The organism is Sneathia sanguinegens (assembly GCF_001517935.1).
GTDB lineage: Bacteria > Fusobacteriota > Fusobacteriia > Fusobacteriales > Leptotrichiaceae > Sneathia > Sneathia sanguinegens.
The window spans coordinates 1-57,671 of sequence record NZ_LOQF01000006.1; the positions used below are offsets into that span (position 1 = coordinate 1).

The 57,671-nt window shown below is 26.8% G+C and carries 54 protein-coding genes (1 of these 54 running past the window's edge); 7 read left to right on the forward strand and 47 right to left on the reverse strand.

The features are described 5' to 3' along the window. Positions 1-216 precede the first annotated feature (216 nt). The 13 genes from AWT65_RS03470 to AWT65_RS03530 all read right to left on the reverse strand — a co-directional run bounded on the left by AWT65_RS03470 (position 217) and on the right by AWT65_RS03530 (position 12,950). Complete coding sequence (locus AWT65_RS03470) at positions 217-477, reverse strand: hypothetical protein (protein WP_066729404.1); 261 nt, start codon at positions 475-477, stop codon at positions 217-219. Positions 478-933: 456 nt separating this feature from the next. Then, positions 934-1,413 carry an ABC transporter permease gene (locus AWT65_RS03475; RefSeq protein ID WP_066729406.1) on the reverse strand — a complete coding sequence of 160 codons (480 nt, stop codon included), beginning with the start codon at positions 1,411-1,413 and terminating at the stop codon, positions 934-936. Between the two features lie 48 nt (positions 1,414-1,461). Next, positions 1,462-2,436, reverse strand: coding sequence for a ComEC/Rec2 family competence protein (locus AWT65_RS03480; protein WP_066729408.1), 975 nt, complete (start codon positions 2,434-2,436; stop codon positions 1,462-1,464). After that, positions 2,426-2,866, reverse strand: coding sequence for a type II secretion system protein (locus tag AWT65_RS03485; protein ID WP_066729410.1), 441 nt, complete (start codon positions 2,864-2,866; stop codon positions 2,426-2,428). Before AWT65_RS03485 ends, AWT65_RS03480 begins: the two co-directional genes overlap by 11 nt. Positions 2,867-2,875: 9 nt before the next feature. Next, positions 2,876-6,361, reverse strand: coding sequence for a pyruvate:ferredoxin (flavodoxin) oxidoreductase (gene nifJ, locus AWT65_RS03490; RefSeq protein ID WP_066729412.1), 3,486 nt, complete (start codon positions 6,359-6,361; stop codon positions 2,876-2,878). 82 nt (positions 6,362-6,443) lie between these two features. Next, entirely contained in the window at positions 6,444-6,848 is a 405-nt protein-coding gene (locus AWT65_RS03495; protein ID WP_066729414.1) for an ImmA/IrrE family metallo-endopeptidase, read from the reverse strand. Then, positions 6,845-7,228 carry a helix-turn-helix domain-containing protein gene (locus AWT65_RS03500; protein ID WP_066729419.1) on the reverse strand — a complete coding sequence of 128 codons (384 nt, stop codon included), beginning with the start codon at positions 7,226-7,228 and terminating at the stop codon, positions 6,845-6,847. The genes AWT65_RS03495 and AWT65_RS03500 overlap by 4 nt, the downstream gene beginning before the upstream one ends. A gap of 197 nt (positions 7,229-7,425) precedes the next feature. Further along, the gene (locus AWT65_RS03505) at positions 7,426-7,755 is read right to left on the reverse strand and encodes a hypothetical protein (protein ID WP_066729421.1); all 330 of its coding nucleotides are present in this window, start codon (positions 7,753-7,755) and stop codon (positions 7,426-7,428) included. A 4-nt stretch (positions 7,756-7,759) separates the two neighbouring features. After that, positions 7,760-8,674: a 16S rRNA (cytosine(1402)-N(4))-methyltransferase RsmH gene (gene rsmH / locus AWT65_RS03510; protein WP_066729423.1), complete on the reverse strand. Its 915-nt coding sequence runs from the start codon at positions 8,672-8,674 to the stop codon at positions 7,760-7,762. Positions 8,675-8,682: 8 nt separating this feature from the next. Next, complete coding sequence (mraZ, locus tag AWT65_RS03515) at positions 8,683-9,129, reverse strand: division/cell wall cluster transcriptional repressor MraZ (protein ID WP_232292788.1); 447 nt, start codon at positions 9,127-9,129, stop codon at positions 8,683-8,685. A gap of 143 nt (positions 9,130-9,272) precedes the next feature. Further along, complete coding sequence (locus tag AWT65_RS03520; RefSeq protein ID WP_066729425.1) at positions 9,273-9,986, reverse strand: hypothetical protein; 714 nt, start codon at positions 9,984-9,986, stop codon at positions 9,273-9,275. A 208-nt stretch (positions 9,987-10,194) separates the two neighbouring features. Next, positions 10,195-11,397, reverse strand: coding sequence for a helix-turn-helix transcriptional regulator (locus tag AWT65_RS03525; protein ID WP_066729427.1), 1,203 nt, complete (start codon positions 11,395-11,397; stop codon positions 10,195-10,197). Positions 11,398-11,453: 56 nt separating this feature from the next. Then, positions 11,454-12,950 carry a carbon starvation CstA family protein gene (locus AWT65_RS03530; RefSeq protein WP_066729429.1) on the reverse strand — a complete coding sequence of 499 codons (1,497 nt, stop codon included), beginning with the start codon at positions 12,948-12,950 and terminating at the stop codon, positions 11,454-11,456. Positions 12,951-13,108: 158 nt separating this feature from the next. Here AWT65_RS03530 and AWT65_RS03535 point away from each other — a divergent pair, with 158 nt between their 5' ends. The 7 genes from AWT65_RS03535 to AWT65_RS03570 all read left to right on the forward strand — a co-directional run bounded on the left by AWT65_RS03535 (position 13,109) and on the right by AWT65_RS03570 (position 20,195). After that, complete coding sequence (locus tag AWT65_RS03535; RefSeq protein WP_066729430.1) at positions 13,109-13,321, forward strand: heavy-metal-associated domain-containing protein; 213 nt, start codon at positions 13,109-13,111, stop codon at positions 13,319-13,321. A 7-nt stretch (positions 13,322-13,328) separates the two neighbouring features. After that, positions 13,329-13,934, forward strand: coding sequence for a ribonuclease H family protein (locus AWT65_RS03540; RefSeq protein WP_066729431.1), 606 nt, complete (start codon positions 13,329-13,331; stop codon positions 13,932-13,934). Positions 13,935-13,949: 15 nt separating this feature from the next. Next, the gene (miaB, locus tag AWT65_RS03545) at positions 13,950-15,284 is read left to right on the forward strand and encodes a tRNA (N6-isopentenyl adenosine(37)-C2)-methylthiotransferase MiaB (protein ID WP_066729576.1); all 1,335 of its coding nucleotides are present in this window, start codon (positions 13,950-13,952) and stop codon (positions 15,282-15,284) included. Continuing rightward, entirely contained in the window at positions 15,284-16,516 is a 1,233-nt protein-coding gene (rho, locus tag AWT65_RS03550) for a transcription termination factor Rho (protein ID WP_066729433.1), read from the forward strand. The genes miaB and rho overlap by 1 nt, the downstream gene beginning before the upstream one ends. Positions 16,517-16,526: 10 nt before the next feature. Further along, positions 16,527-17,684 (forward strand): MFS transporter, encoded by a 1,158-nt coding sequence (locus AWT65_RS03560; protein ID WP_083497813.1) that lies wholly within the window; start codon positions 16,527-16,529, stop codon positions 17,682-17,684. 20 nt (positions 17,685-17,704) lie between these two features. Next, positions 17,705-18,598, forward strand: a complete 894-nt coding sequence (locus AWT65_RS03565; RefSeq protein WP_066729439.1) for an EamA family transporter — start codon at positions 17,705-17,707, stop codon at positions 18,596-18,598. Positions 18,599-18,719: 121 nt separating this feature from the next. Next, positions 18,720-20,195 carry a DUF1846 domain-containing protein gene (locus tag AWT65_RS03570; RefSeq protein ID WP_066729441.1) on the forward strand — a complete coding sequence of 492 codons (1,476 nt, stop codon included), beginning with the start codon at positions 18,720-18,722 and terminating at the stop codon, positions 20,193-20,195. Positions 20,196-20,239: 44 nt separating this feature from the next. Here the strand turns inward: AWT65_RS03570 and AWT65_RS03575 are convergent, their stop codons facing one another. The 34 genes from AWT65_RS03575 to AWT65_RS03740 form a co-directional block, all read right to left on the reverse strand. Further along, positions 20,240-22,951 (reverse strand): YadA family autotransporter adhesin, encoded by a 2,712-nt coding sequence (locus AWT65_RS03575; RefSeq protein WP_066729442.1) that lies wholly within the window; start codon positions 22,949-22,951, stop codon positions 20,240-20,242. A gap of 227 nt (positions 22,952-23,178) precedes the next feature. Beyond that, entirely contained in the window at positions 23,179-25,995 is a 2,817-nt protein-coding gene (locus AWT65_RS06740; RefSeq protein WP_066729443.1) for a YadA-like family protein, read from the reverse strand. 294 nt (positions 25,996-26,289) lie between these two features. Beyond that, on the reverse strand, positions 26,290-27,090 hold the full coding sequence (locus AWT65_RS03585; RefSeq protein WP_198142946.1) for a Cof-type HAD-IIB family hydrolase: 801 nt from the start codon (positions 27,088-27,090) through the stop codon (positions 26,290-26,292). Between the two features lie 11 nt (positions 27,091-27,101). After that, on the reverse strand, positions 27,102-27,869 hold the full coding sequence (locus tag AWT65_RS03590) for an LCP family protein (RefSeq protein WP_066729445.1): 768 nt from the start codon (positions 27,867-27,869) through the stop codon (positions 27,102-27,104). Positions 27,870-27,961: 92 nt separating this feature from the next. After that, the gene (locus AWT65_RS03595; RefSeq protein ID WP_066729447.1) at positions 27,962-28,774 is read right to left on the reverse strand and encodes a carbohydrate ABC transporter permease; all 813 of its coding nucleotides are present in this window, start codon (positions 28,772-28,774) and stop codon (positions 27,962-27,964) included. Continuing rightward, a complete protein-coding gene (locus AWT65_RS03600) occupies positions 28,774-29,646 on the reverse strand; it encodes a carbohydrate ABC transporter permease (protein WP_066729449.1) in 873 nt (290 codons plus the stop codon). The genes AWT65_RS03595 and AWT65_RS03600 overlap by 1 nt, the downstream gene beginning before the upstream one ends. A 19-nt stretch (positions 29,647-29,665) precedes the next feature. Next, positions 29,666-30,937, reverse strand: a complete 1,272-nt coding sequence (locus AWT65_RS03605) for an ABC transporter substrate-binding protein (RefSeq protein ID WP_066729451.1) — start codon at positions 30,935-30,937, stop codon at positions 29,666-29,668. Positions 30,938-31,026: 89 nt separating this feature from the next. After that, a complete protein-coding gene (locus tag AWT65_RS03610; RefSeq protein WP_066729453.1) occupies positions 31,027-31,269 on the reverse strand; it encodes a hypothetical protein in 243 nt (80 codons plus the stop codon). Next, positions 31,257-32,186 (reverse strand): DHH family phosphoesterase, encoded by a 930-nt coding sequence (locus AWT65_RS03615; RefSeq protein ID WP_066729455.1) that lies wholly within the window; start codon positions 32,184-32,186, stop codon positions 31,257-31,259. The genes AWT65_RS03610 and AWT65_RS03615 overlap by 13 nt, the downstream gene beginning before the upstream one ends. A gap of 13 nt (positions 32,187-32,199) precedes the next feature. Beyond that, positions 32,200-32,865, reverse strand: a complete 666-nt coding sequence (locus tag AWT65_RS03620; protein WP_066729457.1) for a site-2 protease family protein — start codon at positions 32,863-32,865, stop codon at positions 32,200-32,202. Next, the gene (locus AWT65_RS03625) at positions 32,862-33,458 is read right to left on the reverse strand and encodes a TrmB family transcriptional regulator (RefSeq protein WP_066729459.1); all 597 of its coding nucleotides are present in this window, start codon (positions 33,456-33,458) and stop codon (positions 32,862-32,864) included. Before AWT65_RS03625 ends, AWT65_RS03620 begins: the two co-directional genes overlap by 4 nt. Then, positions 33,455-34,768 (reverse strand): MATE family efflux transporter, encoded by a 1,314-nt coding sequence (locus tag AWT65_RS03630; RefSeq protein ID WP_066729461.1) that lies wholly within the window; start codon positions 34,766-34,768, stop codon positions 33,455-33,457. The genes AWT65_RS03625 and AWT65_RS03630 overlap by 4 nt, the downstream gene beginning before the upstream one ends. Position 34,769: 1 nt before the next feature. Beyond that, positions 34,770-35,564 (reverse strand): endonuclease/exonuclease/phosphatase family protein, encoded by a 795-nt coding sequence (locus tag AWT65_RS03635; protein ID WP_066729463.1) that lies wholly within the window; start codon positions 35,562-35,564, stop codon positions 34,770-34,772. Positions 35,565-35,635: 71 nt separating this feature from the next. Further along, a complete protein-coding gene (gene efp / locus AWT65_RS03640) occupies positions 35,636-36,208 on the reverse strand; it encodes an elongation factor P (RefSeq protein ID WP_066729465.1) in 573 nt (190 codons plus the stop codon). A gap of 9 nt (positions 36,209-36,217) precedes the next feature. Next, positions 36,218-36,835, reverse strand: a complete 618-nt coding sequence (locus AWT65_RS03645; RefSeq protein WP_066729467.1) for an SIMPL domain-containing protein — start codon at positions 36,833-36,835, stop codon at positions 36,218-36,220. 11 nt (positions 36,836-36,846) lie between these two features. Further along, positions 36,847-37,464 carry an MBL fold metallo-hydrolase gene (locus AWT65_RS03650; protein ID WP_066729469.1) on the reverse strand — a complete coding sequence of 206 codons (618 nt, stop codon included), beginning with the start codon at positions 37,462-37,464 and terminating at the stop codon, positions 36,847-36,849. 13 nt (positions 37,465-37,477) lie between these two features. Further along, on the reverse strand, positions 37,478-38,299 hold the full coding sequence (locus AWT65_RS03655; protein WP_066729470.1) for a mechanosensitive ion channel family protein: 822 nt from the start codon (positions 38,297-38,299) through the stop codon (positions 37,478-37,480). Between the two features lie 14 nt (positions 38,300-38,313). Then, a complete protein-coding gene (gene ychF / locus AWT65_RS03660) occupies positions 38,314-39,417 on the reverse strand; it encodes a redox-regulated ATPase YchF (protein ID WP_066729472.1) in 1,104 nt (367 codons plus the stop codon). Further along, a complete protein-coding gene (locus AWT65_RS03665) occupies positions 39,414-39,950 on the reverse strand; it encodes a uracil-DNA glycosylase family protein (RefSeq protein ID WP_066729474.1) in 537 nt (178 codons plus the stop codon). Before AWT65_RS03665 ends, ychF begins: the two co-directional genes overlap by 4 nt. A gap of 5 nt (positions 39,951-39,955) precedes the next feature. Further along, positions 39,956-40,723 carry an MBL fold metallo-hydrolase gene (locus AWT65_RS03670; protein WP_066729476.1) on the reverse strand — a complete coding sequence of 256 codons (768 nt, stop codon included), beginning with the start codon at positions 40,721-40,723 and terminating at the stop codon, positions 39,956-39,958. A gap of 84 nt (positions 40,724-40,807) precedes the next feature. Further along, entirely contained in the window at positions 40,808-41,926 is a 1,119-nt protein-coding gene (locus AWT65_RS03675; RefSeq protein ID WP_066729477.1) for a GTPase, read from the reverse strand. Then, a complete protein-coding gene (gene xerA / locus AWT65_RS03680) occupies positions 41,919-42,827 on the reverse strand; it encodes a site-specific tyrosine recombinase/integron integrase (protein WP_066729478.1) in 909 nt (302 codons plus the stop codon). Before xerA ends, AWT65_RS03675 begins: the two co-directional genes overlap by 8 nt. Next, a complete protein-coding gene (gene topA / locus AWT65_RS03685) occupies positions 42,827-45,043 on the reverse strand; it encodes a type I DNA topoisomerase (RefSeq protein WP_232292789.1) in 2,217 nt (738 codons plus the stop codon). The genes xerA and topA overlap by 1 nt, the downstream gene beginning before the upstream one ends. Continuing rightward, a complete protein-coding gene (gene dprA / locus AWT65_RS03690) occupies positions 45,018-45,863 on the reverse strand; it encodes a DNA-processing protein DprA (RefSeq protein WP_066729480.1) in 846 nt (281 codons plus the stop codon). The genes topA and dprA overlap by 26 nt, the downstream gene beginning before the upstream one ends. A 10-nt stretch (positions 45,864-45,873) precedes the next feature. After that, positions 45,874-46,602, reverse strand: a complete 729-nt coding sequence (locus AWT65_RS03695; protein WP_066729481.1) for a tetratricopeptide repeat protein — start codon at positions 46,600-46,602, stop codon at positions 45,874-45,876. 8 nt (positions 46,603-46,610) lie between these two features. Beyond that, positions 46,611-47,978, reverse strand: a complete 1,368-nt coding sequence (asnS, locus tag AWT65_RS03700; protein ID WP_066729486.1) for an asparagine--tRNA ligase — start codon at positions 47,976-47,978, stop codon at positions 46,611-46,613. 95 nt (positions 47,979-48,073) lie between these two features. Beyond that, the gene (gene mgtA, locus AWT65_RS03705) at positions 48,074-50,773 is read right to left on the reverse strand and encodes a magnesium-translocating P-type ATPase (protein ID WP_066729487.1); all 2,700 of its coding nucleotides are present in this window, start codon (positions 50,771-50,773) and stop codon (positions 48,074-48,076) included. An 82-nt stretch (positions 50,774-50,855) separates the two neighbouring features. Next, positions 50,856-51,323: a winged helix-turn-helix domain-containing protein gene (locus tag AWT65_RS03710; protein WP_066729488.1), complete on the reverse strand. Its 468-nt coding sequence runs from the start codon at positions 51,321-51,323 to the stop codon at positions 50,856-50,858. Positions 51,324-51,331: 8 nt separating this feature from the next. Next, positions 51,332-53,698 carry a magnesium-translocating P-type ATPase gene (mgtA, locus tag AWT65_RS03715; protein ID WP_066729490.1) on the reverse strand — a complete coding sequence of 789 codons (2,367 nt, stop codon included), beginning with the start codon at positions 53,696-53,698 and terminating at the stop codon, positions 51,332-51,334. 2 nt (positions 53,699-53,700) lie between these two features. Beyond that, complete coding sequence (locus AWT65_RS03720) at positions 53,701-54,153, reverse strand: dihydrofolate reductase (protein ID WP_066729492.1); 453 nt, start codon at positions 54,151-54,153, stop codon at positions 53,701-53,703. After that, positions 54,146-54,679 carry a chromate transporter gene (locus AWT65_RS03725; RefSeq protein WP_066729497.1) on the reverse strand — a complete coding sequence of 178 codons (534 nt, stop codon included), beginning with the start codon at positions 54,677-54,679 and terminating at the stop codon, positions 54,146-54,148. The genes AWT65_RS03720 and AWT65_RS03725 overlap by 8 nt, the downstream gene beginning before the upstream one ends. Further along, a complete protein-coding gene (locus AWT65_RS03730; protein WP_066729499.1) occupies positions 54,673-55,224 on the reverse strand; it encodes a chromate transporter in 552 nt (183 codons plus the stop codon). Before AWT65_RS03730 ends, AWT65_RS03725 begins: the two co-directional genes overlap by 7 nt. After that, on the reverse strand, positions 55,199-56,527 hold the full coding sequence (locus tag AWT65_RS03735; protein ID WP_066729501.1) for a DNA recombination protein RmuC: 1,329 nt from the start codon (positions 56,525-56,527) through the stop codon (positions 55,199-55,201). The genes AWT65_RS03730 and AWT65_RS03735 overlap by 26 nt, the downstream gene beginning before the upstream one ends. Then, positions 56,514-57,671, reverse strand: the 3' portion of a protein-coding gene (locus AWT65_RS03740) for a YihY/virulence factor BrkB family protein (RefSeq protein WP_066729503.1). The gene runs 15 nt beyond the window's last position; only the last 1,158 of its 1,173 coding nucleotides appear in the window; the start codon falls outside the window, past its right edge — the gene reads right to left on this strand; the stop codon is at positions 56,514-56,516. Before AWT65_RS03740 ends, AWT65_RS03735 begins: the two co-directional genes overlap by 14 nt.

The following is a 57,671-nucleotide window of genomic DNA, read 5'->3' on the forward strand; positions in this document are numbered from 1 at the left end:
TTTTTTTTTTTTTTTTGTTAAAAATTTATTTTTTTAGCCTTAAAATCCTAAAAACACTAAGTTTGTTAGTATTTATTATAACAAGTGTTATATTTCCATATATGCTGAAACTATTGTAAATACTGCTATTTTCATTTTTTTAACTTTTTGTAAAATTAAATAAAAAAAGTAGTTCTAAACTTTTTTAAGCCTAAAACTACTTATTTAAAATAGAATTTATTTTTTTTGTTCCAATAATTTCATAAGCATTTCTTTGATTTCTTTATTCTCTTTTTCAAATAATGAAACTTTATCTTTTAAATTCTTTATTTCTGCATCTTGCTTTTCATTTATTTCTTCAAGCTCCTTAACATTTTGAGATTTTTCTCGATATTTCATTCTTGATTTCTTATCCCCAAGCATTACACCTAGCCCTACACCTTCAATATTTTTAACTTTTTCATCAACTTCGCCTTTGGTTATATAGTCGCCTTCCATTAACTGCTTCTTTTGAATCTTTTGCTTCTACTTCTTCTCCACATAAAGTTCCTTTATGGAATTTACCATTTTTATCTTTTACAACCTTAATATTTCAATTGAGATCCAACTACAACATCCTTTAAAGTTGAATTTATTTGACCTGCCACAACACCACTAATACCTTTATCTAAGAAATTAAATTTCTTTCCTATTTGTATTTCAGTGAATCTAGGATTTTCTTTTTTGTTTTCCCTGTTGTATCTTGACTTACAAAAATTTCTACATTATCCGTTACATATCTGCCATTTTTTGCATCAACATTGCTAACTGTCTATTATCTACCTTTCTTCTAGTTATATCAAATGTTTCACCTAAATTGGCATCTTTACTTGTGTTATTATTAAAATATTTTCTTTACTTAAACATATTATTTACATTCTTTATTTTACAATAATATATTGTTATTCATTCTCTTTAAAACAAAGTTAATATATACCCATCAAGAAGTGCAATAAAGAAGTACATAAGAACTGCTCTTTTGAATGCTTCAATATGTTTTTTTGGATTCTGATAAAGCTCTTTTTGTTGTATTTTCACTAACCTTATACGCTTTGTATTTCTCCACCATAATAAGTCAATAATTACGAGGTCAAAAACATTTAAAATTTCTCCTAAAATTATTAGTTGTATAAAATTATATAAAAACTTTGTCTTACGAATGAAAAGACCTAAAAAGAAAAATATTATGGTAAATATGAAAAAATTTAAAATCCATGTAGCAAATTTATCCTTTTTCTTAAATTTACCTTTATATTCTTCAATTAATTCTATTTGTCTTTGCACCTCATCTGGATAAGATCCATAATTTTTTAAATTTTTCTCATCTGTTCCAGTTTTTAAAATACATAGTATAAAAAGAATGAAACAGGAAATAATAATTGCAAATAAAAGCATATGCACACCTTCTTTTTTATATTATACTTTATTATCCTATACATATCCTTAAAACTCAAGAGTAAAAAATTGTAATATTTTAAATAAAGAATAAAAAAACTCTTCTGTTAATTTAATTAGAATAAAGTTAGGAAATATTAATGTGAGTACCAAAAGATAAATTAAAATAGTAAACAAAGGAATTGCTACGATATTAATAAGAAATGAAAAAACATATATCTTTTTAAAATATATCCAGGTAAAAGGCGTTAATATTAATTGTGTATAGAGATTTTTTAATAATAAATTTTTTTCTTCTAAAAAGATTGTGCAAAAACTTGCAACATATGACAATACAAAACTAATTTCACCTATTTGGTAGGGATTATATAAAAAAGAGAATGCAAAAGATAGAAAATATGCTTTTTTTGTGGAAATACTTTCATAGCAAATTTTAGCAAGTATCAAAAAAAATAGCATTTGATATGCTCTTGAAATTGACGGCACAAAGCCAACAGTGAACACATATATTGTTAATATCACCAAACAAAAAATTTCTTTTATTCTAAAATCAAGAAAATACAATGCTCTTTGAGCGAAAGTATAAATTAATGTGAAATGTAGACCCGATATGGCTAATAAATGGCTTAGACCTAACAGTCTAAACTTTATTTTTATATCCTTTTCTAAATAATATTTTTCATTTAAAAATATTGCTTTTGAAAATTTATAGATTTCTTTACTGAATATATTTTTTAATCTTTTATCCAAAAGTCTTCTAAATATATTAAATCTACTTTCTTTTATGGCAATTACTTCATTATCTTTGAAATAAAGGGTGTAGCTTCCTGCACCCTTTATCTCATATTCATTACTAAGTAATTGTTTTTTTATTAATAGCTTTCCATTTATTTTTTTTACTATCATATTATTCCCATCTACATATACCCCTTTACTTACAATTTCTTCATTTCCTTTGTAGGTATTTAAGTATAGATATATGGGATATATTAAAATAAATAGTAATAGAATTTTAACTTTCATTTGATAATACTGCAATATTCAACCCATTGGTTGTATTATAGCTCAGTCTATCATAAATTTTTTTAGATTTTTTATCTTTGATTATTATTGTAAATCCTCTGTCAATATTCCCTTTTTTTGTTATTTTTCTTGTGAAATTATGCTCAACATTATTTGTTTCATATATGAATCTATCATCTAATTTTAAAGTATTTCCTATATATTCTATTTTATTATTATCCAAATTAAAAACAATTTCATACATTTTTTCATCTACATTAGATTTTTTTTGCAAATAGTTCATAGTATTAATTATTTTATTTTTTATATTATAGCTTCTTGCCCTATTAATACTACGGTTATAGTTTGTGATAATAAAAAAACTTGTTAAAGAAATAAGAGAAATTACAATTATAAGCTCAACCAAAGTAAAACCATAATTTTTCTTCATACAGCCCCCCTAATAATCTAGTTTTGATAATCTTTCATAGTAGCCAAATCTTTTTATAGCATCCTTTTTATTAGCTTCCAAAATTTCTTCAGCTTCTTTCGGATCTTCATTAACTAGACGAACAAATCTATTTTCATTCATTAAAAATTCCCTGTATTTTTCAAAATTTGGTTTTTTGAAATCTATTTGTAGGGGGTTTTTACCCTTTTCAATTAAGCTCGGGTTAAATCTAAGTAGATTCCAATAACCAACTTCAACAGCTAATTTTTCTTCACTTTGACTAGATAAACCACCTTTTTGCCCATGTTCTATACAAGGACAATATGCTATTATTAATGATGGTCCATCATATTCATATGCTTCTTTAAAAGCCCTTATAGTTTGATTTTGATTAGCTCCCATAGCAACTTTTGCTACATAGACATTTTCATAAGTCATCATTAGTGCAGCCAAATCTTTTTTATTAGTTCTTTTACCTTTTGCTGCAAACTTCGCAATTCCACCCAAAGGTGTCGCCTTTGAAGCTTGACCACCTGTATTTGAATATACTTCTGTATCTAAAACTAATACATTAACATTTACTCCACTAGCTAACACATGATCTAAGCCTCCAAAACCAATATCATATGCCCAACCATCACCTCCTATTATCCATATAGATTTTTTAAGCATATATTGCTTCAAATCATATATTTTTTGTAATAAGTCACTATTCATTCTTTCTTTTTCTAACAATTCTCGAGCCTTATCAGCATTTTCATCAGTTTGATTTTCAATAAATTGTTCAAATGCTTCTATCAACTCTATACTAGCACTTTTTTCATTAATAACTTGAGATATATCTTGTAATAATTCTCTTCTTACAGCTTCACTTCCTTCAAATAGACCATAACCATATTCTGCATTATCTTCAAATAATGATGATGCCCATGCTGGTCCTCTTCCACATTCATTAGTTGTAAATGCTGTTGAAGGAGCTGAGGCACTATATATTGATGAACAACCGGTAGCATTAGCTACTACCATTCTATCTCCATATAACTGTGTTAAAAGTTTAATATATGGTGTTTCACCACAACCTGCACAAGCCCCTGAAAACTCAAATAAAGGTTTTGCAAATTGTGAACCTTTGACCGAAGTCTTAGGTAATAGTTTATCCTTGTATTTAACTTTTTCATAAATATATCTTGCATTTTCTGCTGTACCATTCTCTATTTCTTCATTAGTTGGCTTCATTACCAAGGCCTTTGTAGGGCAGATATCTACACAAGCTGTACAACCCGTACAATCTTCAGGAGATACTTGTATAACAAATCTATAATTTTCCATTCCTCTTCCTACAGGTTTTAAAGTTTGTATTACATTAGGTACTTTTTTCAATTCTTCATCATCTAGTAAAAATGGTCTAATTGTTGCATGCGGACAGACAAAAGAACATTGATTACATTGTATACAAGCCTCAGGTATCCAATGTGGAACTTGACTTGCAATATTTCTTTTTTCTAATGCACTTGAACCTGGTAAAAAAGTACCATCTTCAAAGCCTCTAAAAGCTGAAACTGGTATTTCTGAACCCTTAAGTGAATTTATCGGATTCATTAATTTTTGCATAAAAGTTGATAATTTCATCTCTTTCATAAGTAAATTTAAATTTTTCCAATTTTCATCTACCTTAACCTCAACTACCTTATCACCCAAGTCAATTGCTTCATAGTTTCTTTGTACAAATTCAAGACCTTTTTTTGAATATACCTTGTCTGCATAAAATTTCATATATTTCTTTGCTTGTTCATAATCAATTATATTAATTAAATAGAAGAAAGCTGATTGCATTATGGTATTTATTTTTGTTCCCATCTTCAATTCATATGATAATTTTGTTGCATTTATTATATATAGTCTAATCTTTTTTTCTGCTAATTTTTTCTTAAAATCATCTGGTAATTTTTCAACTATACTTTCCTTGTTATATAGTGTATTTAATAGAAAAATTCCACCCTCCTTTATATTCTCTAGCAAGTCATATTTTGACAAATATGCAAAACTTGAACAGCTTACAAAGTATGGTCTTTCAATTAAATATGGTGCATTAATTTCTTTTTTAGAAATTCTTAAATATGATCTAGTTAAGCCACCCTCTTTTTTGGAATCGTATGAAAAAAAACCTTGAACATAATAGTCCGTATGTTCTCCTAATATCTTTATACTATTCTTATTAGCACTTACTGTACCATCTGAACCTAAACCATAAAAAAGACATTCTATTTCTTTTTTTTCAAGATAAAATTCCTTATTTTCATTAAGAGATTTAAAGGTTACATCATCAATTATACCAATGGTAAAATCATTTTTAGATTCTTTTTGAAATAGATTTTCAAAAACACTAAGTATATGACTAGGACCTGTATTTTTTGATGATAAACCATATCTTCCACCAACTATTTCAGGTTTTAATTCTGAATCATAAAAGGCATTTCTAATATCTAGATATAAAGGATCAGAAGCACCTGGTTCCTTGGTTCTATCAAGAACAGCTATTTTTTTAACTGTCTTTGGAACAACTGAAAATAGGTATTTTTTTGAAAATGGTCTATATAAGTGAACAGTAATAAGTCCTACTTTTTTCCCCTTTTCATTTAAATAATCTACTACTTCTTTTATAGTTTGAGTAACTGAGCCCATTGCAATTATTATATACTCTGCATCTTCTGCCCCATAAAACATAAATGGCTTATATTCTCTTCCAGTTACTTTTTTTATTTTCCCCATATATTCTGCTACAATATCGGGTAATTTTTCATAAAATAAATTTTGTGATTCTCTTGCTTGAAAGAAAATATCTTCAGTTTGTGATGTACCCCTTGTAACTGGTTTTTCAGGATTCAAACTTCTTTTTCTAAATTTTTTTAATTCTTCGTAATCAACTAATTTTTCTAAATCAGAATAGGATATTTCATTAATTTTTTGTATTTCATGTGAAGTTCTGAAACCATCAAAAAAGTGCATAAAAGGAATTCTACCCTTTATGGTTGACAAATGTGCAACTGGTGCAATATCCATTATTTCTTGTACTGAACCACTCGCTAGAATTGCAAAACCTGTTGTCCTTGCACTATATACATCTTGATGATCGCAAAAGATTGATAAGGCATGAGTTGAAATGCTACGAGATGCTATATGAATAACACCCGGTAACAATTCTCCAGATATTTTAAACATGTTTGGAATTTTAAGTAATAACCCTTGCGATGCTGTAAATGTTGTTGCTAAAGCTCCTGATTGCAATGCACCATGTACAACAGCTGCTGCTCCTGCTTCTGATTGCATTTCAATTAATTTTACTGTTTGCCCAAAAATATTCTTCTTATTTTGTGAAGCCCATTCATCTATATATTCAGACATTGTAGATGAAGGAGTAATAGGATAAATAGCTGCAAGTTCTGTAAAAGCATATGCAATATATGCGGCGGCTTGATTACCGTCCATAGTTTTCATTTATTTCTCCTCTCATACTAGGCAATTTTCTATATCGCAATAGTCTTACTTAATTATATCAATAATAAATTTAATTGTAAAGTTAGAAAAAACAACTTGAACTTATTGTATTTATTGTTTGATTTATTATTTTTGAAATTTTTGTATTTGTAGATATATAGTTCTGTATACCTAAAAAGAATATAGAAAAAATATTAGCTTCTATTTCACATCTATCATTTCCTCTTATCCTGCTAAAGCACCTACTATCTATATCGTGCTTTAAAATGTGATATATTTCGTGACAGATAATAAAGTTTCTTTCTAATCCTCGAATTTTTTTATTTATAACTATAAAATCTTTATTTCGTATTTTAATAGTATATGCTTCAAGTTCATTTATATATTCATCTTCTATTAAAATAATATCATTTTCATCTAGTAACTCTTCTATACTTGAATACTCATTTTTGAGTTTCTTAGAATAACGAACTACTTCTTCTATCATATTTCATTATTATCCTTTAGCATTTTTATATATACCTTTGTTATAGATTTACGAAGCATTTCTTTATTTTCTAAATTAGCTATATTTCCTTTAAAAAACATAATATTATTAGTTGATAATATTGTTTCTAATTCTTTATTTTGCTCTTCATTAAGCATACTTGTATCCACAAAGTCATAATCCTCTTCAAAGCCTAACAAATATTGAGGGCTTGTATTAAGTACATAGGCTATTTTTTCTAATTTATCACTAGGTATATTTATTAAATTTTTTTCATATTTAGATAGTGTTGACTTCTGTAAGCCAAGTTTTTCACCTAATTCTGCTAAGGTCATTTTCTTAGCCTTTCTTTTTTCTTTTATTCTATCTCCGACATTCATAACATCACCTACTAATACTATATATTACTTTTTACTAAAAATCAACTTTTTTAATATAGTTTCTTAAAAGTAAACAAAAAAAAGCAAGATTCAATCTAGCTTTCTATTTCATTGTATTAAAAATCAACTTTTTTCAAAAAGTTTCTTGACAAGAAACTTTTTATACTGTATACTTTAAATATAGGACAATTATCAACTTACTTAACATAATTAATAGTAGTATTATGAACAAAACCCATTGATTTTGCTTTTTGTTGGATTTCTCTAATATTAACTAAGTTTGCTTTCTTTTCTTCTAAACTAGAATTTTCTTTTTGTAAAGCGACTAATTGTTGTCTTAATACTTCATTATTTCTTGCACTTGCATATAGACTTGCTGATGAAAAAATATTTATTGCAGCAAAAACTAATACCAATGAAACACAAGCACTTGGCATTGATAATACTGCTGAAATTATTCTACTTTTTGTACTAACTTTTTTATTACCTATTACTCTACTATTTATACCTCTTTTTACTCTTTCCATATTTTTAAATCCTTTCAAATATTCTAAGTTGAGCTGAATGTGCTCTATTATTACTTTCTAATTCAGAATCGCTTGCTACTATGGCTTTTTTATTAATAATTTTTCCATATGATTTTTTTTTACACACACAAATTGGTATATCCTTAGGACAAGTACAAGGATTTTCATAATATCTGAATTTTTCCTTAACTATCTTATCTTCTAATGAATGAAATGTAATTATCAATAATCTTCCACCCTTATTAAGTAATTCTATAGCATCATCAATTGTTTTTTCTAGAACCTCTAGTTCATTATTAACATATATTCTAAGTGCTTGAAATGTTCTCTTAGCTGGATGTTTCTTCATTGACTTTCCTATTGCTCTTATAACCAATTCTGCTAATTGTGTAGTTGTTTTAATTTCATTTTCTTCTCTATACTTACAAATATATCTTGCTATTCTTCTAGCTTTCGGCTCTTGACCATATTTAAATATTATATTTGCTATTTCTTCTTCAGTAAATTTATTAACTATTTCATATGCTGTAAGTTCTTTTTCCTTATTCATTCTCATATCAAGAAAGGCTTCCTTCTTATATGAAAATCCTCTGTCTATTTTATCTAATTGATTAGATGAAACACCTATATCCATTAAAATAGCATCAACTTTATCATAGCCAGCCATATACAAAACATATTTTAAATTACTAAAATTATTCTTGAATATTTTAACTCTATCTGAATATTTTTCTAATCTTTTTGTTGAAAATTTAATAGCTTCATCATCCTGATCTATAGCAATCAACTTAGCTTTACTATTTTTAAGTATTCCTTCAGAATGACCACCACCACCTAAGGTACAGTCAACATATATGTTATACTCTGGTTTAATCATATTTTCAATAACTTCGTTATATAACACAGGTTTATGATACATTCTGCCTCCTAATCTTCTAAGCTTGCTGCTATTTCTACATAATTCAACACTGATTCTCCAAGATATACATTCCAAGTTTCAGTATCCCAAATTTCAATTCTATCATTTATACCTGTAACTGTAATTTCTTTTTTCATATTTGCATATTCCTTAAGTGCCTTTGGTATACTTATTCTTCCTTGCGAATCAAAAGTTAGCTCTGTAGCTGCTGATAAAAATATTCTCAAATAAGCTCTTTGTTTTGGATTTGTCATACTAAGTTTTGATAATTTTTTTATTTTTTCATTCCACACTTCTTCTGTAAATAAATCAATACATCTTTCCAAACCTCTTGTGATAAAAAAAGTAGTTCCTTCTAGTTGATCTCTTAATTTTGACGGAAAAGTAATTCTTCCTTTACTATCAATTTTACAATTATATTCCCCTGAAAACATAAAATCACCACTTTTCGCCACTTTTTACCACTTTCTTCCACTTATTAAAGTTATACACCATTTTTTTTGAAAAATCAAGCTTTTTTATTAGTTTTTTTATAAAAAAAAAGAATTTTACTTTTTTGTAAAATTCTCTATTTGAGTTATTTTAAATAAAAAAGGACTCAAAGTCCCTTTTTGTTTAAAATAAGCTTCTTTTCATTAAATTTTATATTGTGTCTTCCCAATGTTTTCATTCTTCTTATCTTATTTATTTTATAACTTTTTTCTTCATTTTCTTGCATTAAGCCATCTTCATTTTCTAGAAAACCAACTAATAATATTTCCTTATCAAATATTAGCATCGTTGGAATTATTACACTTATTTCATTATTATATTCAATTTTTAATTTACTTTTTGTTCTAATAGCCTTATATATTTCTAATAATTTTTCTATATTTTTTACCTTATAATTATCTTCATCATATAGTTCATATTCTTCATCTAAAATATTCTTTATTTCTCTTTTATCAAAATTTCCTGAACTATATTTCAAAATAGTATCATTTATTCTCAAAATATCTTTTTTACTAAATGCTCTACTTTCTATTAATAATTTACAAATAATAACAGCTTCTGCTTCACTTAACTTGTTATCACTAATTTTTAATAGATAATAATTTTTTTCTTTATGATCATAAGCTATCGCATCAGTGAAATCTTCTTTTCTAATTCCTTTCGATAAATATTCCCTTATATCCTCTATATCTCGTTGGATACTTCTTTCATTAACTCCAATAGTTTTTGCAACAACACTTTTTTTAATACTCTCACCATTTAATAATTTAGTGTATAATTCTAGGATTCTGTATATTTTATCTTTTTTAGAATCTGACACGCTCTTCCCTCCATAACTTTATTTTAATAAACAAATCAATTTTATAATATATCTCTTAATTACTTCAATATAACTTTACATTTTAATTGAAAACTTTTTTTCGTAATTTGCCACAGTAAATTATATATTGAAATAACTTTTTTAACTTATTTTTAAGAACTATCAAAAAAAGTCTGTAAATACTACCTTTTAACATATTACAAACTTTTCAAACAAGTGAATTTTTAAATTCTGTTGGTGTTATATTTTTGTACTTTTTAAAATTATTATTAAATGTTTTTATATTATTATATCCTACCAAAAAGCATATATCTATTATTGATTTATTTGTATTTAACAACAACTCACAAGACCTATTAATTCTTGTATAGTTCAAGAAAGAATTAAAATTTTTATCTACATAAAGTAAAAGTAACTTATTTAATTTTATTTCATTTAAACCAAATAACTTTGATATATTCTGAACATCTAACTCTTTATTGTAATTATTTATTAAATAATCAATTATTTCAAAGGCAACATTTTTATCTTCTTTTGTTATGTTAAATAGCGATGTCTTATATATTTGCCTATACACTGCTGGTGTCATATTTTTCTTTAATTTCCAAATTTTTGTAATATGCGATCCATCTACAAAGCCGACAGTTTCTGCTATTTCATCTAAATTCAATTCTGTATAAAGTAACAATTCTTTAGTTTTTTGTAATCTAATTTTATATAATATTTCTTTAAAAGTTAAAGAAGAGAATTTATCTATATGTTCTCTTACCTCAGCTTCACTCATAAAAAATATCGTAGCAAGTTTCATAATACTTAATTTCTCACTAGAATGAGCATAAATATATTTTATAATAGTCTGACTAAGAGAAAGGCTTGTTTTTTGCTTTTTTGAATTTAAATTTCTTGTTATTTCTATTAATAACTCTACTATTTTTATTACTACCTTTAATGTTGTAAGCTTATCCTTATCTTTATCTATATCTAATTCTAAAATACTTTCATCGCCTATTTCTTCTCTAATTTCAAGCATTATTTTTTTTACTTTATTTGCATACTCATAATTTAATTTACTAATATCATACTTATTAACAATATCAAATATTTTCATATCTGTATTATTTATATTATTTAAAATATTTTTTAAATGTAATTTGTTATATGATAGTATAATATAATTCAAAGGTTTTTCTATATCAAAAATTTCTACTATACTGTAGGGACTAATAATTACAATTGTAGCTTTTTCAATTGAATATTCCCTATTATTTATTTTCATTTTTGCCTTACCTTCTATTATGTAAAGCAATTTATCACTAATATACAAACACTCTTTATTATTTTCTAATATTCTAGCCTGTATGCTTATGCTTTTTTCTTCATTATATCTTGTAATACTATCACTACTATACATACGATAAACTCCTATAAAAAACTGACCTCCTTCATAAAGGGGGTCAGTACTTTTTACTAATCTTCTATAAATTTGTTGTTTAAACTATATTCTGCTTTTTTCTTAAAGAACATTACTATACCTATAATTGTTATAATCAATGCTATAACAGCCCCTACAGTTAATATTGTAGTTTGGCTAGCTCCGCTAAAGAATCTTACAAATCCTTCTGGTGCTATTATTATATATGTAATACAAACCATAGTCATAAATATTGCAGGTATAAATGTTATTAAATAATTTTTCTTTCTCTTCATTAACCATACTGATGATGACCATAGTCCTATCATTGCTAATGTTTGGTTAGACCATGCGAAATATCTCCAAATAATATTAAAATCTACTTGTGATAATATTGCACCTATTACAAATAAAGGTATTGCTATTAAATATCTATTTTTAATAGATTTTTGATCTAATTTCAATATATCTGCTATAGCAAGTCTTGCACCTCTAAATGCTGTATCTCCTGAAGTTATTGGTGCTGCAACTACTCCTAATACTGCCAATACTGAACCTACACTACCTAATGTTATTTTTGCAACCTTATTAACTACTACTGGTGCTTTACCTGCTGCAGCCAAACCTGTCAAATGTGCTGCTAATGAATGATCTGTACCACCAAATAAAGTTATTGCTGCTGCTGCCCATATTGTAGCTACAATTCCTTCACCTATCATTGCTGCATAGAATACTTTACGACCATCTGCTTCTGTTTTTATACATCTTGCTATTATAGGTGATTGAGTAGCATGGAATCCACTTATAGCACCACAAGCAATAGAGATAAATAAGAATGGGAATAATGTAAATTTATGGTTATAATTAATTTGTTTAGCTAATTCAGTAATTTCTGGTGTATAATATTTTCCAGTTAAATTCATATAAATTAATGAAACTGAAATACCAACTGCCATAAAGAATAATGCTAGTCCAAATAATGGATACAATCTTCCAATCAATTTATCAACTGGCAAAATAGTTGCTAAAATATAGTATAAGAATATTATTACTAAGAAAATATTAAATATTTTATTATCCATTTTTCCACAAATCAAAGTTGTTAATATTTGTGCTGGTGAAGTTAAAAATACAACTCCAACTAAAACCAATAGAATTATTGAAAAGACTCTCATTACTTGTCTTGCAAATTCTCCTAAGTTTTCACCAACAATTTCACCTACTGTTGCACCTTTGCTTCTAACAGATAACATACCACTGAAGAAATCATGCACTGCTCCTGCAAATATACATCCTAAAACTATCCATACAAATGCCATTGGACCAAATGCTACTCCAGCTATTGCACCAAATATAGGTCCTGTTCCTACTACATTTAAAAATTGTATAAATAATGATTTAAATGTTGATAATGGAACATAATCAACCCCATCAGGTTGTGAGATGGCAGGTGTTTTTCTTGAATTGTCAGAACCAAACACACTGTCTACATATTTTCCATAAAATATGTACCCTAATATTAGGATAACTAATGATAAAATAAATGTATACATAACTCCTCCTAAGTTAATATATTATTCTATAACAATATTTTAACATGATTTTCACAATATGCAACTTTTTCAAATAAGCATTATCAATTTTTTTAATTTATGATATAATTAATATACATAAATTGTGTTGAACAAAATAATGAAAGGAATAAAAAAATATGAAAAAAACTTTATTTTTATCTGGCATGACTTGTAATGACTGTGCTGATAAAATTTCTAAATATTTATTCAGTTTACCAGAAATTGAAGATGTTATAGTCGATCTTGATACAAATCAAATTGAAATTGAATTAAATTCTGCAATATCTACAGATGTTTTAAAATCAGTAATAAAATCAGCTGGTCCTTTTACTTTAATTGATATAAAATAGGTGCAATATGTCATATTATGCTTATTATTTAATAAAAGAACAAAAAAGTGGTGTTGTTAACACCTGGGAAGAATGCAAAAATTTAACTACTAATAAAAAGAGTAGATATAAGAAATTTTCAACTCTTTCTTCTGCAAAAGAATGGATAAAAAATGGTTGTATTTATGAAAAAAAAGAAAATATTTATCCAAGTCTTGACGAAAATGCAATATACTTTGATGCAGGAACTGGTCGTGGAATTGGTGTAGAAGTAAGAGTTACTAATATAAATAGGCAATCTATTTTGTCTAAAATTATTCCAGAAAATTTAATAAATAAATATGGTAATTATCAAGTTGCAAAAAATAGAACCAATAATTTTGGTGAATTAACTGGAGCTTTTTTTGCTTTAAAATTAGCACTAAAATATAATATAAAATTAATTTGTGGTGATAGTAAATTAGTTATAGATTATTGGATTAATTGTAGATATAATAAAGCAAACATTGATAGTGATACTATAGAATTAATTGAAAAAACTAATAAATTATATATTGAATATAAACTTAAAGGCGGAAAAATATCTAGAATTTCTGGAGATATAAATCCTGCTGATTTAGGTTTTCATAAATAGGAGTTGTCTATGAGTATAAGAAAAGCACATATAATAACTTATGGTTGTCAAATGAACTATAATGAAAGTGCAAAAATGTCTAATATGTTACAAGATATAGGTTACGACATGGTTGAAGAAGCTGAAGATGCTGATTTAGTTTTAATAAATACTTGCACAGTTAGAGAAGGTGCTGCAAGTAAAGTATATAGTGAACTTGGTAGATTAAAAGAAATAAAAGAAAATAAAAATGACTTTATAATTGGTGTTACAGGTTGTCTAGCACAAGAAGAAAAAGAAAACTTTATAAAGCGTACACCCTATGTTGATTTAGTTATTGGAAATCAAAATATTGCAATGTTACCAGATTTAATTGATGGTATCGTAAAAAATGAAATAAATAATATTGTTATGGTCAATAACAAAGATGTATTACCTAAAAGAGTCGATGCTGACTTTGGAAATGATATCTCTGCTTCTATAGCAATAAGCTATGGTTGCAATAATTATTGTACTTTTTGTATAGTTCCTCATGTTCGTGGTAGAGAAAGATCTGTTCCTTTAGATGAAATTTTAAGTGATGTTAGAAAATATACAAAAAAAGGATATAAGGAAATACTATTCTTAGGTCAAAATGTTAATTCTTATGGAAATGATTTAAGAAAAGATGAAAAAACTAGCTTTGCAAATCTACTAAGAGAAAGTGCAAATATTGAAGGTAATTTCTGGATAAAATATATATCTCCTCATCCAAAAGATTTTACAGATGATGTTATTAAAGTTATAAAAGAAAATCCAAAAATTTCAAGAATGCTACATTTACCTCTACAATCTGGTTCAAGTAAAATATTAAAAAAAATGAAAAGAGGTTACACTAAAGAACAATATCTTGAATTAGCCTTTAAAATAAAAAAAGAAATACCTGATATTGCCTTAACTACAGATATTATAGTTGGTTTCCCTGGAGAAACCGATGAAGATTTTAAAGAAACTTTAGAAGTTGTTGAAAAAGTTGGCTTTGAAAATGCTTTTATGTTCATGTATTCTAAGCGTAAAAATACGCCAGCTAGTTCATATAAAAATCAAATTAGTGATGAAATAAAAAATCAAAGACTAAAAACTCTTATGAATATGCAAGATAAAATTGCATATAATTTAAGCCAAAAATATATAGGTAAAGTTGTTAAAGTCCTTGTTGAAGGTGAAAGTAAAAAGAATAAAGATATGCTTTATGGACGAACATCTACACACAAAATTGTACTATTTCCAAAAGAAAATATGGATATTTTAAAAGGTCATTTTGTAAATGTAGAAATAACACATACCAATACTTGGACTTTATATGGAAATTTGAAAAAGAAGGTGAAATAGTGGACGAATTATTAAAATATAAAACAACTAAGCTTAGAGAAATTGCAAAAGAACATGGAATTGAAAATTACAAGTCTATGATAAGAGAAGACCTAATTAATAATATCTGTGTTCAATTAGCAAAAGAAGAAGGAAAATTATATACTGTTGGAACACTTGATATAATGAATGATGGTTATGGTTTTTTAAGAAATACAGATCTTAATGCCGATGTTTATGTTTCTATATCACAAATAAAAAAAATTGCCCTAAGACAAGGTGATGTTATTTGTGGTGAAATAAGAGTTCCTATAGGTACTGAAAAAAATTATGGTCTAATAAAAATTCAATTTATAAATAGTGATACTATTGATAAAGCTCTTAATAGACCTGTTTTTGATGAATTAATACCTGCTTATCCAAATGAAAAAATAAAATTAGGCGAAGGTGAAATTTCATCAAGATTAATTGATCTTATTGCTCCTATAGGTAAAGGTCAAAGAGGACTTATAGTTGCTCCTCCAAAAGGAGGTAAAACTGTGCTATTGACTACACTGGCAAATGATATTATAAAATATAATAAGGACATTGATGTTTGGATTCTTTTAATAGACGAAAGACCAGAAGAAGTTACCGATATAAAAGAAAATGTCAAAGAAGCTGAAGTATATTCTGCAACTTTTGACGAAGATCCTAATATTCATATCAAAGTTACAGAAAAAGTATTAGAAGCTGCAAAATTAGAGGTTGAAAAGGGGAAAAATATTGTAATACTAATGGATAGTTTAACAAGACTTGCAAGATCATACAATATTGTTATTCCATCAAGTGGTAAAATAATAAGTGGTGGTATAGATCCAAAAGCTTTATATATGCCAAAAAAATTCCTTGGAGCAGCTAGAAATATACGGAAAGGTGGTAGTCTTACAATAATTGCAACAGCTCTTATTGATACTGGTAGTCGTATGGACGAAGTCATATTTGAAGAATTCAAGGGAACTGCAAATATGGAAATAATTCTTGATAGAACTTTACAACAATTACGCCTATTCCCTGCAATAGATATAATAAAAAGTGGTACTAGACGAGAAGATTTACTTTATGCAAAAAAAGAATTAGATCTTATTTGGGCTTTAAGAAGAAAATTAATGAAATGTAATGAAGCTGAAGCATTAAAATATTTACTTGATTTACTTAAACAATATAGCACAAATGCTGAACTAATTGATAATATAAAATATGAATTAATGTAATGAGGTGTATATGAAAACATTTAAATATTTACTTATGCAGGCTCTATTTTTTGCCTGCTTTTGTGCTTTATTTGCTTTTGCAAATCCTTTTTTAAGTTCAAAAAATTTTTCCATAACACAGATAGGTTTACTTATAACCTTATCTTCAATTTTTTCAGTTATTTCACAACCATATATTACTAATTGTATAGAAAAGTATAAAAAATTCACAGTAAAAAAATCTATATTGTTATTGACATATTTAACAATATTGTCTTTATTGATAATACTTATTAGTAACAATACTTTTATTTTATTTTTATGCTACGTAATAGCTTTAGGTTGTATTATGAGTATTCAAACTTTTATGTATCCCTTTATTTTCGAATACATTGATGAAGGATATAAAGTTAATTTTGGTTTTGCAAGAGGTATGGGTTCTGTTACCTATGCAGTTGTTTCACTAACTTTAGGCTTTTTCTCAAAAAAAAGTTTGAATTTTCTACCTGCTTTTTGCTTTATTACTTCATTTGCTCTATTACTTGTAGTGTACTCATTTAAAAATTTAGAAAATAAAACTATTTCTAATAATAATTTAGAAAATGAAACTACTTCTTTTAAAGAATTTTATAAGAAAAATAAAAGTTTTTGCTATATTCTTTTAGGCTGTACCTTATTATTCTACACACATTCTGCCTTGAATACATATTTAAAAAATATTATGGAATATATTAATTGTGGAACTTATGAAGTTGGTGTCTGCTATATGCTTTCATCAATAATTGAGTTTCCTGTAATGACTGCAGTACCCTATCTACATAAAAAATTCAGTTATAATTTCCTATTTGCTATATCAGCTATAGGTTTTACAACTAAATGTTTTTTTATCATGCTTGGAACTTTATTTAAAAGTATTAGTATAATTTATTTTGCACAATTCTTTCAAATATTTGGTTTTGCCTTATACTTACCAGTATCACTTTATTACATATCTACAGTATTAGATAAAAAAGATGTTACAAAGGCTCAAGCATATTTAGGAATTGGCATTACTTTAGGTGGAATTCTAGGAAATTATATCAGTGCATATATTTTCCAAAGTTTATCTATATTTTACTTCTTAGCTTCTTGCTTTATAATTACATTTATAGGAACTTTATTTATCACAACTAATACTAAAAAAAGTTAATTTTGAAATGAGGTGTTATTTTGAACAAAAAATTTTTAGGTATATTTTTAGCAACAATTAGTTCTACTTTATGGGGAATCGGGGGCAATTTCACAGGATATATCTTTAAAAATTCAAATATTGACTATAGTTCATTAGTTTTTTTCAGAATGTTTATAGCTAGTATTATTTTCTTTATTCTAGGTTTTATAAAAGATGAACCAATTAAGGCTTTCGATATGATAAATAACAAAAAACGCTTTATACAGCTTATTATTTACTCATTTTTCGGTATGCTTGGAGTACAATTACCATTTTATGCAACTATAAAATACAGTTCTGCTCCTTTTGCAACTCTAATGCAATTTGGTTCGCCTATATTAGTTATACTATATATTTGTTTTAAATATAGGAAAAAACCTCAACTAAATGAAATTATTTGTACTTTTTTCATACTAATAGGTGTTTTCTTTGTAGTAACAAATGGAAAATTAAACAGTTTATCTGTCCAAGTTAATGCAATTTATTGGGGACTTATTACAGCCTTTGGTTATGCCTTTTATATAGTCTATGCAAAAAATTTTTTCTCATGGCCTACTTCATTTTTAATGGCTTATGGTATGTTATTTGGTTCAATTTTCATATTACCTATAACAAATTTTAAAATTTCAATTAGCTGTCTTAGTCATTCTAATATATTATTCTCATTTATTATGGTCTTGACTATAGGAACAGTTATTCCTTTCTATTTATTAATAGAAAGTTCAAGATATATTAATCCTAAGCTTACTTGTATGCTTAGTGTAGCTGAACCTATTGTTTCTTTATTAGTTTCCATAATATTTATGCATGAACATTTTGGTTTGTACCAATTTATTGGAATACTTATTATAATATTTTCAATATTTGTAGTTACATCTACTACAAAAGATTAATAATTTAGATTCTTACTTTATTAAGAAAGTTAAGAATCTTTTTTTTATTTCTTTATCCTCAAACTTTACAATTTTTTTCAAAAATGCTAAGCTATATTAGCAAAGTAGAAGGAGAAAAAAAATGAAAATTGGATTTGATCACGAAAAATATCTTACAGAACAATCTAAGTACATTTTGGAAAGAGTTAATGAGTACGACAAACTTTATATTGAATTTGGAGGAAAATTATTTTCTGATTTACATGCAAAAAGGGTTTTACCTGGCTTTAAAAAAGATGCTAAAGTAGAACTTTTACATAAACTTAAGGATAAATTAGAAGTTATTATCTGTGTTTATTCTGGAGATATTGAACGGAATAAATTAAGAGGTGACCTAGGTATCACTTATGATCTTGAAGTTTTACGTATAATTGACGATTTACATGCAAATGATTTACAAGTTAATAGTGTCGTTATTACAAGATATACTGGACAACCCTCAGCAAAAATTTTTAAACAAAAATTGGAAAGTCGTGGTATAAAAGTATATATCTTTGAACCAACTATGGGATATCCTAATGATATTGATGTTATCGTTAGTGAAGAAGGTTTTGGTCAAAGACCATATATTAAAACTACAAAACCTATTGTAGTTGTTACTGCCCCAGGTCCTGGTTCAGGTAAATTAGCAACTTGTTTGGCACAACTATATAATGAACATAAACATGGTGTTAATGTTGGATATGCTAAATTCGAAACTTTCCCAGTTTGGAATTTACCACTTAAACATCCTTTAAATATAGCTTATGAAGCAGCTACAGTTGACTTAAAAGATGTTAATATGATAGATACATTCCACTTGAATGCCTATGGAATAAATGCTGTTAATTACAATAGAGATATTGAAGCTTTCCCTATTTTAAAAAGAATAATTGAAAAAATAAAGGGTTATGCTATTTATAAGTCACCTACAGATATGGGTGTAAATAGACTTGCGACTGGTATCATTGACGATGAAGTAGTTAAAAAAGCTTCATGTGATGAAATTATTCGTAGAATGTTTAAAACTGCCTGTGAATATAAAAAGGGATATGTAGATCTTGATGTTTCAAATAGAGCAAAAATGATAATGGAAGAACTTAATTTAAAAGAAACTGATAGACCTTGTGTAATTCCAGCAAGGGAAAAAGCTGAAAAATCTGGTTTCCCTTCAATGGCAATTGAATTAGATAATGGAAAAATAATTACAGGTAGAACTACTGAAATTATGGAAGCTGCAGCCTCTGCAATATTAAATGCAATAAAATATTTAGCAAATATTGATGAAAATTTACATTTAATTGCTCCCGCTGTACTAACTCCTATTTTAAAATTAAAAAAGGAAAATCTAGCTTATGTAAATGCAATTTTAACTGTTGAAGAAGTCTTAATTGCTCTTTCAATTTCAGCTACTACTAATCCTAGTGCTGCTCTTGCATTACAAATGTTACCAAAATTAAAACATGCTCAAGCTCATTCAACAACTATTTTACCAACTAAGCTAGAACAATTATTTACAAAACTTGAAATTGATGTAACAGCTGATCCTGTATTTGCTACAGATAAGCTATATTATTAATAAAAAATGCCTTGCTTTGCAAGGCATATTTTTATGTCCGATAATTATTTCTTAAGCAATTTCATAAGAAGTTCCTTAATCTCTTTATTTTCTTTTTTCAATGCTTCAATTTCTTTTTGTTGTACACTACTATCATAAATTTCCCCAAAAACAACTCCTATACCTAAACCAAGACCTAAGTTTCCTTTAGTATTTACAGTTCCATTTAATCTATATGTTAATCTTCTATTCTTTGTTATACCACTCAAACCTATAGCTACAGCATGTTCTGAACCATAAGTACCATATGCTGCTGAAAGTCCTGCTGAACTTGATACATTTTGTGTTAAACTAGACATAGCCATACAATTAGCTATACCACTTAATGCCATATCTGTTTTCTTATCCATATTTTCAATTTGTTTTTTCATTTCTTTACTCATTTGAGCATCTTTACCATTTTCGCCTTTTAATGAATCTAGGAAATCAGATACTGTTAATTTATCTAAACTCTTACCATGTTTATCTGCATATTCAACAGCTTTATCTGATGTTGCCCATATATCATAAGCACTCTTACCATTTTTTCCTGGTTTTCCTGGTTCTCCAGCTTTCAATTTAATTTTATCTATTTCATCTTTTAATTGTTTAACATTTACTGCATCAGTATCGTCTTTACCTTCTGCAACAAATTTTATTTGTCTTTGAGTATTACTATTACCGATTGAAACTGCATTTGTTACTGGTGTACTACTATCTCCAAACACTATTGCATTATTAATACCATCTATTGTTACGTTACTTCCAAATACTAAGTTTTGATTACCCTTAACCTTATTATTATATCCCATAACTTGATTCATTTCGCCTGTTACTTGTGATAATTGACCAATATTTGTATTATTTTTCCCTGTTGTTAATAAATCAACACCGAATGAAATACTATTTTCTCCAACTGTTTTAGTTCCTTTACCCATTGCTATTGCATTATCACCAACAGCTAAGGTATCAGTACCATAAGCTATATTATCCTTTCCCAAATTTCTTAAATCATATAAGGTTAGAGCATCTTTTAGTGCCTTTAATCTTTCTTTATTTTCTTTTAATGTATTAGTCATTTGTTCTATTTCAGCTTTTACTTGTTCATATTCCCTTGATAAAATTAAATCTTGTTCACTAGGATTTATTCCTTTAGCATTTCTCTCTGCTTGTTCATATTCAGATTTCATTCTATCTATTTTTTCTTGTCTTTCTTTTATAGCGTTCTTATTTACTCCTAAAGCTTGTTCTAATTCATTAGTTAATTTTTCTGTTGTTATCTTATTCTTATTTAAAACATCATCTATATTTTCTTTTCTCCATTCATTTATAAACTTATCACAAATTTTAGATAATAATTCACCGGTATTCTCTAATTCTTCACCAAATAATTCCTTATACTTTGCTTTTATTACTTCTATATTCGTATCTAATTTTTGCTGTCTTTTATTTATGCATTCTCTTTTCTTATCTAGCCATGTAACATCATGTGTTTGTTCATATTCCCATTGGTCATGTGTTATTTCATAATCTAAATCAACCAATTCAAATTTCATATCAGTTACCATATTGAATAAAATTGTAGATTTTCCATTAGTTAAAGTGTCAAATTTACCAACAAATTCATTTCCAATTCTTTTATTAACATCATATATTTGATTTTTCCAATCATCTTTAGCACTCTTCCATAGATCATAATCTGTTTGATTAGTTATATCTACATTAATATCTTTTACTGTTGTTACTGGTTTACCATTATACATATATTCTGAATTATTAACAATTCCAATTTCACCACTTATACTGTAATTGCCTAAATATCTATAATATGCATCACAATTCATTGCATTACTATAAGATAAAGTGTCATAACTAATTGGCATACTTTCATCATAAATACTCCTACAATATATAACTATATCTTTTAAATCTCTCTTTAAAAAATTTGCTTCAATTTTATTATATATATTATTTATTTTGCCATTTGGTAAATTAGTAGACCCATATATACAATTACTTAATATTTTATTCATTCTCAAATCACCAAGTGCCTTATAATAACTAGTTATATAGTCTTTATAGAACTCTTTACTTAAATTTAAGGTAGTACCTTGTTCTACCTTTTGTTTAAATTTCTCAGCTGTTTCATCTGATTCTCCTGAAGTTTCTATATTCCCTAATTCTCCTATTCCGGTAAGTCTTGAATTTAAATCATCTATTTTAGCTTGATAGTTCTTGAAAAATTCTTCACTTCCGTCAACTTCTGTTTGCCAGGCATTTCTTAATCTTTCAGCTTCTCTTTCTGCATTAGCCTTCGCATTTCTTATTTGTTCTACTCTAATACCTGCTTGTATTACATCTTGTTCTCTTTTTTGTAAATCACTTATCTTATTTGTGATTTCTACACCTTTCTTTTCTACTTCGCTTATTTCATTTAATTTTGCTTGATTTTCTTGTAGTTTTCTCTCTATATCTTCTTTACTTGTATTATCACCACCTGTAGCTACAGCACCTTTTCCTGTTGCTATACCATTTTCACTTGTAGCAATACTTCCTTTTCCACGAGCTCTTGAATTATCTCCTATTTCTAATCCATGATCTTCTCCAATTATTGAGACATTTACATTATCTCCAAATACTGCAATACCTCCAGTAATCATGAATAAAATTATGATTGCCTTATTTATTGCAATTTTTTTCTTAAAATTAGCCTTAATACTTTTTTCTAACTTATTCATTTTACCTCCAAATTATATTTCATATTTGCCAAGTATTATACTACCCCCACTTTGCATATTTTGTCAACTATTTTTTTGCTATTTTTTTACATATTATATGAAATATAGTGTATTTATATTCAATTTTATTTTCAATTATTAACTTAAATTAAACATTACATTTATATTGCCATATAAATATTTATTAACAAAAAAAATGCACCTACTATAAATAGGTGCATCATTTCTTATCTTTTGACCATATTATTTAACAATATTTCTAATTTTTCATTTAATTCTTTAATTTGAGCAGATTGTTCTTCTAGTTTTTGCTTCATAGCATTTCTTTCTTTTTCAGATTGAATTAATTTTGCTTTTATTTCACTTGGTTTTTCAATTTCAAAGTCATGTTTTTCCCCAAGCATAACACCAATACCAGCACCTACTGCTAATGATCCCTTTGTATTAACTGCTCCAGATAGTTTATACACTATTCTTCTATTATTATTTGTACCACTTATTCCAATAGCAAATGCACTTTGTCCTGCAAAATTACCCATCGCTGCTGTTACCATATGATTATATTTTCCATAACTTGTTACTTGTGGCAAATTAGACATTGCTATTGCGTTTGCAACTCCACCTATAGCTAAATCTGCTTTTGAATTTGCTTTATTAATATCTGCTTTCATATTATTCATAGCTTCACCATTTTTAAACTTGTCTAAATAGTCCTTAACTTGACTATCAGTAACCAAAATATTTTTAGGCTTTTCTATATCTGCGCCATCTGATAATTTTTTAATTAAAGCTTCTTTTGATTTATCATCTAAATTAGAACCATCTAAATCCAATTTACCATTTAATTTTTCAAATAATTGGCTTCCATTTATGGCATCTGTTGAATCTTTTTCTATTTTTCCATTACCTATATTAGATAATACCATACTATTTTCTTCTGGTAACGCTTTAATAAATACATCTTTAGGATCTAAACCACCTGGTACTTCTGATCCATTCTTATCAATATATTTATTACCATTATATTTTGCATCTTTTAGCATTTCTTCAGTATAGAACTTATTATCTTTACCACGAATCAATCTAGAAGTAGAACTAACCTCTCCTTTTTTATAATATGCAAAAGTACTATCACCTTTACCACCTGCACTTAGTGTAATAGAATGTCCATCTTCAAATTCTATTATTGTATTACCCAAAGCATCTTCAGTAGTTGATTTTATTTTGGCATCTTTACCTGGATCTCCTTTATCACCTTTAGGTCCTGCTTCTCCTTTTTCACCAGGTTGTCCTTGTGGTCCTGCTGGTCCTGTTTCTCCTTTTTGTCCTTGTGGTCCTGTTGGTCCTACTGGTCCTTGTGGACCTTGTTGACCTGTATCACCTTTAGGTCCTGGTTCTCCTTTTTCACCAGGTTGTCCTTGTGGTCCTGTTGGTCCTTGATCACCTTTTGGTCCTACAGGTCCTGGTTCCCCTTTTGCACCAGGTTGTCCTTGTGGTCCTGTTTCTCCTTTTTTACCAGGTTCTCCTTGTGGTCCTTGTGGCCCTGTTGGTCCTTTATCACCTTTTGGTCCTACAGGTCCTGGTTCCCCTTTTGCACCAGGTTGTCCTTGTGGTCCTGTTGGTCCTGCAGGTCCTGTTTCTCCTTTTTTACCAGGTTCTCCTTGAGGTCCTTGTTGACCTGGATCTCCTTTATCACCTTTTGGTCCTACAGGTCCTGTTTCTCCTTTTTCACCAGGTTGTCCTTGAGGTCCTTGTGGTCCTGTTGGTCCTGCAGGTCCTGGTTCTCCTTTTTTACCAGGTTCTCCTTGTGGTCCTTGTGGCCCTGTTGGTCCTTGATCACCTTTTGGTCCTACAGGTCCTGGTTCCCCTTTTGCACCAGGTTGTCCTTGAGGTCCTTGTGGTCCTGCAGGTCCTGCTTCTCCTTTTTCTCCTCTGTCTCCTTTAGCTCCCTTATTAATTGTCACTTCATTTCCATCACTAAATTTTATTATTGTATTTTTATTTTCATCTTCCTTAGTACTTATTATTTTTACAGATTTACCATCTACTCCATCTTTTCCTTTTTCTCCTCGTTCACCTTTAGCTCCTTGTTTTCCTTCTAGTCCTCTTTCTCCTTTATCTCCTTTAGGTCCTTTTAATGAAGCTAAAAATTCTTTTTTAGTTTCTTCGTTATCAGGTTTATTCTTATTTTCTGTCAAATTCTTCCAAATATAGTAAGGTGATGCCTTCTTTAATTGTGCTACATTTACTGCATCTGTATCATCTGTACCTTCTTTAACAAATTTTATTTGTCTTTCATGTTTTTCAGAACCAATTGATACTGCATTTGTTATTGGTGTACTACTATCTCCGAATACTATTGCATTATTAACTCCATTTATTGTTATATTACTACCTAAAACAATATTTTTTTCTACATTATTATCTTCTGTACCTATCTTATTATTTACACCAAATGATATATTTTCATTTCCATATACCTTATTTTTATTACCATGCACTTGATTTGAATCACCATATACTTCATTTTCATTACCTATTGAGTAAGTTCCATCTCCTTTTGAAAATGACTTATCTCCTATTGTAAAGGTATTGTCTCCTAATGTTGTTGTTTCGTTCCCTATAGTGTAGCTATTATTACCACCTTTTGGAACTGTACCTAATAGTTCATTTTCTTTCTTTGTTATTTCTAATTCCTTTTCAGAAATTTTAATTCTTAATTTTGCTTGTTCTTCTGTATCACTTGAATTTCTTAATTTATCTTCTAGTACTTTTTTTTCATCATTTAATTTTTTTAATTCTTTAAGAATATCCTTTATTTGTTGTGCATTATCTTTATCTTTACTTCCAACTATTGAATTATCACCTAGTACATATCCATTTTTTGCAAAACTATTTTCACCTATTGCATTTCTTTTGATAATATAGTCCCCTTGTGCGGACATTGAAAAACTTCCAGTAATCATAAATAAAATTATGAGTGCTTTGTTTATTGAAATTTTTTTCTTTAAATTCGTCTTAATACATTTTTCTAATTTTTTCATTTTTTCCTCCAAATTATATAGTTTTATTTCTATCTTATACTACCCCCCACCGCATATTTTGTCAATGTTTTTTTTCATAATTTTAAATTTTTTTTAATTTTTTGGTGCAGAAAAAAATATATATGACTTTTTTTGATTATTTGATTAAAATTTTTTTACACTTATTAATATACAGTTTATACTACATCGTAATAAATTTATTTACAATTTGTCATGTTTAGTTTGTGATTATTGTAAAAAATTAAAAATTCTTTATTTTTTAATAAAAAAATAGAGAACTCGTCTCTATTTCTTTTATATAATAAATTTATCTATTACATCCTTTAAAATATGTTCATCATTCGTAACCGAAGTATAAGTACAAAGCTTCTTTATATCTTCATTTGCATTAGCAGCCGCAACTGATAAGCCTGATATTTCTAACATCTCTTTATCGTTATATGAATCACCACAAGTTATTAAATATTTTAGGTCTATATTCAACTTTTCACATAACTTTTTAATAGCTGTTCCTTTATTTACATTAATATCGCAAATTTCCAAAAAATGTGGATCGGATATTGACATAAAATACTTATCTTTTCTTTCTTTTTTTAATTTTTCCAAACATTCTCGTATTTTTACTGGTTCTGCAACAAACATACACTTTATTGTCTTTGTATAATCTAATTCATCTAAAGATTGTATAACCTTTATTGGAAAATTTGTATATCTTGCTTCTATTCTAGCAAATTCATCATCATATTTTGCTAAAATAGTTCCACCATTATATGTTAAAACATTTACACCATATTCTTCTGCTTTTTCAAATAAATATCTAATATCATTTTCTTTTAAGCCTAATGAAAACACTGTTTCTCTAGTTTTACAATCTATAATTTGACCACCATTAAAACCAATTAAATAGCTTTCATATTCAGCTAATTTTAATTCTTTTTCAAATATTTTCATAGCTGCAATAGGTCTTCCACTTGCAAGTACAATTTTGCACCCTTTTTCTTGAGCCTTTATTATTGCCTCCCTATTTTCATTAGATATCAAATTTCTACTATTAAGTAGAGTCCCATCCATATCTGTAGCTATTATTTTATACATTAAAACCTCCATTAAAAATATATTTTAAAATTATCCCGTATTTCTTGTATGCTTTCTTCACTTGGAACGAAGTAATAGATTCCATTTTTTCTCATTGAACTTCCCTTAACTTCATATTGCTTTATATTTATTAAACCTAACAAAGAAGGAATTATTTTTAGTGGATTATATGACAAATTCATATGTGTTTTTGAATAAGCTAATATTTCTGGAACTTTTTTAATTCCACTAGGACTAACCATCTTATATATTATGCTTTTCATAAGTTGTCTTTGTCTTTCTCCTCTTTTAAAATCACTATCTGTTTTTCTATGTCTTGCATATGCCAAGGCTTGTTCACCTTTAACAGTATATTTTTGACCTTTTATAAATTTAAAGCCATCTTGAACAAAGGTATGATTAGAGACTATATCTACTCCATCTAGAATATTTGTAATATTTACAATGTCTTCAAACTTGAATATTACATTGTAGTTAATCTTTGTATTCAAAAATGTTTCAATTGTTTCCATACTTTCATCAGTACCACCTATAGCAAAGGCATGTGTTATTTTATCATACTTATCTTTACCATATATTTCAACATATGAATCTCTAGGTATAGATACCATCTTTATAGTTCCCATATATGGCATAACCTTAACCAAAATTATACCATCTGTTCTTGACCCCTTCAAATTTTCACTTCTTGTGTCACTACCTAGTATTAAAATATTGTATGGTAAAAGTGCCCAACCTAAACAAAGTACTAATATTAACAATAATATCTTCTTTTTCAAAAATGCCCACCTCGATTTGATATATTATTTATTTTACAACTTATAGAATATTTTTTCAAGCAAAAAGGAAGCTTTCACTTCCCTTGCATTATTTATTTTACTGAACCTTGTGTAACTCCTTTAATAATATGCTTTTGTGCAATGATATAGAAAACTATAACTGGTATTATCGCCAAAGTTAAACCTGCCAAGGCTAAATGCCATTGCTTTGTATATTCTCCAAAAAAGAAAAACATTCTAAGTGGTATAGTTTGTTTCCCATCTTGATTTACTACAAGTGATGGTAATAAATAGTCATTCCATATCCAAATAGTATTCAAAATCGCAACTGTTACTGTTATTGGTTTAAGTATTGGAAATATTACATACCAAAATACTTGAAATCTATTACAACCGTCTATAATAGCAGCCTCATCTAAAGATTGTGGTAAAGCACTAATACTTCCATGATATAGAAAGATAGATAGGCTTGAACCAAATCCTAGATACATAAATATTAAACCAACTCTATTTAACATATGTGCCTTACCAAAAATTGAAATTAATGGTATCATAACTGCTTGAAACGGTATAAGCATAGCAGAAACAAATATAAAGAATATTATTTTACTTACCTTTGATTTTACCCTTGCCAAGGCATAAGCTGCCATTGATGAAAAGACAATAATAACTACTATACTAAATACTGTAATTAAAATTGAATTAAAGAAAGTTTTTAAAAATCTCAAATTATTCGCTGCTTGGATATAGTTTGTAAAATTTAAACTTTTTGGCATATTTATTGGAGAAACAAATATTTCTTTCTTAGTCTTAAATGAATTAACTATCATCAAATAAAATGGTACCAACCATAGCAAACAAAGCATGCTTCCTATAAGAGATAAAACTATTTTACCTTTTTTCATTATAGCTCAACCTCCCTTTTCTTATTATAATAAACTTGTATCAAAGAAATTGTAGCAACAACTATGAAGAATAAAATAGCCTTACTTTGTGCATAAGCCATCTTATTATCAGAAAATGCTGTATTATATATATTCATAGCTATCATTTGTGTTGATTTAAATGGTGCTCCACCTGTTAGTGATAAATTTTGATCATATAATTTAAATGAATTTGACAAAGTCAAAAACATACTAACAGTAAAAGCAGGTGCAACTAATGGAAATATTATATTCCACAAAATTTGAAATGGATTAGCTCCATCAATTTTAGCTGCTTCAATTAATTCTTGTGGGACTCCTTCCAAATAGGCTATATATATTATCATAATATAACCTGACATTTGCCAAGTAGTTAGTATAATTAATCCCCAAAATCCTGTATTAGTAGTAGAAAGCCAACCTTTTAATGCTTCAAAGCCTATTGCTTCACCTATAGCATTAAAACTTTCTAAAAATACGAATTGCCATATAAATCCTAAGATTAAACCACCTATTAAATTAGGCATAAAAAATATAGTCCTAAATAGTGTTTTTCCTTTTATTTCTTGAGTAACTAATAAGGCTAATGTTAAACCTGTTATATTAATTATTATAACTGAAGCTATAACAAATTTAACTGTAAAAAATATAGAATTTCTAAAATCAATATCCGATAATATTTTTACATAATTTGAAAATCCTTTGAATACTGGTGTTCCTATTCCATTCCAATTTGTAAATGAGTAATATATTCCATAAAATAGTGGCACTACTATAACAAATAAAAATGCTAAAAGAATAGGAGACAAAAATAACCAAAAAAACAAATCTTTAACCTTTTTTGACTTTCTCATTTTTACCTCCTAAATTCTATTATCTATCTTTTTGCCACGCATCTTTTGTAGTCTTTATTAAATCATCCCAACTTGTTTGATTACTTAAGTATTTTTGTATTTCAGCACCTAGTACATTCATACCCCATCCTGATGGATATCCCATAAATACCCAATTAATAGTATTTCCTTCTGTTGAATATTTATAAATATCTTTTGCTAGAGGATCTGTAATCTTTGCCGCATCATAACCAGTATAAGCTGGTATAAATTTAAATTGATTCAATACATAATCTTTACCTTTTTCAGATGTATATAGCCAGTCTAAAAATTCTACAGCAGCTTTCTTAGTTGCTTCATCCTTATCTTTGTTAATAGCCCAATACATTGGTACTCCTACTGGTAATTTTCCTTCTTCAACACCTTCAACAGGTATAGGTATCAAACCAATATTCTTTGCTAATTCAGGATCTATTTGTTCAATTGAACCTAATGCCCAGTTACCTTGTTGTATCATAGCAACTTTACCTGTAGAGAATAATTTTTCAACTTGTTGTGAATAATCCAAACTTACAGTTGGTTGAACTGAATTTTTACTTTGTAAATCTACTATATCTTTAAATTGTTTAGCATATTTAAATTCTACTGTTTTAGCTTCGAATGTTTTCTTAATATCTCCATTAAATTCTGGTGATAAGAATACATTTGATAAATGTAAACCTGTAACCCAAGTTTCTTTAGCAGGGAAAGCAAATACTGCTTGTAAACCTAATTCAGCTTTCTTTTGGTTTAAAGTATCAACTGCTTCTACTAATTTTGCATAAGTTTTAATTTCTTCTGGATTAATACCTGCTTTTTCAAAAATAGCCTTGTTATATATAAATCCATAACCTTCTTGATTATAAGGTAATCCATAAACTTTTCCGTCAACTGTAACTCCGTCTAAAGTTTTAGGTAAAGCTTTTTTAGAAATTTCTGTATTAGTCAAATCTTCTAATTTAGCTTGATAATCACTAACATCTTGTGGTCCACCAACATTAAATATAGCTGGTTCATTACCTGATGAAAATCTTGTCTTTAAAGCTGCTCCATAATCGTCTCCACCACCAACAGTTGTAACATTAATTTGTACATTTGGATGTTCTTTCATATATTCCTGAGCCACTTCGGTAAATTTGTCTTTAAATTCTACCTTGAATTGAAATATATCAATAGAGACTTTTTTATCAGAAGTTGCTTCCTTATTACCACAGCTAATAAATAAAGTCATAAAAATTGATATTAGTAAAGATAAATTTAAAAATTTTTTCATAGTTTATCTTCCTCCTTGATTATTTGCAATCGCTTGCATTGACTAATAAATTATACTTTGAATTTAATAGTTGTCAAGGGGACTACTAATTATTTTAATATTTTTCCTTTTTTATCTATAATAACTTTAAATTCTCCATACTTTGTTGGATTAAAAAAAATCCATTTCCCATTTTGTATATAAAAACCTACATTTTTATCCTCTATTCTTTGTCCATATTTCTCTAATAAATATTTTTTATTTATTTCATAAGCTTGAGATCTAGTAATATATTTTACATTTGAACAAGCTATTAATAATAATAGAGAAAAAATAAAAGCTATTTTTGGCATTTCAAAATCTCCTTAGTTTTTTGTATGATTTCATCCAATTTTTTCTTTGTTTTAAAGCCTGAAGCTAATTTATGACCACCGCCATCAAATTGAGCTGCAATATAGTTAACATCTGCTGATTTGGATCTAAAACTTCCCTTTATTTCATCCCCATCTTGTTGCATAAACAAGGATACTTTAACTTCTTCTAAACCTAACATATATTCTGAAGCTCCATTAGTTTCATTTCTTGTATAAATATCATTTTCTCCAAGATAGTAATACATAAATCCTAATTCTTTATCAAAAGTAGCTTCTAGCACACTTTTTGAAAAAAGTTCTGCCTTTTTTAAACTCTTTGAAAAAAGTATTCTATAAATATTTGATAAATCTATTCCTGTATTTGCAATTTCACTAGCTACCATAAAAGTATGAGCAGTAACATTATTATGTTTAAAATTACCTGTATCATTTATTATACCCAAATAAATGTATGTTGCAATTTCCTTTGTTAATTTAATTGAAAATATGTCCAAAAATTTGTATGTTAGTTCTGATGCTGATGATATATCTTCTACATAATTAAGATCAAAATATTTAGTATTACTTATATGATGATCAATAGCTATTGTTTTCTTACTAAGCTTTATATATTTTTCATCTATAGCTAATCTTTCCTTATTAGCCACATCAAGTGAGATTAATAAGTCAATTTCTCCATCTATTTCCTTATATATTTTAGGTAAATATGGTAATTTTTCCACATAATTAGGTAAGTCATCATTTATACAAACTTTAACATTTTTTGAACTATCAAAACTTTCTATCATATATTTAAAAGCTACTGTTGCTCCAATACAATCACCATCTGGATTGATATGACCTACCAAAACTATATTCTTTGCTTTTTTTATTTCTTCTTTTATTTTATTTAACATTTCTTTCACTTCCTTATAATCTTGAAATATCTTGAACTAATACAAATATAGTCAAAAAAACTAATATAAGAAATCCTGCAACATATATTCTTTCTTCTATTTTTTTAGAAATTTTAAGCCCCAGCATTTTTAATAAGTTTAAATATATTCTACTTCCATCTAAACCAGGTATAGGTAATAAATTAACTATTGCAAGATTTATACTAATTAATAATACTAGATAAAGACTTCCTCTAAAAACACCTAAAATATTAGTAGCCCTTCCAACTGCACTATATATACCAACGGGTCCAGATAGATCTTTCAAACTTATATGCAAAAATGCTGAAAGTATTTTTGAAATAATAAATACCAATTCAACTAAAGCTTTAAATATATTTAATTTTGTAAAATATATTAAAACTATATAAGCTAATAATATATTCATAAAAATTCCCGCAAACATTATTATTATCTGTTTGTATCTTTCAATGCTTTCTAAAGATTCTTCATCTAATTTTACATAACCACCCAAAGGCAAAAGTCTTATTGAAAACTTTTTATATCCAAATATCTTAGGTCCCATTCCAATAGAAAACTCCAAAACCTTTGCTTTGAAATAAATAGAAGTTATATAATGACCAAATTCATGAATTATTACAACAAGACTCAATATTAATATTGTTAAAAAAATTTTCATTTAATTCCTTTCAAAAATTGCTCTATTATCAAACTATTATTGGTATAAATAGCAACTTCATGCAAAGCATTTAATTTTGCTATTAATATTTTTTTCTTATCTACTAAACAAACAAATTGATCTACATCATTTTCATTTATATATCTAATGTCCTTATCAACTGTTGGCATATTCTTAATGTAGCCTGAAATAAGTATGCTTTCCTTTGAATCTTGTATCATTTCTTCAAGCTTATACCTAATATTAGTTAATCCATCAATATTATACACCATTTCATATTTCTTTTTATCATATATTTTATCAAAATCTTCTGCCAAAGTATCTAATATTTCTATATATTTTCTCTTTATCATATTTACTAAATCTTCAGGAAATATCGGATTATAGTTTTTATACTCTTTTTCCGTTGGAATAATATATACTATCCCTCTTTCATTTAAATTTTCTAAGGCAGTATACACACTACTTCTTGGTAATTTAAGTAACTTCGATAATTGTGTACCATTTTGCCCACTTTTTTCTAGCAAAGCTAAATAAACCTTTGCTTCAACTTCATTAAAGCCTACAGCTTTTAATTTATCTTCTAATTTCATATTGCCTTTCTTATCCATTTCTTACTAAAATATCTTTTTAAACAAGGATATAGCTTAAATAAATCATCTATTCTTGCAAAAATATATACCCAATATACTGAAAGATTTAAAATATCTACTGCCAAATATGTTAGTGGTAAACCTACTAACCAAACTAGTAATATTTCAACTAACATTGAAAACATTACATCTCCTCCTGCACGAAGCATGCCTGATAAATAGAACATACTATATGAATATAGAACTGTTACTACTGATTGCGATAGTATCAATCTCTTTGTTATCATTGTTAATTCATTCTCTAATTTCATAAGATTTATTGCAAAAGGTGCTATTAAATTAAGTAATATTATTACCACAACCATTACATAAGTGAATAATTTTAAACAATCTTTTGAAAAATTATATACCACAATTTTATCGCTTTTACCAATTTCATTCCCTATTATTATAGCACTTGCATTTGTCAAACCTATGAATAGTGTAAATAATAGACCATTAATACCTACTACTATTTGTATAGCTGAAAAAGCTTGAGTTCCCATTCTACCCAAAAGCATTACTTTAATTGTATCAGCAAATACCCATAAGACTTCATGAATAAAAGTTAGTGCTGAAATAGATAACAATTTTTTTATAAAATTCAAATCTATATATTTTATCTCTTTAAAACGAGGTATAATAGGTATTTTTCTATATAATAAAATTAAATATAGATATATAGTCGTTGAAAATCTAGCTATTAAAGTAGCAGTTGCTGCTCCTGCCACACCATATCTGGGTATTAATATTAAATTTAAAAATACATTAATAAATAAGGCAGCTATTGATGAATATAAAGAATACTTAGGTTTATTAATTGCCCTTAATTGCATTGCAAAAGAAAAGGCTATTGAAAATAAAGGAAAAGTATATATCGATATTTTCAAATATTGAATTGAATAATTTATAACCTGTGCATCTTTTGTATAAAACCTTATTATCCCCTCGGGATCTTGTAATATCATAAACATAAAAGGCAATGACATAAATAAACCTAAAATAATAGTTAATGACATTATCTTTCTTAAACTAAAATAATCTTTTATTCCATAATACTGAGCTGATAACACATTGGCTCCACTAAGTAAGCCAAATACTGAACAGGAAAAAATAAAAAAGATCTGATTTGCTATTCCCAAAGCACTTATTGCGGCTGTACCTATTTTACCTATCATAAAAATATCAACAAAATTAATTAAACTAAAAATCATATTTTCAAAGGCAACTGGTATAGCTATTATTAAAATTCTTTTGTATATACTTTTCATATCAATCCCTTTCATTTTCCAATTCTATAAATATTAACAAATGATCCGATATATATTTTCTAATTTTTTCATAATTATTCATTGTAAAATTATATACACCATATCTATTTGTAAAAGCTTTTAACTTAGAAATATTTATAAAAATATTATCATAAGAACTAGCCAAACCTTTTTTAGATAATGTAGTCTTATCTTCTATAGGATTTATTATATTTTCTAAGTTATATTTTCTTTTTAATCTATTAAATGCTTTATCATTTGCAGGTAAATTAAAATCTCCTAATAAAATTATATCATCTTGCTTAGTCTTATTGTAAAAATAATTATAAACATCTATATATTTTGTAGCCTCATAGACTCTTTCACTTTCATTTTTACCAAAAATTGAATGTACTGGTATTAAAAGCATATCTAATTTATTTGTTTTAACATAAAAAGCTGAAGGTTCACGAATGAAATCATTATTTTTATCATTATAAACCCCTATATTTTCTATTTTATCAACTACATTTTTTTTATATAAAATAGCATAATGTTCTTTATATTTTTTACTTCCTACCGGCTTTGATATTATATAGGAATAATTATTTAAATGTTTTAATAGCTTATCTAGACCATCCGTATTCATAACTTCTTCTAAGGCTATAATATCAAATTTTGAAACAATTTTCGCTAAAGATACATAGTCCTTTTTTGATTCTCCTAATCTTTCTACATTAAAAGAAGCTAATGTTATTCTTTTTGAAAAACATATACATTCAAAAAATATTGCAATAATTATTATTAATTTTTTCATTCTCACCTTTTCCTCTTATTATACAAAAAACTGCAAGCTAGTGCAGTTTTTCATTAAATCATTAATATTTTTTAATTTGCTCTTTCTATATATTCACCAGTTCTTGTATCTATTTTTATTTTATCTCCTATTTTACAGAATAGAGGTACTTGTAATTGGTAACCTGTATTAATTGTTGCAGGTTTAGTTGCTCTACCTATAGTATCTCCTTTTAGACCTGGTTCTGTATAAGTTATTTCTCTTATTACAGTATTTGGTAATTCAACTCCTACTGGTGTTCCTTCATACATTAAAACTTGTATTACCATTTCTTCAACTAGATAATTAACTGCATCTCCAAGGTCTTCTTCTCTCATGCTTATTTGTTCAAAATTTTCTTGATTCATAAAATTATATTCATGATCCATAGCATATAAGAATTGCATTTGATATCTATCTAACATAATATCATCCATAATTTCTGTTGTTAAAACAATAATTTCTTGTGTTTTTCCACTAATTAAATCTCTAATTTTAAATTTCATTTCAGCAGCTCTTTGTCTTTTACCTGATGTTGATTGGTGTCTTTCTGCCTTTAGTATAATGTAAGGTACTCCATCCTTTTTATAAGTACTTCCTTGTCTTAATTCCATTGCTGGTTTCATATATTCCTCCTAATTTATTTCATATGTTACAGTAACTGTAACACTGACTATTTTATCATTTTTAATTATTTTATCTTGTTTAATTTTAATCAAAGAACCTAAACTTTTCTTATTTTCCTTAACTAGAATATAGGCTTTCTTTTTTGCATCCTTAATAGCTTGATTAATTAAATCATTTTCATCTACATCAGCATAAACCTCTTGTATATCATTTAATTCTACATCCTTGTACTGAACACTAATTTTGTTAACTTCTTCTCTAATCTTTTTTATGTCTTCAAGCTTATCTGAATGGAAAATATAATTACAAGTTAATTCATAACCTTGTGGTGAAAGTGCTTCTAAGTCTACATCTTCTTTTGTATATTTATAGTCTATATTTGCAGATATTCTATCTTCTTTTTCATAAAGTGCATTATATACCGAGCTAACATCTTTGGCCTTTGACTTTATAGACATAACAAAATTATATTCTTCAACAGGTCTATCAACTTGTGCATAACCTTTTACTATCACAACTTGATTCTTTTTATTCAATTTATCTATAGTATTTGAAAATATTGCAACTGAGATTATAGCTCCAAAAGCTAATATAATCGCAATAACTATGTCATACATTTTTTTCATAAAATATCCCCTTAATAATATGTTCCGTAATAATTCAAATATTCTTCTCCAATAGTTGTACTTTCTCCATGCCCAGGATATACTACTATATTTTCATTTAATTTGAAAAGTCTATTAAGACTATCTCTCATTTGTCTTGAATCACCAGTAGGAAAATCAACTCTTCCTATTGCCATTTTAAATAGGGTATCTCCAGTAAAAATACAATTTTCTTCTTCTGCATAATAGCAAACACTACCTGAAGTATGTCCCGGTGTATGTAAAGCTACAAAATTAAATAATTTCATTCCTTCAGTTACTTCAATTATTTTAGCAGACTTATCTAAACTATACTCTTTTCCATCGATAAGTGCTGATAAAGATAAATTAAAATCAAATAATTTTTCTTTATCTTCTTTTCCTATATAAATAGGAACAGAATATTTTTTTAATATTTTATTTAAGCTTGCTATATGATCATAATGCCCATGTGTTATTAATATTGCTTGCAATTTTAAAGCATTCTTTTCAATATATTCCAAAACTTCTTCAACATCCCCACCAGGGTCTATCATAATACAATCTTTATCATAGCTTAATAAATAGACATTTTCAGAAAGTAAATTACTTACAAAGCGTTTTATTTCCATAAATCTCCCTTCATTATTTATTAATATTTACATCTAACTTATTATATGGAATTTCAATATTTTCTTTATCAAAAACTTCTTTTAACTTTTCATATAAATAATATTTTGCTTCATTATATTTTCCATATTTTACATATACTTTTATATCAAAGTCTATAGAAGAAGCTCCCAAATTAGTTAAGCCTATTATTGGTTCTTCACTTAATTCAAATAAATTTTCTCCAGATATTATTATATCTTTTATTATTTTTTTTACTTGTTTTATATTTGAGTTATACCCAACTCCTATTTGTAAATCTAATCTTCTAATTTTATTTGTATTTATATTTTTAATTTCATTATTTATTAGATTCCCATTAGGTATTATTACATATTCATTTTGAGCTGTCAAAATAGTTGTATAAAAAATTTCAATTTTTTTCACTATACCCACATAGTTTTTAAATTCTACTAAATCACCAACTTTAAATGGTTTGAAGGATAATAAAATTACACCTCCACAAACATTACTTATAGTTTCTTTGAATGCAAACCCTAATATTAAACCTAAGGCTCCTATTAAAGTAAATATTCCATTCAAATTAATTCCAAGTAATTGTAATATCACGACTATAAGTACTAATTTAATAATAATCTTCGTTAAAGAATTAAAAAAAGTAAAAACTGCCTTTTCTGAAAAAAGTTTTTCATTAATTTTTTTTATAATTTTATAAATTAAATTTTCTATCTTCTTAAAAAATACCAAAATAATTAAGGCAAAAATTATTTTTTCTATATTTGAACTAGCATAGGTACCGAATTGTTTATAATTAAAATATTTTAAAAGCTCATTCATACTTACCCTTTCTTCTATACATTGAATCTAAAGAACATAACATCACCATCATTTACTATATATTCTTTACCTTCCAATCTCATTGCAGCATTAACTTTCGCTCCTTGCCACCCCTTATATTCCATAAATTTTTCAAAATCTACTACTTCAGCTCTAATGAAACCTTTTTGTATATCTGTATGAATTTCTCCTGCAGCATTTTGAGCATTTGTTCCTTTTTTTATAGTCCAAGCTCTTACTTCCTTTTCTCCAGCTGTAAAGAAAGTAATTAAACCTAGTAATTCATAACCCTTAGATATTAATCTATTAAGACTAGGTTCTTTAATACCTAAAGATTCTATAAATTCTTGTCTTAATTCTTCATCTTCTATTTCTATCAATTCAGATTCAACCTTTGCTGAAAATACTACAGCATCACTTTTATTTTTCTTTGCATATTCTTTAACTACTTTCACGTATTTATTAGAATCTGGATCTGCTAAATCTTCTTCTGAAACATTTAGTGCATACATAATAGGCTTCATTGTTAGAAGTTGATATTGTTTTATAAGTTCTAATTCATCTTCAGTAAAATCTAAACTAATTAACAATTTACCTTCTTCTAGATTTTTTTTGCATCTTTCTAATACATCAACTAAAGCCTTTGTTTCTTTATTTCCACCTCTTAGTAATTTTAAATTCTTAGTTAAATTTCTTTCTATAGTTTCCAAGTCTGAAAATATTAATTCATAATTTATAATTTCTATATCTCTTATTGGATCTATACTTCCCTCTACATGTATTATATCATTATTTTCAAAACATCTAACTACTTGGCATATGGCTTGAGTATTTCTAATATTGCTTAAAAATTGATTTCCTAAACCTTCTCCTTTTGATGCCCCTTTTACTAAACCTGCAATATCTACAAATTCAACTGTTGCATTTACTACTGATTTTGGATTGATTAAATTAACTAAGTCATTCATTCTTTTATCTGGCACTGCAACAGTTCCAACATTTGGTTCTATTGTTGCAAATGGATAATTTGCAGCTAGTGCATTTTGTGTTTTTGTAATTGCGTTAAATAATGTTGATTTTCCAACATTAGGTAAACCTACAATCCCTATTGCTATCATTTTGTTATCCCCTTCAATACATCTACTATTTTTTGTTTTTCTATTTTTTTCAAATTCTTTATTTTGTACATATCATACATAGGTACTATTTTCATACCCTTCAATTCATAGATATTTCCTATACTTTGAGAAATATCTACAAGCAATTTATTCTCTTCTCTTTTTTTTGTATAATATTTATATATATAATTAAATATTTCTTCTCCAATACAAATAATATAATCTGGATCAACCAAATATATCTCTTTTAATAAATATTTCATGCTTTCTTTTCTAACACTATCTTCTATCAAATTAGGAATATAATATTTAACAAGCAAAGTATAATAACAGTCTTTAATATCTATACCTACATATTCAAATATTGTTTTTAAAACATCATATTCCTTACCAACTCTTATTTGTCTTACATCATTCATTTCTTTAGTTGGATGATCAAATAGTATCAGTATTTTTGCATTTTTATTACCTTCTCCAAATAAGGGCACATTCTGTGCATATATCTTTATATCTGTTTCTAATTCTTCCCACATATTTCCTACTTTTTAAGTTCAAATAGCTTAGTTGCTACCTGACTTGTTATATTAATTTCTATTCTTTTATCTATCTTGTCCTTTAATGTATTATATGCCAATTCTTCAGTATTATTATCAGAACTTAAATGAAGCAAAAATATTTTTTTTAAAATATTATTTGATATAGAAGACAAAAACTTTGTAGCTTCTTCATTAGAAATATGACCAACATTACTTTTAACTCTATTTTTTAATGTCCAAATATATGAACCATTCAATAGCATATCCAAATCATAATTACTTTCAAATGCTATAAAATCACTATCTAAACAAGCTTGTCTAACTATATTCGTTATTTTACCTATATCTGTAACATAGGCTAATTTCTTGTTAGCATGGTTAAAAGTATAGCCCAAATTATGTGCTGAATCATGCATAACATCAAAATTTTCAATTAAAATATTATCTAAGAATACTCGTCTATCCTCTAAAATTCTTATATTTTCCATATCTAATTTAAGTACTTTTTTTTGAATTTGTTTTAGTGAATCTTTATGTATATATATTGGTATATCAAATTTTCTTGATATAGTTCCAACGGCTTTCATATGATCACCATGATCATGGGTTATAAATATGGCATCTATTTGTTCTAATTCCCTATCTATAGTTGCCAATTTTTCTCTTATTTTTTTCACACTATAACCAACATCTACCAAAAATTTTTTTCCACCGATTTCAATATAACTACAATTCCCTGCACTTCCACTACCTAACACTGATAATTTCAACTTTTTTCATTTCCTTTTCAATCACATTTATTGATATATTATACATTAAAGCTACTAGAAATATAAAAAATATTATTTTTTTTATCATAAAATATCATCTTGCCTTTTATTAGCAAATTTCATACTTTCCCTAACACAGATACCTAATTTTTTGGGATATGTTATATCTAACTCTAATCTAGCATCAGTTTCTAAAAAACCTAAACCTTGTATATCCAAACTATCTATTTTTGTTAAACTTATACTCTCAGTTACAAATTCTTGTTCCAAATATTTTTTTCTTTCTTCCTTAGTAAAAAAATCAAAAAAATCTCCTTCAAGCAAAGTTTTAATTTTTTTCTCATTTGATACATGTATTTGTACATTTTTAGAACAAAGCACCCTGATTTTTGCCTTATTTTTTACCTTTAAATAGAGCAAACTATCAAAGAATAAAATTTGGTTTTCATTTATAGTTAAATTAGTTTCTTTCAATTTTTTATTTGGCATTAGTAAAACTGCCTTAGCTGGATCTACTAATTCTGTAAGTCTATTCTCTGGGACTATACCCGGAGTATCAATAAAGGTAATTTTAATATCTTTATATTTTATGGTTGTACTAATATTTTTTTTAGTCGTTCCTGAATATTTAGATGTAGTTAGTCTGTCACTTCCTATTAATCTGTTTAAAACACTAGACTTTCCTACATTTGATGCACCTATAACACAAATTTTAAGCTCTTTTTTTGAACTCAAACTTTTTATTTTATGTAATATTCCCTTTATACCTTCATTTTTTTTAGATGAAACAAAGCAAAAACTTTGAGGGAATATATTATTTTCAATAATTTTTCTTCTAAACCAAGCAGATATTTCTACCAAGCTATAGTATTTTTCTAATAAGTCTATTTTATTTAAAACAACTATACTTTCTTTACTTTCCAAAAGGTCTAAAATTTCATGTTGCATAGAAGCTTCTATATCTGTAGCATCAAAAATTGCAAGAATATAGTCTGCTTTTTTTATACTTTCCTTTACTATTCTAACATATTCTTGCTTATCACTCAATTCCTTAGGCACTTCTCCATAATTTTTAAGTCTAAAACACTGTCTACAAATTAAATTATCTCCTAATAAAAGCTTTTCAAAAGGGATATAAGCTTTTTTATTTTTATCTTCACTTTGTAAAACTTCTCCACAACCTTTACAAATTTTTTTAATCATCTTTTTCTCCTTCTTTTGAAAATGGTCTTGTCTTCAAGTACATATCTCTTAATGCTTTCTTGCTAATATGTGTATAAAATTGTGTTGTAGCTATAGTACTATGCCCTAATAATTCTTGAACATATCTAATATCTACGCCACTATTAAGTAATTCTGTAGCAAAAGTATGTCTAAATACATGAGGTGTTAATTCCTTATTTATTCCACTTTTTTTTGCATAATTCTCTATAAGTCGTCTAAGAGATCTAGTAGTCAACCTACCACCTCTTGCATTTGCAAAAACTATATTTTTATCATATATCATCTTATCTTTTTTAGCCTGTATGTATTCAAGTAAATATTTTTTTGCAGTATTACTGAAAAAGGTAATTCTTTCCTTGTCCCCTTTACCAATAACCTTCAATTCTCTTTTTTCCATATCTATCATATATTCAGATAATTCTAGCAATTCTGCTGATCTTAAACCACTTGAGTATAAGATTTCAACTATTGCTCTATCACGAAGCCCCAATATATTACTTGTATCTATACAAGCTCTAAGTTTGCTTATATCTTCTTTTTGTAAAAAATTAGGCAATTTATTTTCAAATTTTGGTGTATTAACATAAACTGCCTTATTTTCTTTAATAATATCATTTTTCACCAAATAATCAAAAAAACTTCTTATTGCTGAAATTTTTCTATTGATACTTCTTTTAGAAGATTTACAACTAATACTTAAATAGGCAACAAAAGATCTCAAAGTTATTATTTCAACCTTTGAGAAATCATGTATATTTTCATTTTCTTCTAAATACTCTATTAGTTGTCTTATATCATTTCTATATGATCTTATGGTATTATAGCTTTTTCCTAAAATTACTTCATTATAGTACAAATAATCTTCTAAATTTTTTCTCATCACTTACTCTTTTTTATATTTTTAATATTTTTACATTCAGGATAACCACTACAAGCTAAGAATTTTCCGAATCTTCCTTTTTTTATAATAAAAGGCTTAGAACATTTTTCACAAAGTCCTGCTTGCTTAATTAATCTTTCATTTTCTTCTTTTTCTTTTAAAATATATTGTGAAATATGCAAAAGTCCATCTTCTACTTTAATTTCACCTTTTTTTAATTTTGATCTAATTAAAGGACTTAATGTTAATCTCTTTTTATCTTCTGCATAGTTTTCACTTTCAAGATAGGCTCCAAATCTTCCAAGCTTTTGATAGAATTTAACTCCATCTTCTTCATAATCTGTTAAAGTCCCTTTTTTCTCTTCAATAAGCTTTTCAACTTTTTCCTTTACTTTTACATAGCCCTGTTTTATTTCTTCTTTAGGTACTTCAATTCCCTTAAGAGATATTTTTTCCTCTTCATTTGTTTCACTGATCAAATATTTTCCATATATTCCAGTTTTTAATAGCATTGGTTTTTTAGAACTATCTAATACATCTGTTAAAACTTTTAATTCCTTTAATTTACTAATATCTTTTTCATATTTATCTATATCTTTTTCCAAAGAATTATAGTATTCTTTCAAAATTTTATGCCATTCTTTTTTACCATCAGCAATTTCATCTAATTCATTTTCCATATTAGCTGTAAATTTTATATTCATAATATTTTTAAAATGTTCTTCTAATTCTTCTTTTACATCATAACCTAAATTTGTAGGCACTAATTTTTTATCCTCTAATATTACATACTCTCTTGTTAAAAGAGTATCTATTATACTTGCATATGTTGATGGTCTTCCTATACCTTCTGTTTCTAATTTCTTTATAATAGTTGCTTCTGTATATCTTGCTGGAGCTTTCGTAATTCCATCTTTTGTCAAAATCTTATCTATTTCTAATTTATCATTTTCTTTAATATCTGGTAAATCTTGAGTTATTATATCTTCTTGTGATTTTTGATATTTATAATATCCATCAAATGTTATTTTATTAACTGTACCTGAAAATTCTAAATTAGCTTCATTAGCTATTATATGTAATTGATCATATTTCACAGCAGCTATTTGTGAAGTTATAAATCTACGCCAAATAAGGTTATATAACTTATTTTGATCTTTAGATAAGTAGCCTGATATTTTATCAGGTTCTAATTTCATATATGACGGTCTTATACCTTCATGTGCATCTTGAGCATTTTTATCTTTTGAAAAATACTTTCCTACGTATTCCTTACCCAAATTTTGCTCTATGTATTTTGCTGCTTGTTCTTGTGCTTCTTTTGAAACTCTAGTTGAGTCTGTTCTCATATAAGTAATTAAACCCTTAGTTTGCCCTGCTATTTCTAAACCTTCATATAATTGTTGAGCAATTCTCATTGTTTTAGATGCAGAAAAACCTAAATATGAGGCTGCTAATTGTTGCATTGTACTTGTTTTAAAAACTAAAGGTGGTCTTTGTGTTTTCTTTTTGATATCTACTTTTGTAGCTAAAATATATTCTGGCAACTTCAATTCAAAAGTTTCATCAAATATCTTATCAACTTTTTCTCCATCAATTTTACTAAGTTTCAATTCTATATTATTTTTCAGTAAAACACTAAACTCTCTGTATTTTTTAGGTACAAAAGATTTTATTTCATCTTCTAAATCACATATTATTTTTAAAGTAACTGATTGAACTCTTCCAGCACTAGCATTTCTATTAATAGTTTTCCAAAGTAGGGGACTTATCTTATATCCCACTATTCTATCAAGCAATCTTCTTGTTTGTTGTGCATCTACCAAATTAATATCTATTTCTCTAGGTTTTTTTATAGCATTTTTTATAGCTGTAGCTGTTATTTCATTAAATACTATTCTTTTCATTTTTTCTGGCAATTTTATATAGTTGGATATATGCCAAGCTATTGCTTCTCCTTCTCTATCCAAATCGGAAGCAAGATATACTATATCTGAACTCTTTGCCTTAGTTTTTAATTTCTTTAAAAGTTCACCTTTACCTTTTATTGTTTTATACTTAGGTATAAATCCATTTTCTATGTCTATTCCTAATGTTGATTTTGGTAAATCTACTACATGTCCATAAGAAGCTTGAACTTCATAATTCTTTCCTAATATTTTTTCAATAGTCTTTGCTTTAGATGGTGATTCAACTATTACCAAAAATTTTTTCACTTTTTTCCCTCCAGCAATATTCATATGCAATATCACTTGCATTTAAAACTAATTTAGCCTCATTTTTCATTATTAAATTATTACAACCTTCGAAAGATTTATCAAAAATACTACCCGGACTTGCATATATTTCTTTATTATATAAACCTGCAAGCTTTGCTGTAATTAATGAACCTCCTGATTTATATGACTGTGGTATATATACCAAATTAGAAATAGCTGCAATTATTCTATTTCTAATAACAAAATTATACTTCTGTAAGACTTCTCCTTTTCTAAATTCAGAAATTAAAGTCCCTCTTCTTTCAATTTCATCTTTTAATTTTTTATTTTCTAAAGGATAACAATCATAAATACTTGTGGGCAATACTGCAATAGTATGTATATTATTTTCTAATGAAGCTTTATGAGCAATAGTATCAATTCCCTTTGCCAAGCCACTAATTATACTTATATTTTCATATTTAGAAAGCCCCTTTATTATATGCCTACAAGTTTTTTCACCTAAATTAGTATATTTTCTTGTTCCTACTACAGCTACTCGCCAATTAGCAGGTAATTTTTTCCCTTTTAAGAATAAAAATGTAGGAAAATCTTCAATTTGCCTAAGAAAGTCTGGATATTCATCATCATAATATGAAATAATTCGTAAATCCTTATCGCTATTTTCATATTCTCTACATTTTTCTATTTTTCTTTTTATTTCATCATTTAATTTATCAAAGTTATTATATACACTTTCTATTGTAGTGTATGTTTTCATTAATTTTCTTATTTGTGAATTTTTCAATTCTGTGTTTAATAAACACGACCAATCCATAGCACTCCTTTTAAATTGAGCTTAAAACATGGATATCTTCTTGTATTCTTCTTGAATTATCATAATTTGCGTATGTTTTTAAGTATTTCAAGGCTTGAGAAAATTTACCTTTTCCCTTATATGCCATTGCTAAACCTAAATATGACTTTGCATGTGATGAATTAACATTCAAAATATTGTTATATAGCTTAATTGCTTGATCATATCTTCCTATCATTCTAGCTGTTGTTGCTGCTAAATATATATTTTTTATATTTCTACTTCTATCTCTTAATGCCAAATTCATTGCATGTTCATATAGACCTTCCTTGATATATAGCATAGCTAATGAATGAATTGCTTCTGAATTACCCGTTGAAACAACTTGTTGTTCATATTTCTTATATTTTTCAAATTTTGCAGCATCAGCTACATGTTCTGCTGGTAAGCCCGGTAAAGTTCCAGAATCCTTAGTAGTTAATTCATCATTCTCTTGTACTTCTACATCTGAGGCCCCTAAATTATTTAAAACATCTGCTGATGTATTCTTAATTTTTTCCTTTATTTCATTCACAACTGCTTCTATTGCTTTTTTATCATCATCTGAAATAGCCTTTTTCATAGCTTCTTTACTTTTTGATAAAGCTCCATTGTAGTCTTTATTTTGTAAATCCTTATCTATATTTTGTAAATCAGTAATTATATCTGCAAATACTATTGATGCAAGACTTATTAGCAAAACTACTATAGATTTTTTCATAGTCCCTCCTAATATTCAAGAGATTTTGTTGTTCTTGGAAATGGCAATACATCTCTTATATTTTCAATACCTGTTACATACATTAACATTCTTTCAAATCCTAAACCAAAACCTGAATGTGGAACTGAACCATATTTTCTTAATTCAAGATACCATTCATAATTATCCATATTCAACCCTTTTTGCTTTATAACTTCCATTAATTTATCATAGTCATCTTCTCTTTGACTACCACCAACTATTTCTCCTATACCTGGTGCAAGTAAATCAACGGCTCTAACTGTCTTTTTATCTTCATTTAATTTCATATAAAATGCTTTAATATCTTTTGGATAGTCTGTAACAAAGACTGGTTTTTTGAATATTTTTTCTGCCAAATATCTTTCATGTTCTGTTTTAAGATCCATTCCCCATTCTACAGGAATTTCAAATTTTTGTTTAGAATCTTTTAATAATTTTATAGCTTCTGTATATGTTACTCTTGCAAAACCACTTTCTACTATGTTAGTTAACTTATCTATAAGTCCTTTTTGAATAAATGAATTAAAAAATTCCATTTCTTCTTTTGCATTAGTTAATACATATTGAATTATATACTTTATCATATCTTCTATAATATCTAAAGTAACATTCAAATCTGCAAAAGCTATTTCAGGTTCTATCATCCAAAATTCTGCAGCATGTTTTTTTGTATTTGATTCTTCTGCTCTAAATGTTGGTCCAAAAGTATATGTATTTTTAAAAGCTGTTGCAAAAGCCTCAACATGTAATTGCCCTGTTACTGTAAGATATGCAGGTTTTGCAAAAAAATCTTCCTTATAGTCTACCTTCTTTAAATTATTCAAATTTAATGTAGTTACTTGAAACATTTCTCCTGCACCTTCAGCATCTGTACCTGTTATTAAAGGTGTTTGAACATAAACAAAGTTTCTTTCTTGGAAAAATTTATGTATTGCATAAGATAAAAGTGATCTAACTCTAAATACAGCATTAAATGTATTAGTTCTAGGTCTTAGATGAGCAATAGTTCTTAAAAATTCAACACTATGTCTTTTATTTTGTAAAGGATATTTTTCATCGCAAGCATTATATACACTAATCTTATTTGCCTTTATTTCATAATCTTGACCACTACCTATTGATTTTACAACTGTTCCTTCTACTTTAATTGATGAATATACATTTAATTTTGCAATTTCAGAAAAATTATCTAATGTTTCATCATACACTACTTGTATACCTTTAAAATTAGTCCCATCATTAAATTCAATAAAACCAAAATTCTTTTGATCTCTATTTTTCTTTATCCAACCAGATAATTCTACATTTTTGTCTAAGTACTTATCTATCTCTTTTAAAAGTAATCTTAATTCCATATCTATCTCCTCATTCATCTTCTTAAAATTGATTATAGCATATTTTGAAATTTCCTACAATAAAAAGCCTCTAGGTTTAACCTAAAGGCTTTATGCTATAGTAATCTATTATAGTGTTTGAAATATTCCTTTTTTACTATTGTAGCTAATATCATGTAGATAATAATACAAGGTATTAAATATAGGAAATAATTAAGAGGTAAATCAATAAATCCTAGATATTTACCAATTTCTGTAAAAGGAATAATTGTTAATAAAATAATTCCTGATAAAGTTAGTGTTGTAACTGGGAAAGAAGCCCTGCTTTGTATAAATGGTATTTTTATTGTTCTTATCATATGTATTACAAGACTTTGACTCCACATTGATTCAACAAACCAACCTGTTTGAAATAAAGCTATATAGCCTAATTTCATCATATTTAACTGTGTTCCTTGATAAACCTTTGCTAAATTGTGGAATAAAACTCCATGTGATATTACAAGTGGACAAAGTATAAAATACATAAATATATAGGTAGTAATATCAAATATTGAACTTATAGGCCCTATCCATAACATAAAACTTTTAATAGATCCTGCTTCCCATTGACAAGGTTTATCAAGCAAATCATCATCTACATTATCCCAAGGTATAGCTGTACATGACAAATCGTAAATTAAATTTAATATTATTAAATGTAAACTTTCCATTGGTAAAAATGGCAACATTGCTGATGCAACTAATACAGATAACATATTACCAAAATTAGATGAAGCTGTAATTTTTATATACTTTATCATATTAGCATATGTTTTTCTTCCCTCAAGAATACCTTTTTCCAATACTCTCAAATCTTTTTCTAGTAATATTATATCTGCTGATTCTTTTGCAATATCTACTGCTGTATCAACTGATATTCCAATATCAGCCGCTTTCATAGCTGCAGCATCATTTATACCATCTCCTAAAAAGCCAACAACATGTCCATTTTCTCTTAACATACTAACTATTCTTGTCTTTTGTTCAGGGCTTAATTTTGCAAATACATCAGCTACTTCAACAGCAATTTTAAGTCTTTTATCATCCATTTGTTCAATTTCGCTACCCAAAAACATATTATTTATTTTTAAACCAACTTGTTTACAAACTGTTCTTGTAACAAGGTCATTATCTCCAGTCAAAACTTTTGTAGAAACCCCATGTTTTTTCAAAGCTTTTATTGCAGATTCTGTTGATTCCTTTGGTGGATCTAAAAATGCAAGATATCCAATTAATACCATATCAACTTCTTCAGTTAGTTTTCCTCTTTTTTTCTTTGCTAAAGCCAAAACACGAAAACCCTTTTCATTTAATTTATTTACTATATTTAATATTTTTTCTTTTAATTGTTCTGTAACTTCTTTAACTTCTTTATTATCTTCTACATATTTACAAATTGATAACATTTCTTCTACGGCACCTTTAGTAACCATTTTAATTGTTCCAGTTTTCTTATTTTTTACTACAGTAGATAGTCTTCTTCTTTTAAAATCAAAGGGAATTTCATCTATTTTTTCATAATTTTCAGACAAATCTTCTAAATTTTTATCCAAATTTTCTAATTCTTCAGTTTTTTTAATTATAGCTAAATCCATAAGATTTTTATAACCTGTTTGAAAGTAGCTATTTAAATATGCGTATCTTAGTACTCTAACATCATCTAAGCCATTTACATTGTAATAATATTGCAAAACAACCTTATCCTGTGTTATAGTTCCTGTTTTATCAGTACATAAAATATCTATAGCTCCAAAATTTTGTATAGAATTTATATTTTTAACTATAGTATTTTTTTTGCTCATAGATACAGCCCCTTTTGCAAGACTTGTTGTAACTATCATAGGTAACATTTCAGGTGTCAAACCGACAGCTATTGAAATTCCAAATAAAAAGGCAGATATCCAATCTCCTTTAGTTATACCATTTATAATAAACACTAAAGGAACCATAAGTAACATAAATTTAATTAATAGCCAACTTACAGAGTTTACACCTTTTGTGAAGTTTGTTTCTACAGCTTCCTTTGCTACTGCACTTGCCATAGTACCAAATAAAGTATTATCTCCTACATTAATAACAACTGCAGTTGCTGATCCTGAAATAACATTTGTTCCCATAAAAGCAATATTTGAATATTCCATTATACTCTTGGTTTCTTTATTAGTTTCTGAAATTTTTTCTATAGGTTCACTTTCCCCTGTTATGCTCGCCTGATTAATAAATAAGTCCTTAGCTTCTAATAATCTTAGATCTGCAGGTATCATATCTCCAGCTGACAAATGCACTATATCTCCAACTACCAATTCATCAAGTGGTATTTCTACCTTATTTTGTTCCTTTCTTGTTACTGTACAAGTAGTTGTAATCATAGATAATAACTTTTCAGCGGCATTCCCACTTCTTGATTCTTGTATAAATCTAAGCGTTCCTGATATTATTATAAGTATAATAATTATACTAACAGTATAGTAATTAAGATCTTGTTTATTACTTCCAAATAAATTAAAATATGGAAATATTATATCAGTCATACTTGATACAAAGGCTATACATAATAGTATTGCTGTGAATGGATTAATAAAGGCTTCCAAAACTCTTTTTACAACAGATTTTTTCTTTTCTTTTGTTACCTTGTTAATTCCATTTAAATTTCTACTTTTTTCTACACCCTCTTGTGTTAAACCAGCAAGCACTGTTTTTAGGCTATTTAATGTTTCAATTATTGAGTGTGTTGCACAAAAATGTACTCTTTCACTATTAGTCTTCTTTTCCATCTTTATCCCCCCTTTTTTCTATTACACTATTATTGTACAAAAAAAGCAAGAAATAAAGTATGGCTAAATTCTTGCTATTTTCTTACTTTTCATTAAATTTGTAGCCTATCCCCCAAATAGTTAAAATATATTCAGGGTTATCTGGATTATCTTCTATTTTCTTTCTTATTTTTCGTATAAATGCCATTATATTACTATCATCCATTAAATAATCTTCATCCCAAACTGCTGTATATATTTGTTCTTTTGTAAAAACTTCTCCTCTATTTTTAGCTAGGAATAATAGTATGTCAAATTCCTTAGGTGTCAAAAATATTTCTTTATCTTTTTTTAATATTTTTCTTGCAATAGGATAAATGAATAAATCATGTATTTTAATTACACCATTATTCTTTTTTTCACCATCTTTTTTTTCAATAACCAACATTTGTACATCTTCATTTAATAAGTCTTTTAAAGCTTCTATTAATGTATTCGTATTTTTACATTCTTGAATTATTTTTTCTATAGTTAGACTATCTAATATTAAATGTTCTATACTTTTTTTCATAAGTCCTCCTATAATAGCTTCTTATATTTTCTTACATAAAAGATTTTAAATATGGTTATTAAAATCATATATGATAAAACAATTACTGCCAAGAAAATATAGTAAATAAGTGGTAATGTTGTAAATCCTATTAGATTTCCTAAAGGACTTATAGTTAATAAACTTAGTAATATTAACCCACTTATAGTTGTAAACATTGCTAATTTTGATGGCTTACTTTGAATAAATGGTATTTTTTCTGTTCTTAAAAGATGAAGTATTAAAACTTGAGTCCATAATGTTTCTAAAAACCACCCTGTTTGACAAATACTTACAATTTGTTTATAATCAGATCCTGCCACACTTGGTGCTAATATTTTGTATAAGAAGAAAAAAGTTATTATATCAAATATCAAACTTAAAGGCCCAAAATATATCATAAATCTTTCTAAAGTTTTACCTGACCATTCTAGTGGTCTTTTTATTAGTTCTTTATCTACATTATCCCAAGGTAAAATTAAACATAAAATATCATATAATGTATTAACTAAAAGAATTTGTACAGAAGTTATAGGATAAAATGGTAAAAATATACTAGCACAAACTATAGCACAAATATTTCCAAAATTAGATGATGCTGTTATCTTAATATATTTAACCATATTTACAAAGGCTTTTCTTCCTTCTATTATGCTATCTTCTAATATATTTAAATCTTTTTTTAATAAAACAATATCAGCACTATCTTTTAGAGCAGTTACTGCATTATCAACAGATATACTTACATTTGCCTTCAATTGAGCTGGTAAATCATTCATACCATCTCCTAAAAATCCTACAAAATGTCCATTTTTTTGTAAAATTTCTACTATTTTTGCCTTATGTTTAGGACTTAATTCTACAAAAATATTAGTGGCTTCTATTGTAGTATATACATCATCACCCTCTAACTTATCTATCTGTTCGCCGGTTAGTACCTTATTACATTTTATACCTATTCTTTTACAGACTGCTAAAGTTGTTCCCTTATTATCACCAGTTAATATTCTAATATCTATATTTAAATTATTTAATTTTGATATAGAGCTAATAGCACTGCTCTTTGGTGCATCAAAGAAAGAAATATATCCTAATAATATGTAATCATCATTATCATCTATATATGATTTTTTAGTTTTTTTATAGCAAATCGCTAGAACTTTCATTCCTTCTTCAGTCATTTCATCTACTATACTTTTTACACTTTCTTGCTTATTATCTTCAATTTTAATTACTTTTCCTCTATATTCTATATATGAGCATTTTTTTAATATTTCCTTATATGCTCCCTTTAGTATTATTAAATCATTTACCTGAACACTAGCATATTTTTTTTCATTATTAAAGGGTATTTCATCAATTTTATTATACTCATTAACTAAATTTTTAAAATATTCATTTTCATAATTTAAAATTGCCCTATCCAAATGATTTTTTGCACCTGTATGATAATAGCTATTTATATATGCAAAATCTAGTACTTTTTGTGATTCATTACCTAAAACATCTAAGTAATACTCTAGTATAACTTCATCTTTTGTTAAAGTCCCAGTTTTATCTACACACAATACATCTACACTCCCTAGAGCCTGCATTGCATTTATATTTTTAACTATAGTTTTTTTCTTATACAAGCTACTACTTGCCTTCGCTAAACATGCAGATATTACCATAGGAAGTAATTCTGGTGTTAGTCCTATAGCTACCGATAAAGAAAATACAAATGCTTTTAGCCAAAGTCCCTTAGTTATACCTAAAATAAGGAATACAATGGGAAGTAATATTGCCATAAATTTTACTAATACTATAGAAATTGATTTTGCACCCTCATCGAAGCGTCTTTTTTTCACAACATTATTAATAGCTAAATTACCATATACTGTAGATTTTCCTAAGGCTATAACCTCTCCTAGTGCCTTACCTCCAACTACATTAGTCCCAAAAAAAGCCAAGGCCGTAGCCTTTTTTTCTACTATTCCACTTTCACCAGTTATAACGGACTGAGACACAAAAAAGTCTGATGTCTTCAATAATTTTACATCAGCAGGTATTCTTTCTCCTGCTTCTAATAGGATTTTATCACCCAATTTTAATTGGTCTGAACTTATTTCTATAATTTTATCATCTTTTAATATTTTAACCTTTGTATTAACTAATTTTAATAATTTATCTACTATTATTTTTGCCCTTATTTCTTGAGTAAAATGTATTAACCCGCTTAATAATATTACTAAGAATAAGAAAATTTTTTGTGTTAATGATGAAAGTAGAGCCAAACAAAAAAGTATAGTTGAAAATGGAGTTACAAAAGATCTGAAAATATATGATGAAAGCCTTTTATTTACATTTTTTTTCATAATTACTCCATTTTTTCATATACTCTATATTCAAAGCCTTCTTTAGCTTCACTATACTTTAATTTAAAACTTTTTTCAAAAGCTGGAAAAAAAGTATCTGCATCTTTAAATTCTTTATCAATATAACTTATATGTAACTCAGTTACATATTTAAGAGTTTGTTCATAAATACTTTGACCTCCAATAATATATGCATCATTATTTTCCTTCAAGCATTTTTCTAAATTATTATATACTTCTACACCATCAATATTTAAAACCTTATCACAAAGTACAATATTTTTTCTATTTGGTAAAGGTCTTCCTATACTTAAATAGGTATTATATCCCATAATAACCGTTGAATTTTTTGTTAAATTTTTAAAATGTTTTAAATCTTCCGGCAAATGCCATAGTAGTTTATTATCTTTTCCTATTTCTCTATTTTTACCTATTGCCACTATTATTTTAAGCATGTATCAACACTCCTAAAAATCCTATAATTCCTGAAACTATTATTAATTTTATTAAATCTACACCCTTATAATACAAAATCAACCCTAGTGTAAATACTCCTATACTAATATAATTCACATTAGCCATAACAACTGATTTTACAAGATCTATACTTGTTACTGCAATCAAAGCAACTATTGTTATAGATATACCATTTAGCATATATTTTATATATTTATTATCTGTACCTATCAATTTTAAAAATATAGTTAATATTATTATTTGTGGTGTTACAACACCTAAAGTTGCTATGATAGCTCCTGGTAATTTTGCTATGGTAATACCTACAAAGGTTGCTGAATTAATAGCTATAGGTCCTGGTGTCATTTGTGAAATTGATACTATATCTAGCATTGTTTTTGCATTTATCCATGCATATTTATCTACTATAAATTCTTGTATTAATGGAAGAGCTGCATAACCACCTCCGAAAGCAAATAAGCCTATTTCAAAAAAAACAAAATATAGTTGTAGATATATTAACATCTTCTAATCCCTTCTATTAAACCAATTACTGCTGATATTATCAGAAGTATTGCTAATTTAATCTTAAAAAAATAGCTTGCTATAAACATTATTATCAAAAGTGGTATAAATTTATATTCTATTTTTTTTATCATTTTTATTACTGTAATTACAAGTATAGCACTAACCATAGCACCTACTGCCTGAAGTATAGCTTTAATATATATGTTAGTTATGAAGCTATGATAGGCTATAGAAATCACAGAAATAATTACAAGGCAAGGTAAAACAGAAGCTAATACTGCTATAATACCTCCTAATATGCCTCTTAATTTATATCCTACTAAATATGAAGTAGATATGGCTAAGGCTCCTGGAACACTAGCTGATAAAGATACACAACTCATCATATCTTCTTCACTCATTACTTTTAAATTTTCTACAAATTCTTGTTTTATAATTGGAACTATGGTGTAACCTCCACCAAAGGTAAAGGTATTTATCTTAAGTAGGCTTATAAATATCTTCCCTAATGAAATCTTATTGACCTGTGTTAATTTTTTCAAATTTATCTCCTATTTTTTTACTTGTTATACTTATTTCCTTTATATCTTTTTCAATTTTTGAAAAATCTTTTAATAATTCATCCCAACGCTTCTTATATCTTTCAAAATCTGGTGCTAATTTTTTTAAATCTTGGTATAAATTTTCTGCATTTTCACTTTTTTCTATATGTATCACCGACAATTGTATAGTTGTTGCTATAGCCATAAGTGTTGTTGGTCCTGCTATCCATACCTTATTATCATATGATAAATTTATTATTTCTGGACAACTTGACAAAATGTATATATATACTGCCTCTGAAGGTATAAACATAATTGCTTGTTTCAAACCTTGAGTAACAACATATTTTATAGATATATCTTTTATATGTTTTTTCACATCATCTATAAAATCTTTTTTTGCATCTTGACCTTCTTGTATACGATTAAAATTTTCTAATGGAAATTTTGAATCTATAGGTAGTAAACCTAAGGGTTCTTTAGAAAAGATAATTGCATCTACTATCTTTTTTTCTTTCATTTCATATTGCAAATCATACAATTTTCCTTTTTCACCAAAGATATTAAATAAAATTTGTGAAAGCTGTACTTCTCCAAAATTACCTCTTAATTTTTTATCTGTTAAGACTCTTTGTAAGTCTAGTATATTTTGTGATAACTTATCTATATTTTTTTGTGCTTCATCAATTTTAGATAAACGTTCCAAAACTGAAGCAAAGGTTTCATTTGATTTTTTAAAGCCTTCTTTCAAACTTTCTTCTAATTTTAAACTAACTATTTCTTTAAAATTATTTATACTATCCTTAGTATTTTTATCTAATTTGTTGCTTTGTTCTAATTTATCTTCAACTTTTTTTAGAAGCAAATCAATATTTTTATAAATTTCATTTTTTATTTCTTCCTTAAAAGTTACTATATTTTTTGAATTAATATCCATTTTTTCTATATTTTTACTTATTAATTCATCAATATTTTTATGCATAGCTTCTTTAAAATTAGACATATTCTTCACTATATCAAGCCCTATAGTATTTGAATCTTTTAATTTTTCTTCTAATTTTTTTGTTAAATTATCCATATTATTATCTATAGTTTCTCTCGCATTGTCCTTGAATATATTAAGCTCTTCCATAATCTCTTTTTTATTATCAAAAAGATTTTTAATTAGACCTTCCTTCATTTCATTATTTTTATCTACTATTTTTTCAGTTATTTCATATTTTAAGTTTTTATTTCTACTAAGATATATTAAATATGCTAAAAGAATAATTATTATTCCAAGCATAAGACTAATTATTAACATCTTTCTCCTTCCATATATCTTTTATTAAGGTATCAATTGGATATTTATGATAAAGTTGGATATTTGTAAGAGTTTTAGAATCTTTTTTTTCAAATTTTTCTAACACATCTTTTATACATATATTTTCAGGATTAATATTTACCTGATAATATATTGTTCTTTTTTCTAATTTTACTAAATAGCCCATACTTTCTAAGCAATTAAGTGTTTGTAAAATTAATTGCATATTTATATCTAACTTTTTACTTATTTCTTTAACAGAATAAGGATTCTTATTTTCAAAAAATCTATTAACTATCAAAGCATATACTTGGATACAAAGACTTTTTTTGCTTAATATATTTATCTTATTTTCAAAACTGAAAGAATCACTATCTAAAATATATGTCAACTGTACACCTGTTAAAATTATTATCCACAAATATCTAACCCAAACTAGAAATAAGGGAACAAAAGCTAAACTTCCATATATTGCATTATACTTTGATATACTTTTTTGTATAAAACTATAGAAATTATTTATGAATAATAAAGTAAGTATCACAATAGCTGCAGAAATAAAGGCATTTTTTATGCTAACATAGGTATTTGGTACTGCATAATAAATAAAGGTAAGGATAAGAACCATAAATAAAATTTTTAATATGTTCATTATAACTATAGTTAATCTTCCAACATAACTAATAGACGATAATAATTCTAATATTTTATCATTTGTTCCTATGATTAGTAATAGAAATATTGGAATAACAAAAATTATTGCTATATAATTTATAATCCTTCTTGATAAATTTCTATTTGTCTTTACTTGCCAAATCATATTTATTGATTGTTCTAGTATCATAAGAAGATTTATAACAGACCAAATTATAACAACCAATCCAACTACAGACAAAATATTAGAATTAAGAGATTTTATCAACCTCTGAGCAACTAGAAAAATATAATTCAATTGAACTTCTGAACTCGGTATATATTCTCTAATTTTTCCTATTAATATTACATCAAGACCAAAACCCTTTGATAAACCTAATATAATAGCCATCAAGGGGAAAATTGATAAAAAAGAGACATAGGTCAGATTAGTAGCTAAATCACCTATTCTAGTACTTATAAAATTCCTAGCCAAACTTTTTAAAATCTT

What these genes read in the sequence shown, in the direction of transcription:
- AWT65_RS03470 (WP_066729404.1), bottom strand. Translation starts at nt 477, where the DNA reads ATGGAAGGCGACTATATAACCAAAGGCGAAGTTGATGAAAAAGTTAAA.
- AWT65_RS03475 (WP_066729406.1), bottom strand. Translation starts at nt 1,413, where the DNA reads ATGCTTTTATTTGCAATTATTATTTCCTGTTTCATTCTTTTTATACTA.
- AWT65_RS03480 (WP_066729408.1), bottom strand. Translation starts at nt 2,436, where the DNA reads ATGAAAGTTAAAATTCTATTACTATTTATTTTAATATATCCCATATAT.
- AWT65_RS03485 (WP_066729410.1), bottom strand. Translation starts at nt 2,866, where the DNA reads ATGAAGAAAAATTATGGTTTTACTTTGGTTGAGCTTATAATTGTAATT.
- nifJ (WP_066729412.1), bottom strand. Translation starts at nt 6,361, where the DNA reads ATGAAAACTATGGACGGTAATCAAGCCGCCGCATATATTGCATATGCT.
- AWT65_RS03495 (WP_066729414.1), bottom strand. Translation starts at nt 6,848, where the DNA reads ATGATAGAAGAAGTAGTTCGTTATTCTAAGAAACTCAAAAATGAGTAT.
- AWT65_RS03500 (WP_066729419.1), bottom strand. Translation starts at nt 7,228, where the DNA reads ATGAATGTCGGAGATAGAATAAAAGAAAAAAGAAAGGCTAAGAAAATG.
- AWT65_RS03505 (WP_066729421.1), bottom strand. Translation starts at nt 7,755, where the DNA reads ATGGAAAGAGTAAAAAGAGGTATAAATAGTAGAGTAATAGGTAATAAA.
- rsmH (WP_066729423.1), bottom strand. Translation starts at nt 8,674, where the DNA reads ATGTATCATAAACCTGTGTTATATAACGAAGTTATTGAAAATATGATT.
- AWT65_RS03525 (WP_066729427.1), bottom strand. Translation starts at nt 11,397, where the DNA reads ATGTATAGTAGTGATAGTATTACAAGATATAATGAAGAAAAAAGCATA.
- AWT65_RS03530 (WP_066729429.1), bottom strand. Translation starts at nt 12,950, where the DNA reads ATGTATACATTTATTTTATCATTAGTTATCCTAATATTAGGGTACATA.
- AWT65_RS03535 (WP_066729430.1), top strand. Translation starts at nt 13,109, where the DNA reads ATGAAAAAAACTTTATTTTTATCTGGCATGACTTGTAATGACTGTGCT.
- AWT65_RS03540 (WP_066729431.1), top strand. Translation starts at nt 13,329, where the DNA reads ATGTCATATTATGCTTATTATTTAATAAAAGAACAAAAAAGTGGTGTT.
- AWT65_RS03560 (WP_083497813.1), top strand. Translation starts at nt 16,527, where the DNA reads ATGAAAACATTTAAATATTTACTTATGCAGGCTCTATTTTTTGCCTGC.
- AWT65_RS03570 (WP_066729441.1), top strand. Translation starts at nt 18,720, where the DNA reads ATGAAAATTGGATTTGATCACGAAAAATATCTTACAGAACAATCTAAG.
- AWT65_RS03575 (WP_066729442.1), bottom strand. Translation starts at nt 22,951, where the DNA reads ATGAATAAGTTAGAAAAAAGTATTAAGGCTAATTTTAAGAAAAAAATT.
- AWT65_RS06740 (WP_066729443.1), bottom strand. Translation starts at nt 25,995, where the DNA reads ATGAAAAAATTAGAAAAATGTATTAAGACGAATTTAAAGAAAAAAATT.
- AWT65_RS03585 (WP_198142946.1), bottom strand. Translation starts at nt 27,090, where the DNA reads ATGTATAAAATAATAGCTACAGATATGGATGGGACTCTACTTAATAGT.
- AWT65_RS03595 (WP_066729447.1), bottom strand. Translation starts at nt 28,774, where the DNA reads ATGAAAAAAGGTAAAATAGTTTTATCTCTTATAGGAAGCATGCTTTGT.
- AWT65_RS03600 (WP_066729449.1), bottom strand. Translation starts at nt 29,646, where the DNA reads ATGAGAAAGTCAAAAAAGGTTAAAGATTTGTTTTTTTGGTTATTTTTG.
- AWT65_RS03605 (WP_066729451.1), bottom strand. Translation starts at nt 30,937, where the DNA reads ATGAAAAAATTTTTAAATTTATCTTTACTAATATCAATTTTTATGACT.
- AWT65_RS03610 (WP_066729453.1), bottom strand. Translation starts at nt 31,269, where the DNA reads ATGCCAAAAATAGCTTTTATTTTTTCTCTATTATTATTAATAGCTTGT.
- AWT65_RS03615 (WP_066729455.1), bottom strand. Translation starts at nt 32,186, where the DNA reads ATGTTAAATAAAATAAAAGAAGAAATAAAAAAAGCAAAGAATATAGTT.
- AWT65_RS03620 (WP_066729457.1), bottom strand. Translation starts at nt 32,865, where the DNA reads ATGAAAATTTTTTTAACAATATTAATATTGAGTCTTGTTGTAATAATT.
- AWT65_RS03625 (WP_066729459.1), bottom strand. Translation starts at nt 33,458, where the DNA reads ATGAAATTAGAAGATAAATTAAAAGCTGTAGGCTTTAATGAAGTTGAA.
- AWT65_RS03630 (WP_066729461.1), bottom strand. Translation starts at nt 34,768, where the DNA reads ATGAAAAGTATATACAAAAGAATTTTAATAATAGCTATACCAGTTGCC.
- AWT65_RS03635 (WP_066729463.1), bottom strand. Translation starts at nt 35,564, where the DNA reads ATGAAAAAATTAATAATAATTATTGCAATATTTTTTGAATGTATATGT.
- efp (WP_066729465.1), bottom strand. Translation starts at nt 36,208, where the DNA reads ATGAAACCAGCAATGGAATTAAGACAAGGAAGTACTTATAAAAAGGAT.
- AWT65_RS03645 (WP_066729467.1), bottom strand. Translation starts at nt 36,835, where the DNA reads ATGAAAAAAATGTATGACATAGTTATTGCGATTATATTAGCTTTTGGA.
- AWT65_RS03650 (WP_066729469.1), bottom strand. Translation starts at nt 37,464, where the DNA reads ATGGAAATAAAACGCTTTGTAAGTAATTTACTTTCTGAAAATGTCTAT.
- AWT65_RS03655 (WP_066729470.1), bottom strand. Translation starts at nt 38,299, where the DNA reads ATGAATGAGCTTTTAAAATATTTTAATTATAAACAATTCGGTACCTAT.
- ychF (WP_066729472.1), bottom strand. Translation starts at nt 39,417, where the DNA reads ATGATAGCAATAGGGATTGTAGGTTTACCTAATGTTGGAAAATCAACA.
- AWT65_RS03665 (WP_066729474.1), bottom strand. Translation starts at nt 39,950, where the DNA reads ATGTGGGAAGAATTAGAAACAGATATAAAGATATATGCACAGAATGTG.
- AWT65_RS03675 (WP_066729477.1), bottom strand. Translation starts at nt 41,926, where the DNA reads ATGATTAAAAAAATTTGTAAAGGTTGTGGAGAAGTTTTACAAAGTGAA.
- xerA (WP_066729478.1), bottom strand. Translation starts at nt 42,827, where the DNA reads ATGAGAAAAAATTTAGAAGATTATTTGTACTATAATGAAGTAATTTTA.
- dprA (WP_066729480.1), bottom strand. Translation starts at nt 45,863, where the DNA reads ATGGATTGGTCGTGTTTATTAAACACAGAATTGAAAAATTCACAAATA.
- AWT65_RS03695 (WP_066729481.1), bottom strand. Translation starts at nt 46,602, where the DNA reads ATGAAAAAATCTATAGTAGTTTTGCTAATAAGTCTTGCATCAATAGTA.
- asnS (WP_066729486.1), bottom strand. Translation starts at nt 47,978, where the DNA reads ATGGAATTAAGATTACTTTTAAAAGAGATAGATAAGTACTTAGACAAA.
- mgtA (WP_066729487.1), bottom strand. Translation starts at nt 50,773, where the DNA reads ATGGAAAAGAAGACTAATAGTGAAAGAGTACATTTTTGTGCAACACAC.
- AWT65_RS03710 (WP_066729488.1), bottom strand. Translation starts at nt 51,323, where the DNA reads ATGAAAAAAAGTATAGAACATTTAATATTAGATAGTCTAACTATAGAA.
- mgtA (WP_066729490.1), bottom strand. Translation starts at nt 53,698, where the DNA reads ATGAAAAAAAATGTAAATAAAAGGCTTTCATCATATATTTTCAGATCT.
- AWT65_RS03720 (WP_066729492.1), bottom strand. Translation starts at nt 54,153, where the DNA reads ATGCTTAAAATAATAGTGGCAATAGGTAAAAATAGAGAAATAGGAAAA.
- AWT65_RS03725 (WP_066729497.1), bottom strand. Translation starts at nt 54,679, where the DNA reads ATGTTAATATATCTACAACTATATTTTGTTTTTTTTGAAATAGGCTTA.
- AWT65_RS03735 (WP_066729501.1), bottom strand. Translation starts at nt 56,527, where the DNA reads ATGTTAATAATTAGTCTTATGCTTGGAATAATAATTATTCTTTTAGCA.